This is a genomic window from Klebsiella sp. C360, assembly GCF_048822415.1.
Classification (GTDB): domain Bacteria; phylum Pseudomonadota; class Gammaproteobacteria; order Enterobacterales; family Enterobacteriaceae; genus Klebsiella; species Klebsiella quasipneumoniae.
In genome coordinates, this window is sequence record NZ_JBMEZZ010000015.1 from 57672 (window position 1) to 104526 (window position 46855).

Here is a 46855-nt window from a genome sequence, read left to right on the forward strand (position 1 = left end):
ACGCGCATGTCACTGCTCCTTAGCCAAGATGTACTGCTGTAAATTGTAGGGTTTATTACCGGGTATTGACCGCGACCAGGCTCATAGATTTACGTATCTCGACATTCCGCAGAATGACGAAAAAAACGGTGACTCCTGTCACGAAGTGAAGTGGATTATCTCAGGAAATGGCCGGATGGTGGGGTTAGATGTTTCTCAATGGTTAAAAAGTAATTAAAAAAACTGCTGAAATGTGAATGTAATCGCTTTCCTGGAATAAAATTACGTAACTCTTTCAGCGAGAATCGATTCAACTCGTGAATAAATAAAAGTCAGGCTCCGGGCGACAAACCACATCGCCGCCCGGTGCCTGAAGAAGAAGTGAGGATTAATGGACCTGCGGGTCGGCCGGAGAGGCGTTGTTACGGATCTCGGCGATGTCCATGGCGTTGAAGATATAGTGGTTACCGCAGTAGTCGCAGTGCATATCAATCTCGCCTTCGTCGGCAAGGATGCTATCTATCTCTTCGTCCGGCAGCGTCTTCAGCGCGCCGGCGCAGCGTTCGCGGGAGCAGGTGCACTTGAACTCCACGCTTTGCGGATCGTAGACCGTGACTTCTTCTTCATGGTACAGACGCCACAGCACATCGTTCGCCGGCAGGGTGAACAGCTCTTCCGCCTTGATGGTCTCGGTGAGCGTCGCCAGGTGCTCAAAGTCGGCAGTCTGGGCATCCTGGGCCGGCATCACCTGCAGCAGCATCCCGCCCGCCATCGGCTGGCCTTCATGTTCGCCGGTGCGGATGATAAGGCGCGTCGGCAGCTGCTCTGAACGCTGGAAGTAATCTTCCAGGCAGGCGGCCAGCGTATCGCCTTCCAGACCGACCACGCCCTGATAGCGCTCACCCTCTTCCGGGGAGATGGTAATGACCAGATAACCGTTGCCGACCATCGCTTTCAGATCCGCATCGTCCGCAATCTCGCCCTGCACGCGCGCGACGCCGCGCAGCTGCTGCTGGTTATTGCCGTTGATCACCGCCAGCTGTAAAGGCCCATCGCCCTGCAGCTGCACGGTAATGTCGCCGGCAAACTTCAGGGTCGCAGTCAGCAGACTGGTGGCGACCAGCAGCTCCGCCAGCACCGTTTTCACCGGCTGGGGATAAGTGTGATTCGCCAGAATCTGTTCCAGGGTTTCCGACACCGTCACCAGCTCGCCGCGCACGGCATAGTTTTCAAACAGATAACGATGTAATTGATCGTGTTGAGTCATAATCATCTCTCTTTCTGGCGCGAGTTACTCACTCTCGCCGTGTTTAAATCTCATCAGGTCGCGGCGCTCTTTCTTGTCCGGACGTCTGTCAGGGTGCGGCATGGTCAGGGCGTTCATTTTGCGCGCCAGGGCCATTTTTTCACGCTTCTCGATACTCTCCGCCGTCTCTTCATACAGGGTGACGGCTTCGCTTGCCGGGCGGCGCTGCTCGGTGATACCGACGATGCGCACCGTCCGCTCGTCGTTGCCCTGACGCAGCGTCAGCATGGCGTCCAGTTCGACGATTTTCCCTGGTTTGCTGCGTTGTCCGTTGTAATGCACCTTGCCGCCTTCAATCATCTCCCGCGCCAGCGCGCGGGTCTTGTAAAAGCGGGCGGCCCAAAGCCATTTATCCAGTCTGACGGTGTCGGCAGGCTTCTCTTTCATCGCCTCTCCTTCGGGGTAAGCGAAGGGATCAGTCGTCGGTAATCATTCAGCCCCGGATGGCGCAGATACTGCTTTTCCGCCAGCCCGGAGTCGGGATTGGTAATGCCCAGGCAGTAGCGAATGCCAAACTCCCTCGCGGCATCCAGAATCGCCTCGCTGTCGTCGACAAACAGCGTTTTATGCGCCTCAAGGCCGGTTTCCTCCGCCACGGCGCGCCACAGACGCTGATCCTCTTTCGGATAACCAAATGTGTGGGTGGAAAGTAATAAATCAAGGTGCGCATCCAGGCCGGTGTGTTTGAGTTTCACCGCCAGATTGTGGGGATGGGCATTGGTCAACAGAATACGTCGCTTACCGCTGGCCTTGAGCGCATCAAGGAACGGCACGGTATCCTCACGCAGCGTGGCGCGCGGACCCTGTTCGCTGGTCATCGCACAAATATCCAAACCCAGGCGCTCGCTCCAGTAATCCAGACAGTACCAGTTTAGCGTATGCTGCACGGCATGATACTCCTGGTGCATGGCCTCTTTCGCCTGTTGCAGATTGAGGCCGCGGGCGGCCCCCCAGGTTTCCGGCACCAGCGTTTGCCAGAAATAGTTATCAAAAGCGAGATCCAGGAGCGTGCCGTCCATATCCAGCAGAACGGTATCGACCTCCTGCCAGGCGATATCAAAATGCATGATGACTCTCCAGCGAGCGGGAAATGGGCGACAGGGTATCACACCCTGCCGCCGGGGAAATTAATCTTGCGGGTCAGACGAGGGGAGCAGCACCGGGTTCAGGCAGCTTTCGTAATATTTCTGAATCTCTTCCATACGCTGGCGATGGCGTTGATAACGACGCAGCGCCTGCACGCCGTGGTAAGCCATGCATCCCACCATCGACAGCAGCAGCAGGGTGATGCCCAGATAGCGCCACAGGCCGCTGCGGTCGGGAATGCGGTGCAGGTTGATATGCTGGGTGCCGTTGGCGTCAGTAAACAGATTGGTGACGATCCCTTCGGCATGGAAGGGAGTATGCATCAGCATACCGGCCAGCCGCCGCAGTTCGCCCCACTGCTCATGCGCCGGGTAATCATACAGGCTTACCGCCGGCCACGGCTGATTGACCAGCACGCTGCCCTCGTCGCTGGCGATGAGGAAGCCGCCAGGGGCCGGGCTGTTGAGCGCCTGCGCCGCTCGCGAGGTTTCACGCATTACAAAGGGGGCGGTTGAGGTGGTCACCAGATTCTCCAGCGACTCGGCGCTGACTGGCCGCAGGAGCACGTTCACACCATCCAGTTTCCCGGCGGACGCGCGCTTGGTTAACGTCTCCCAGTTACGTGTATTGCCGAGATTAACCAGCGCGTTCTTCAGGCGCAGGCAATCATCGGCAGCCGAACAGAGATCCTTGGTTTTCTGAACGATATCGCCGAAATCATCCAGCAGCACCATGCCAGATTTTTGAATGGCGGAGCGCAGCGCCGGGCTGACGCGGGAGTCGTCGTCGGTTTCCGGGTGCAGCTGACGCTGGACGGACTCCATCAGGGCGGTCGCTTTGCTGACAATGTCAGACTCCGGCAGCGGCAGAGGAGGGGCATCGTTCCACACAATCTGCGAACAATCGAAAGGCAGGAACGGCGAATCCTCTTTGGCCGTCCAACTGCCCGGCGTGCGGATGTTGCACATCCCGGTACCGGTCAGGCGCAGCGTATCGCCAATGCGCACATGGGCCTTTTCCAGTTGGCTGACGGTCGTGGCTTCAATCGTCTGCGCCCCCTTCAGCCACGACAGGGTGAACTTAAACGGCATATTCAGCGGTACGCTGGCCCATAGCATGATCACCACCACCAGGGCGCCGGCGGCGATAATCGCGCTGCGCAGCCAGTACTGCAGCGGAAAATTTTTCACTTCATCATGAAGCGACAAGTAGCGTCCCTGACGGGCCACATGGCGGTTGAGATAGATATCAATATCGGTCTGCTGTCCGAGGTCCTGGGCGATCCAGGGCTGCCAGTGGCGCGGATAGATGAGATCGATAATGCCCAGCGAGATATTATTGATATGTTCCTGATCGTTTTCGCCGAACAGCCCCCAGCGCTTCGGGACGCCGCGCAGGCAGTGGATTTCGCGCAGCGCGGCGCGGCGCGGCGGGGCATAGATCCCCCACAGGCCGGCGGCGAGCAGCAGCAAACCGGCGGCCACCAGCCACGGGGTAAAGACGGCTGGCCCAATCAGGCTGAAATAAAAGAACAGGAAAGAGGCGACGATCAGGATCGCTTCCCGCAGACCGTCCGGGCGATTCAGGGCGTGCTCTTCCGGGCTTTCCCGCCGGATCTGCCGCAGCTCTACCTGTTCGCTCTCTTCGCCGCGAATCGAGGCCTGGGTGGCCGAGGCGCGTTCCAGAGCGTAGCTTTGCGCATCCTGACGATAGTCGCTCAGGGTATGACCGTTAAGGGTGATAACCAGCGGCAGGCTGTCGGTGGGGATCAGCTCGACGCTGTTTTCATCGTTGATATGCTGTTCCCAGAACGGCGGCAGATGTACCTCCACCGAATCGAGAAAATAGCGCCATTTATTCGGCGCGTCGGTGGTGATCCCGTAGCGGGTGATGGCTCGCGTCAACCCATAGACGGTATCGCTCTGTTCGTTTAGCGCCAGAGCGACGGGCGCGCTGGTGGCGCCGGACGCGGGCACCTGCTGGGCGCGGCTCAGTTCGGCAAGATACTTTTCGATGGCCTGGCGCTCATCGGCAGGGAGCGGCCGCGTGGTGGCATCGCTAAAGGCGTGCAGTAGGGGGAGCCGGCGGCGTCTGGCGTGCGTGCGATACCACCATCCAATGAGCAATACGCAGATTAGCAGAGCTGTAAGGAATATCAGAAAGGTGCCCATGCCCATCCCATCATAGTTATATTTTTCTTACGAAATCGTCGGTGAACGTGAAGACTAACGTCAAGCTGCAGTGTTAGCGGCGCACCTGCTTGCAGGGTAGTGAATATGTCATGCAGCAGTGTATAAGCTTACCAAAAACGTTAAAGCGCAGAAATCGGTAAATTCTCAAACAGAATTCAAGCTATTGACTTTTTTATCTTTATTACTTTCACCTTTGCAGGGGAAAGGTTACAACTCTGTAAATAAGTGGCGATTTGGATTGCCGAAAGCGTGTTGCGTATCGCACAATGACTGCTTAATCACAGCATAGACCGATGACAATGAGCAAATCATTACAAAAACCCACCATTCTCAATGTTGAAACTGTCGCCCGTTCGCGCCTCTTTAATGTCGAAAGCGTCGATCTGGAATTCAGCAACGGTGTGCGTCGCGTTTATGAACGTATGCGGCCTTCCACCCGCGAAGCGGTAATGATTGTGCCGATTGTGGATGATCATATTATTTTGATTCGCGAGTATGCCGTCGGGACGGAATCCTACGAGCTGGGCTTCTCCAAAGGGCTGATTGATCCGGGTGAAACCGTAGATGAAGCGGCCAATCGCGAGCTGAAAGAAGAGGTTGGCTTCGGCGCCAATAAGCTGACGTTCCTGAAGAAGCTCAGTATGGCTCCCTCTTACTTCTCCAGCAAAATGAACATCCTGGTGGCGGAAGATCTCTATCCGGAGTCGCTGCCGGGCGATGAGCCCGAGCCGCTGCCGCAGGTGCGCTGGCCGCTGACGCAGCTGATGTCGCTGCTGGATGAAGAAGATTTTAACGAGGCCCGCAACGTCAGCGCGCTGTTTTTAGTGCGGGAATGGCTGCAGGCCCAGGGGAGACTCTGAACGAGCGTTCACGCTAAGCAGCAATAAAAAAGCGCCCGCAGGCGCTTTTTTTGTCAGAACAGCTCGTGGGTTTCACCGCCGCCGTCCGTCAAGGTGGTGCCCACCTCATGGACCGCCTGCTGCGTGGGCTGGGTACCCTCAATAAAGTATTCCGCCCGGCTGTTGCCCCCGTTCGCCAGCTGACCGGTGCTGCGATCGATATTCACCGTGACGATTCCCGGCGGCGGCGTTAACGGCTCTTCCGCAACGCCTTCCAGCACGCTCTTCATAAAGCTGTCCCAGGCCGGTTGGGCGCTTTTGGCGCCGCCTTCGTAGCCGGAGATCTGATCTTTAATCGCCCCTGACGCGGTGGTCCGGCCAAGATCGCGACGATGATCGTCAAAGCCGATCCAAACCGAGGTCACCACGCCCGGCCCGTAGCCTGAGAACCAGGCGTCCTTCGAGCTGTTGGTGGTTCCGGTTTTGCCGCCGATGTCATGCCGCTGCAGATCCCGTCCGGCGCGCCAGCCGGTTCCCATCCAGCCCGGTTCGCCAAAGATGTTGCTGTTCAGCGCGCTCTTGATCAGGAAGGCCAGCGGGGTATTGATCACATGCGGCGCGTATTCCTGGGCGCCGCTCTGCGCCACCAGTGACTGATTGGCCTGCTCCAGCTGCGGCTGCGGCGGCACGTTGCCATTCTGCGGTTCCGTCGAGGTGGCGACATCTTCCACATCTTTGTTTTCCAGCACATTGGATTTTGGCGTATCGCCGTAAATCACCGGTAAATCACACTGCGGGCAGGCGATTTTCGGGCGCTCCTCGAAGAGGACCCCACCCTGATCATTCTCAATCTTACTGATAAAGAACGGGTTGACCAGGAAGCCGCCGTTGGCCATCACCGAATACCCGCGGGCGACCTGCAGAGGCGTAAATGAGGCGGAGCCCAGCGCCAGCGATTCGGTGTGGACAATGTTTTGCGCCGGGAAACCAAAGCGCTGCAGGTACTCGGCGGCATAGTCAACGCCCATGGCGCGCATGGCGCGCACCATTACCACGTTTTTCGACTGCCCCAGGCCCTGGCGTAAACGAATCGGACCGGCATACTGCGGCGGCGAGTTTTTCGGCCGCCAGTCGGAGCCGGCCCCGGCGTCCCAGCGCGAGATTGGCACATCGTTGAGCATGCTTGCCAGAGTTAAGCCTTTATCCATCGCAGCGGTGTAGAGGAACGGCTTGATGTTGGAGCCGACCTGGCGCAGCGCCTGGGTGGCGCGGTTAAACTTGCTCTGGTTAAAGTCAAACCCACCGACAAGGGCAATAATCGCGCCGTTTTGCGGGTTAATGGAGACCAGCGCCGAGTTGACGTCCGGGACCTGCGACAACCACCAGCTGTCACCCACTTTGCGAACCCAGATCTGCTGCCCGGCCTGCACGACGTCGTTGACTTTACGCGGAGTCGCTCCCTGCTGCGTATCGGAGATAAAGCGACGAGCCCAGCGCACGCCGTCCATCGTCAGTGAAACGGAGTCGCCGTTAGCCAACAGCGCGACGGCCTCCTGGGCATTCGCGGAGGTGACCACCGCAGGAGAAAGCGGGCCTAAGCCAGGCTGGCGCTTCAGGGCGTCGACGATCTTTTTCGCCTCCCACGGCGTTTCGCCGACCTTCCACAGCACGCTGGCCGGGCCGCGGTAGCCGTGACGCATATCGTAATCCAGCACGTTATTGCGGACCGCCTGCTGGGCCGCCTGCTGGTTTTTGCGGGTAATCGTGGTGTACACCCGGTAGCCATCTTCATAGGCCTGCTCGCCATAGCGATTCACCATCTCCTGGCGCACCATTTCGCTCAGATAAGGCGCTGAGAAGGCGATTTTCGGCGCGTGGTAGCTGGCGTCGATGGGTTCGCTGCGCGCTTCATCGTATTGCGCCTGGGTGATGTACCCCTCGCTCAGCATACGCGACAGCACCACGTTGCGACGGGCTGTGGCGCGATCCATCGAATAGAGCGGGTTAAAGGTGGACGGGGCTTTCGGCAGACCGGCAATCACCGCCATTTCGCTGAGGGTCAGCTGGTCGATAGGTTTGCCAAAATAGACCTGCGCCGCGGCGCCGACGCCATAGGCGCGGTAGCCGAGGTAAATCTTGTTCAGATACAGCTCAAGGATTTCATCTTTGTTCAGCAGCTGCTCGATGCGGATGGCCAGAAAGGCCTCTTTAATCTTACGCATCAACGTCTTCTCGGGGCTGAGGAAGAAGTTACGCGCTAGCTGCTGGGTGATGGTGCTGGCGCCCTGCGAGGCGTGGCCTGAAAACATCGCCACGCTGGCGGCGCGGAAAATACCCACCGGATCGACGCCGTGATGCTCATAGAAACGACTGTCTTCGGTGGCGATAAACGCTTTCACCAGCTCGGGGGGAATTTGCTGCAACGTTACAGGGATACGGCGCTTTTCGCCGTACTGCGCAATAAGCTCACCGTCGGCGCTATAGACCTGCATCGGGATCTGCAAACGCACATCCTTCAGGGTTGCGACGTCGGGGAGTTGCGGCTCTATGTATTTGTAGAGGCCAAAAATCGAGCCTGCTCCCAGCAGTACGCAACAGACTGCAAGGATCAATAGATACTTTACGAACTTCACCGGTGTTTTCCCATTTAGTTTTATTTGGGCAGTTTATAAACAAACGCGCGGTAGTATAAAGGCAAGCCAGGTGCATTGATATAGCCGGACAGTTTTGCCGGATAAGGAGATCGTAAGCATGGCTTTCAGAAACTGGCGGATCGGAATGCATATCCAACAGGATAGCATTGCCATTGTCGCGCTACTGCATGAGCGCTCACACTGGGCACTGCGCCGCTGGTGGCGCATTCCGCTGCCGCCAGGTCTGGTGCGGCAGGGGATGGTGGCGGACGTTAGCGCCCTCGGCTCACGGCTGGCCGCCTGGCGGCGGGAGCTACCGGCGCAGCATCAGATCAGTATCGCCTTTCCCGCGGCTCGCACGTTGCAAAAACGCCTGCCTTATCCCCAGTTCGCCCTGCGAGAGCGGGAACAGGCGACGTGGATAGCCAGCGCCATGACCCAACAGCTGGCGATGCCCGCCTCCTCTCTATGTATTGATTATGCGCCCACCTCGCGGGATGACGGCTGGCAGGTGACGGCGGCGCAGCGGCTGGATATCAATGTTCTGCGGGAGCTGGCAGGGCGGCTGCGGCTGCGGGTGGCGGCCATCGTACCGGATGCCAGCGCGCTCGGCGCCTTTTTCCCCTGGGTGACGGCAGCAGAGCAAGGCCTGGCGTGGCGGGATGAAAAGTACTGGCTATGGGCGACCCAGGAGGCCTGGGGCTGTGACGCCTGCGATGCGATAGGGTCCTTAAGCCAGCTGGCGGGGCAACTTCAGGTTCCTCTGCGCCTGTGCGCTGATGCGGGCGACGAGGCCAGTCGTTTTGATGTCTGGCAGGTGGTTCACCGCCGGCAGCCTCCGCTGCCAGCCGACGGCGATCGCTACGCCATTGCCCTTGGGCTGGCGCTGGGAGGCGGGCGCCATGACGCATGTCGTTAATCTTCTCCCCTGGCGTGACCTGCGTCGCCGCCAGCGCCTGCGCTACGCCCTGTTGTTAGCCACCGGTATCGTGCTGCTGGTGGGAACGACCCTGCAGGCGGGGCGAACAGCGGGTCTACAGCGCGACGCCCTGGCGAGGATCCACACGACAGCCGACGCAGCGTTGCTCGCCTCGCTCAAACAGCGCGAACAGGCGATGCGCGAGGCATGGCAGCAGCATCAACGCCAGCGCGAGCAGCGCCAGCGCAGATCGACGATCGCCGCCTGGCAACCCCGACTAATGGCGCTCGCGGCAGGCCTGCCCGCTCAGGCATGGCTGACGCGGCTGGAGTACCAGGGGGCGCGCCTGACGCTGGATGGCCTGGCCCTCAACCTGCAGGCGCTGGCCCGGGTGGAGGCTGCTCTGGCCAGCGTCGCGGGATTCGCGCCGGCTAAAGCCGGCGGAACGCAGCGCGACGCCGAGGGGCGCTGGCAGTTCAGTTTTACCCTGTCGGGAGCGCGCACCGATGCGGATTAACACCCGGCGCACCCGGGCGGGGCTGTTGATTCTGCTCGCGATGGGGCTGATGGGGGGCGGCGTGGCGCTCTGGCGCGATGCCCCCCAGCCGCTGGCGGCGCTGTCCCGCGATGGCGCTCTGCAAACGCAGTGGCGGCGGATCATGGCGCTGCGCATCCCCGCCGGTGAAAGTTCCGGGGAACGCATCGACAAGCAGCCGTTCTCGCCCATCGCCATTCCGCTCGCCGGCGCGAAGCTAATCGCCTGGCATCCGCAGGGGAGCGGCGGTGAGATGGCGCTGTCTCTCCCCTGGCCGACGGTACCCGCCCTGTTCTCATGGCTGGCGCGCTGCGGGATGAACCCGCGTTCGTTCTCGCTGGAGCGCGAGGGGCAGGCGCTGCGCATGCGGCTGCAGCTGGAGGCGGAAGATGGGCGGTAAATGCTGGATTTTGCTGTGGTTGCCGCTGTCGCTGCTGGCGGCCGGGCGCGATCCTTTCCTGCCGGTTGAAGATCCTTGCCGCACGGCGCAGCTGTCGCAATGGCGCTATGGCGGCGCGGCCGGCGATGGCGCAGGCTGGACGGGGTTTTTGCAGGATGGAAGCGGCATGTGGCGACGGGTACGCCTGGATGAGCAATTGCCCACGGGCTGGCGGGTGAGTCGGCTGACGGCCGGCGAGCTGGACATCGTCACGCTTCCGGGATGTGAACCGCCAGCGTGGCGCTGGCAACGTGAAGGAAAACAAGATGATGCGATGGATAAGCCTGCTGCTTCTGCTGCTACCGCTGGCGGTGGTCGCCGCGCGAAATGACAAGCCGGTTTCGCTGGTCGTTGACGACGCGCCAGTGGCCCAGGTGCTGCAAGCCCTGGCCGAAATGAACCATAAGAACCTCGTTGTCGCACCGGACGTCAGCGGCACGCTCTCCCTGCGCCTGCAGAAGGTCCCCTGGACCCAGGCGCTGCGGGCAGTGGCGGATAGCGCAGGCCTCTCTTTGCAACAGCAGGGGACGGTCATCTACGCGCATACGCAGGCTTGGCAAAAAGCCAATCTGGCGCAGCGCGAAGCTGAACAGGCGAAACGTCTGCAGAACCTGCCGCTGCTGGCGGAGAGCGTGACGCTGCACTATGCCGATGCCGAGGAGCTGGCTAAAAGCGGCGGTAAGTTGCTTAGCGCCCGGGGAAACCTGATGGCGGACAAGCGGACCAATCGGCTGCTGATCCGCGATGATGCGCGGCATCTGCCGGCGCTGAAGGCCTGGGCGCAGGAGATGGATCTGCCGGTCGGACAGGTGGAGCTGGCCGCCCATATCGTGTCGATGAGCGAAACCAGCCTGCGTGAACTGGGGGTGAAGTGGCGGCTGGCGGAGGCTGAAAGCACCCCGGGATCCGGGCACATCACCACCCTAAGCAGCGATGTGTCGGTCAACGATGCCAGCACCCGCGCAGGCTTTAACATCGGCAAAATTAACGGGCGCTTGCTTGAGCTGGAGCTTTCCGCGCTGGAGCGCAAGCAGCAGGTCGAGATTATCGCCAGTCCTCGTTTGCTCGCCTCCCATATGCAGCCCGCCAGCATCAAGCAGGGGAGCGAGATCCCCTATCAGGTCTCCAGCGGTGAAAGCGGCGCCACGTCGGTGGAGTTTAAAGAGGCGGTGCTGGGCATGGAGGTGACGCCGACGGTGCTGCAGAAGGGGAGAGTGCGGTTGAAGCTGCGAATAAGCGAGAACACGCCAGGCCAGGTGCTGAAGCAGGATAACGGCGAGGCGCTGGCCATTGATAAACAGGAGATCGAGACCCTGGTGGAAGTCCGCAGCGGCGAGACCCTGGCGTTGGGCGGCATCTTTTCGCAGAAAAACAAAACCGCCCGCGACAGCGTCCCGCTGCTTGGCGATATCCCGGTGCTAGGGCGTCTGTTTCGCCGCGACGGGAAAGATAATGAACGCCGTGAACTGGTTGTCTTTATTACGCCACGGATTCTGGCAGTACGTTAAGCAGGTTTTTCATGCTAAACACGTTTCAGGTGTTTGACGTGAGGACGGATTTAGCATACAAGGGGTACCGATTTGAGAGTCGGGTACGACATCAATCCTCCCTTTATTGTCCGGCGATTTTATTCAGTTGCCAAACCAGCCGGAGTATTGAGATAATTTTTAGTCTGACTCTCGCTCTATTGCATATGAGGTTTCAGTTCATGCCCTGCGGCGCTGGGTGTCTGCGAAGCGGGTTTATCATTAACGAATAGTCTTAGTAGTACCGAAAAAATGGCAGAGAAACGCAATATCTTTCTGGTTGGGCCTATGGGTGCCGGCAAAAGCACTATTGGGCGCCAGTTAGCCCAACAGCTCAACATGGAATTTTACGATTCTGATCAAGAGATTGAGAAACGCACTGGCGCTGATGTGGGCTGGGTCTTCGATGTTGAAGGCGAAGAAGGCTTCCGCGACCGTGAAGAAAAAATTATCAATGAGTTGACGGAAAAACAGGGGATTGTGCTGGCGACTGGCGGCGGCTCTGTAAAATCCCGTGAAACGCGTAACCGTCTCTCCGCCCGCGGCGTGGTGGTCTACCTGGAAACAACGATCGAGAAGCAGTTGGCCCGTACGCAGCGCGATAAAAAGCGTCCTTTGCTACAAGTCGATGCGCCGCCTCGTGAAGTACTGGAAGCGCTGGCTGACGAGCGTAACCCGCTGTATGAAGAGATCGCCGATGTGACTATCCGCACAGACGATCAGAGTGCGAAAGTCGTCGCGAACCAGATTATTCATATGCTGGAAAGCAACTGATTCTGGCTTAATAAAAGTGCGTCAGAGTAAAAGTCATTGAGGTGGATGTCGCGTTATGGAGAGGCTTACTGTTACCCTCGGGGAACGTAGTTACCCGATTACCATCGCGGCTGGTTTGTTTAACGATCCAGCTTCCTTCCTGCCACTCAAGTCGGGCGACCAGGCTATGCTGGTCACCAACGAAACGCTGGCGCCGCTTTATCTGGATACCGTCCGCTCTGCGCTGGAGCAGGCAGGGGTCAACGTTGACAGCGTGATCCTGCCCGACGGCGAGCAGTATAAAAGCCTGGCGGTGATGGATACCGTATTTACCGCGCTGTTACAAAAACCCCATGGCCGCGACACCACGCTGGTGGCGCTCGGCGGCGGTGTTATCGGTGATTTAACCGGTTTCGCCGCGGCAAGCTATCAGCGCGGCGTGCGTTTTATCCAGGTCCCTACCACCTTGCTGTCGCAGGTCGACTCGTCGGTCGGCGGCAAAACCGCAGTGAACCACCCTCTCGGCAAAAACATGATTGGCGCCTTCTGGCAGCCGGTTTCCGTGGTGGTTGATCTTAACTGTCTGAAGACGCTTCCGCAGCGCGAACTCGCTTCCGGACTGGCTGAGGTCATCAAGTATGGGGTGATCCTCGACGGCGCATTCTTCAACTGGCTGGAAAACAACATTGATGCCCTGCTGGCGCTGGATGAAAAGGCCATGGCGTACTGCATTCGCCGTTGCTGTGAGCTGAAAGCGGAAGTTGTGGCTGCTGACGAGCGTGAAACCGGGTTACGTGCTTTACTCAATCTTGGACATACCTTCGGCCATGCTATCGAGGCGGAAATGGGCTACGGTAACTGGCTGCACGGCGAAGCGGTGGCGGCAGGTATGGTGATGGCGGCGCATACGTCCGAGCGGCTGGGGCAGTTCCGCGCGCAGGATACTCAGCGCCTTATCGATCTGCTCAAGCGTGCAGGTTTACCGGTACGCGGCCCGCAGGAAATGAGTGCGCAGGCGTATTTGCCCCATATGATGCGCGATAAGAAAGTACTGGCTGGCGAAATGCGGCTGGTGCTCCCGCTCGCAATAGGAAGCAGCGAGCTGCGCGGCGGAGTGCCGCATGATGTGGTTCTTGGCGCGATTGCTGATACTCAGCAGGCGCAACAATAAGAAGGTCTGGCCGCGTTCGCGCGGCGTTATCATTTCGGGTGATGTGCAATAATCGTGAGCATAAGCCTTTTAGTGGGGTGTTAAATGGATGATTTCAAACCAGAAGACGATATGAAAGCCGATCGCAACGATCGTCGTGCTGGTCGTTCCCGTCAGTCTTCCGAGCGTGATGCCGATCCGCAGATCAATTTTGACGATGTCGATCTTGATGCCGATGAAGGCCGTCCGACGCGCGCCGGCAAGGCCCGTCGTGAGCGTGAAGAGGAAGAGTTCGAAGAAGAACTGGATGCGGAAGATGAGGAGATGCTCGAAGAGCAGCCTGTAGAGCGTCGTCCGCGTAAGCGTAAAAAAGCGCCGGCGAAACCCGCTTCCCGCCAGTACATCATGATGGGTGTGGGGATTCTGGTGCTGTTGCTGTTAATCGTAGGTATCGGTTCCGCGCTGAAATCGCCATCTTCGTCCAGCCAGCAGACCGCTTCCGGCGAGAAGAGCATTAATCTGTCTGACGACCAGTCCGCCAGCACGCCAGCTGCCGGCCAGGATCAGACTGCCGCCAATACCACCACACAGCAGGACGTCACGGTACCGCCAATTGCCGCGAACCCGACCCAGGGCCAGGCAGCGGCAGAGCCGCAGGGCCAGCAGCGTGTTGAAGTTCAGGGCGATCTGAATAACGCGCTGACCCAGCAGCAGGGCCAGCTGGACGGCGCCGTAGCTAACTCGACGCTGCCAACTGAACCGGCAACAGTCGCGCCGATCCGTAATGGCGCCAGTGGCGCCGCGGCGCCGCGCCAGACGATCGAACGTCAGACGGCGGCAACGCCGCGTCCGGCCGAGCGTAAGCACACCGTCATCGAAGCGAAGCCGCAGCCGAAACCACAGGCGGTGGCGAAAGCGCCGGTAGAAACGAAACCGATCCAGCCGAAGCATGTTGAAAGCGCGGCCACTACCGCTCCGGCGAAAACGACCGTCAGCGAAAGTAAACCGGCAGCCACCGCGCAGAGCAAACCAGCCACGACCGCGACGACCGCAGCGCCAGCCGCAACGGCAGCCGCGGCAGCGCCGGCGGCGAAGAGCGGTAAAACGGCAGGTGACGTCAGCTCGATGAAATCTGCGCCGTCGGGTAACTATACCCTGCAGCTCAGCAGCTCCTCTAACTATGAAAACCTGAATAACTGGGCGAAGAAAGAGAAGCTGGACAGATATGTTGTCTATGAAACGTCGCGTAACGGCCAACCGTGGTACGTGCTGGTGAGCGGTATCTATTCATCGAAAGATGAAGCGAAACGCGCGGTCACCTCGCTGCCGCCGGACGTGCAGGCGAAAAATCCATGGGCAAAACCACTGCATCAGGTTCAGGCTGATCTGAAATAATGCCGTGGGGTAGTCTTAAGCGCAGGATGCTGTCGGAGCTTTCTCCACAGCCGGAGAATGTGTAATTAGTTAGGCAGCATGAAAAAGAATCGCGCTTTTCTAAAGTGGGCAGGGGGGAAGTACCCCCTGCTTGACGATATTAAAAAGCATTTGCCGGAAGGTGAGTGCTTAATCGAGCCCTTTGTGGGCGCCGGGTCGGTATTTCTCAATACCGACTTTTCTCGTTATATCCTCGCGGATATCAACAGTGATTTAATCGGCCTGTACAACATCGTCAAATTGCGCACCGACGAGTATGTCGCTGCCGCCCGCGAGATGTTTACCCCCGAAAACAACGTCGCTGAGCGCTACTACCAGTACCGTGATGAATTCAACCAGAGCCAGGATCCGCTGCGTCGCGCGGTGCTGTTCCTGTATCTGAACCGTCACGGCTACAACGGCCTGTGTCGTTACAATTTGCGCGGCGAATTCAATGTGCCGTTTGGCCGCTATAAGAAGCCCTATTTCCCCGAGGCTGAGCTCTATCATTTTGCCGACAAGGCGCAAAACGCTGAGTTTTACTGCGAATCTTATGAAGAGTGCATGCAGCGTGCGGATAGCCGCACGGTGGTGTATTGCGATCCGCCCTATGCGCCGTTGACGGCGACGGCGAACTTTACCGCCTACCACACCAACAGCTTCAACCTGGAGCAACAGGTGCTGCTGGCGCAAAAGGCGGAATCGCTGATGAAGAAACGGATCCCGGTGCTGATTTCCAACCACCGCACGCCGTTGACGCAGGAGTGGTATAAAAACGCGGCAGAAACGCATATTGTGAAGGTTCGGCGCAGCATCAGCAGCAACGGTGGTACGCGTAAAAAGGTGGACGAGCTTTTAGCGCTCTACCGTCCGCCTAAGACCAAATAAATTTCAAGGAGATGCGGATGAAGCAGTATTTGATTGCCCCTTCGATTCTGTCGGCTGATTTTGCCCGTCTGGGTGAGGATACCGCGAAGGCGCTGGCGGCGGGTGCGGATGTCGTGCACTTCGACGTCATGGACAACCACTACGTGCCGAACCTGACGATTGGCCCGATGGTGCTGAAGTCGCTGCGTAACTACGGTATTACCGCGCCGATCGACGTCCACCTGATGGTGAAGCCGGTCGACCGCATCATTCCTGATTTTGCCGAAGCTGGCGCCAGCATCATCACCTTCCACCCGGAAGCCTCCGAACACGTCGACCGCAGCCTGCAGCTTATCAAAGAGCACGGCTGTAAAGCGGGCCTGGTGTTTAACCCCGCGACGCCGCTGAGCTATCTCGATTACGTGATGGATAAGCTGGACGTGATCCTGCTGATGTCGGTTAACCCGGGCTTTGGCGGCCAGTCCTTTATTCCGCAGACGCTGGATAAACTGCGTGAAGTGCGCCAGCGCATCGATGCGTCCGGCTACGACATTCGCCTGGAAGTGGATGGCGGAGTGAAAGCGAGCAATATCGGCGAAATCGCCGCGGCGGGTGCGGATATGTTCGTTGCCGGTTCGGCGATCTTCGGCCAGCCGGACTACAAGAAAGTCATTGATCACATGCGTAATGAATTAGCGAAGGTAAGTCATGGATAAATTACAGGCGATCCGCGGCATCGCGTTTGATCTCGACGGCACGCTGGTGGACAGCGCGCCGGGTCTGACCGCCGCCGTTGATAACGCCCTCTACGCCCTGGAGCTGCCGGTGGCGGGAGAAGAACGCGTCGTGACCTGGATCGGCAACGGCGCCGATGTTCTGATGGAGCGGGCGCTGACCTGGGCTCGTCAGGAGCGTGCAACGTTACGTGCGGCGATGGGCAAGCCTTCCGTCGACGATCATGATATTCCGCAAGACGAACAGCTGCGCATTTTGCGTAAACTGTTTGACCGCTATTACGCCGAAGCGGCGGAAGAGGGCAGTTTCCTGTTTCCGGCAGTGGCCGATACGCTCGGCGCGCTGCAGGCCAAAGGCCTGCCGCTGGCGCTGGTGACCAATAAGCCGACGCCGTTCGTCGCCCCGCTGCTGGACGCGCTCGATATGGCGAAATACTTTACCGTGGTGATCGGCGGCGATGACGTACAGAACAAAAAGCCGCATCCGGAACCGCTGCTGCTGGTGGCGCAAAAGCTCGGCCTGACGCCGGAGGCGCTGCTGTTCGTCGGCGATTCCCGTAATGATATTCAGGCGGCCAAAGCGGCAGGCTGCTGCTCTGTTGGCCTGACCTACGGCTATAACTATGGCGAACCGCTTGCGCTGAGCGAGCCGGACTATCTCTTCGACCAGTTTAATGAACTCTTACCCGCTCTCGGGTTACCGCACAGTGAAACTCAGGAATTGAAACATGACTAAGCCCATCGTTTTTAGTGGCGCACAGCCCTCAGGTGAACTGACCATTGGCAACTACATGGGTGCGCTGCGTCAGTGGGTAAACATGCAGGACGATTACCACTGCATCTATTGCATCGTGGACCAGCACGCCATCACCGTGCGCCAGGATCCGCAGCAGCTGCGTAAGGCGACGCTGGACACCCTGGCGCTGTATCTGGCCTGCGGCATCGACCCGCAGAAAAGCACTATTTTCGTTCAGTCTCACGTGCCGGAACATGCCCAGTTAGGCTGGGCGCTGAACTGCTACACCTATTTCGGCGAACTGAGCCGCATGACCCAGTTTAAAGACAAGTCCGCGCGCTACGCGGAGAACATCAACGCCGGTCTGTTTGATTATCCGGTACTGATGGCCGCTGACATTCTGCTGTACCAGACCAACCAGGTTCCGGTGGGCGAAGATCAGAAACAGCACCTTGAACTGAGCCGCGATATCGCCCAGCGTTTTAACGCCATCTACGGCGATATTTTTAAAGTGCCTGAGCCGTTTATCCCTAAATCCGGCGCGCGCGTGATGTCGCTGCTGGAGCCGACGAAAAAGATGTCCAAGTCCGACGACAACCGCAACAACGTCATCGGCCTGCTGGAAGACCCGAAATCGGTGGTCAAGAAGATCAAACGTGCGGTCACCGACTCCGACGAGCCGCCGGTGGTGCGCTACGACCTGAAAGAGAAAGCGGGCGTCTCCAACCTGCTGGATATCCTCTCCGCGGTCACCGGGAAAACCATTCCTGAGCTGGAGCAGCATTTCGAAGGCAAAATGTATGGCCACCTGAAAGGCGAAGTCGCCGAAGCGGTATCGGGCATGCTGATTGACCTGCAGGAGCGCTATCACCGTTTCCGTAACGACGAAGCGTTTCTCAATCAGGTGATGAAGGACGGCGCAGAAAAGGCCAGCGCGCGCGCTTCTCAAACCCTGAAAGCGGTATACGAAGCGATTGGCTTTGTCGCCAAGCCGTAAGCGACGCAACAGCTAAAAAGGGCGGGGATATCCCGCCCTTTTTTATGCCTGTCGTTCACGCCGTCAGGCGAAGGTTAGTGGTTCGAGAACCAGTTCAGTTTATCCCGCAGACCGACCACGCGGCCGACAATGATCAGCGCCGGGCTGGCCATCTGCTGCGCCAGAATATCCAGCTGTCCTAAGGTGCCGCTGACCACTTTTTGCGTCACGGCGGTGCCGTTCTCGACGATGGCGGCAGGCATATCTTCCGCCATGCCGTGGGCGATAAGCTTCTCGCGGATCGCCGGCGCCTGGTTCAGACCCATGTAGAACACCAGGGTCTGCTTCTCCACCGCCAGGTTCGCCCAGTCCAGCTCGCCGCCGGTTTTCAGATGGCCGGTGACCAGGCGGACGCCCTGGGCGAAATCGCGATGGGTCAACGGGATCCCCGAGTAGGCGGAGCAGCCGGAGGCGGCGGTGATGCCGGGCACAACAGAGAAGGGGATCCCCGCCTCGCAGAGGGTCTCCAGCTCCTCTCCGCCGCGGCCAAAGATAAAGGGATCGCCGCCTTTCAGCCGGACCACGCGTCTTCCTTTTTGCGCTTCGCGCAGCAGGATCTGGTTGATCTCCTCCTGCGGCACGCAGTGATAGCCTGAGCGCTTGCCGACGAACACCCGGTCGGCATCGCGGCGCACCAGATTCATAATGTCGTCGGAGACCAGCCGGTCATAGACCACCACGTCGGCCTGCTGGATTTGCTGCAGGCCTTTAAGCGTGAGCAGCCCGGCGTCACCAGGGCCGGCGCCAACCAGGACGACCTCGCCGCGATGCTCTAACGGCTCGGTCAGCAGCTGCTCGGTGGTATCCGCCACCGCCTGCCGATCGTCATTGGCCAGCGACTGCGCCAGCCGGTCGTTAACGAACAGCTTCTCCCAGAAGCGGCGGCGTTCGCCTACGGTGGCAAACTGCTGCTTCACGCGCGCGCGCAGATGGCCGGCGTAGCGGGCCAGCTGGCCAAGATGCAGGGGTAAGACTGACTCCAGCTTCTCGCGCAACAGGCGCGCCAGCACCGGGGATGTCCCGCCCGAGGAGACGGCGACCATCAGCGGCGAGCGGTCGATAATGGACGGCATGATAAAGCTGGCCTGGCGCGGGGCATCCACCACGTTACAGAAGATACGCCGCGCTTCGGCCGCGTCGCTGACCTGCTGGTTCACCGTCTCATTATCGGTAGCGGCGATGGCCAGCCAGCAGTTGTCCAGCAGCGAGGGGATAAACTCCCCCTGCACCAGGGTTAGCATCTGTGAATCGGCCCACACATGAAACTGCGGGGTAAAGTCGAGCGCATTGACCGTGACGTTTGCGCCAGCATCCAGCAGCAGACGGGCCTTGCGTTCGGCGACATCCCCGCCGCCAACCAGTAAACAATCACGCTGGCGCAACTGGCAGAATATGGGTAAGTGATCCACAGAATAACCTCATAAAAATAAGGGGTAGAAAATGAGTGGTCGTAGAATAGCAGCAAAGGTAATACAAAACATGCGACATATCCCGCACTCATGCGCTGTCGGTCAGAAGTGTTACTTATATCTCCCCCCGTGGCCGGGGGGAGGATGCGGGACTCACGCCTTAAGCTGAACGTGGCCGTCTTTTACCCGGGCGTCGAAACGGGCGATAGAATGGCTGGCATCTTCCATACACAGGCCGTCGCTCAGGCGGAAACGTTGTTTTTTCAGCGGGCTGGCAACCCACAGGGCGCCGTCATGCTCGGCGATAATGCCGCGAGACAGTACGCTGGCGTTAAAGAACGGATCGATGTTGCTGATAGCGAACACCCTGTCGTCATGATAGGGACGGAATATCGCCACCTGCTGCTGACCGAGCAGGGCGCAGACGCCGGTGGCGGGCAGGATGTCGTCAATGTTGCAGATGTTTACCCACTGGCTCATGCTTTTTCCTCCACCAGAGTAACCGGGATGCGCTCATACGGCGTGGCCGGGCGATGCTGGTCACGTTCTGGCACCACCTGAACGTTCGGGTCGCGCTGGTCGCTGTTGATAAAGTGTTTGAAGCGGGTCTGCGCCGCCGGGTTATTGACGGTCTCGGTCCACTCGCAGGCGAAGGCGGCGCGCAGGCGAGCCAGCTCCTCTTCCAGATGGTCGTTCAGACCGAGCTTGTCATCGATGATGACGCTGCGCAGATAGTCGATCCCGCCTTCCATGTTGTCCAGCCACGGCGCGGTGCGGGTCAGCTTATCGGCGGTGCGGATGTAGAACATCATAAAGCGGTCGAGATACTTAATCAGCGTCTCGCGATCGAGGTCCGCGGCCAGCAGATCGGCATGGCGCGGCTTCATCCCGCCGTTACCGCACACGTACAGGTTCCAGCCTTTCTCGGTGGCGATGATCCCGACGTCTTTGCCCTGGGCTTCCGCACATTCGCGGGTACAGCCGGAGACGCCGAACTTCATTTTGTGCGGCGTACGGATGCCTTTGTAGCGATTTTCCAGTTCGACGCCGAAGCCGACGCTGTCGCCGACCCCGTAGCGGCACCAGGTGCTGCCGACGCAGGTTTTCGCCATCCGCAGCGCTTTGGCGTAGGCGTGGCCGGTTTCGAAGCCCGCTTCAATCAGCTGCCGCCAGATCTCCGGCAGGTCGTCTTTCTGCGCGCCAAACAGACCGATGCGCTGGGAACCGGTGATTTTGGTGTACAGATTGAATTCACGAGCGATACGGCCCACGGCGACCAGCCCTTCCGGCGTGATTTCGCCGCCCGCGGAGCGCGGAATGACCGAGTAGGTGCCATCTTTCTGGATGTTGGCGAGGAAGTTGTCGTTGGTGTCCTGCAGCGGCGTGTGCTGAGGCTTGAGGATGTACTCATTCCAGCAGGAGGCCAGCAGGGAGCCGACGGTCGGTTTACACACTTCACAGCCGTAGCCCTGGCCGTGTTTGGCCAGCAGTTCGTCGAAGGTTTTGATGCCTTCCACGCGGATCAGGTGGAACAGCTCCTGGCGGGAGTAAGCGAAATGTTCGCACAGGTTGTTGTTGACCTCGATACCCTGTTTCGCCAGCTCGGCGTTGAGCACCTGGGTGACCAACGGGATACAGCCGCCGCAGCCGGTACCGGCCTTGGTTTCCGCTTTCAGCGCCGCGACGGTATGGCAGCCTTTGTTGATGGCGGCGATCAGGTCGCCTTTGCTGACGTCGAAGCAGGAGCAGATTTGCGCGCTGTCCGGCAGTTTATCGACGCCGATCGACGGCTTGCCGCTGCCGGCGTGGGCCGGGAGGATCAGCGAATCCGGATTCTCTGGCAACTCGATGGCGTTCAGCACCAGCTGCAGCAGGTTGCCGTAGTCGCTGGTGTCGCCGACCAGCACCGCGCCGAGCAGGGTTTTGTTGTCGGCGCTGACGATCAGACGCTTATAAACTTCTTTGCTTTCGTCGAGATAGACGTAGCTGCGGGCGCCCGGCGTGCGGCCGTGGGCATCGCCGATACCGCCCACGTCTACACCCAGCAGCTTCAGCTTGGCGCTGAGGTCGGCGCCGGTGAAGCTGTTTTCACTGCCGAGGAGGTGGTCGACGGCCACCTGGGCCATTTTATAACCCGGCGCGACGAGGCCATACACGCGGTTGTTCCAGCTGGCGCATTCGCCGATGGCATAGATATCCGGGTCGGAGGTCTGGCAGCTATCGTTGACCATGATGCCGCCGCGCTGGGCAACCGCCAGTCCGCACTGGGTGGCCAGTTTATCGCGCGGGCGGATCCCGGTAGAGAAGACGATGAAATCGACCTGCAGCTCGCTACCGTCGGCGAAGCGCATGGTTTTGCGCGCCTCGGTGCCCTGCTGAACGATCTCTTTGGTGTTTTTGCTGGTGTGAACTTTCACGCCCATGCTTTCAATTTTGCGCCGCAGCTGCTCGCCGCCCATCTGGTCGAGCTGCTCGGCCATCAGCATCGGCGCGAATTCGATAACATGGGTTTCGACACCGAGGTTTTTCAGGGCGCCTGCGGCTTCCAGGCCGAGCAGGCCGCCGCCGACCACCGCGCCGCGTTTGCTGCGACGGGCGCAGGATTCAATGGCGTTAAGATCTTCAATGGTGCGATAGACGAAGCAATCCTGAGTTTCCGCGCCTTTAATCGGCGGGATCCAGGGGTATGAGCCGGTCGCCATAATCAGCTTGTCGTAAAACACCGTGCGCCCGGCGCTGGAGTGGATCACCTTCTCCTGGCGGTTGATGGTGATGGCCCGTTCGCCGACCAGCACCTTGACGCCGTGTTTCTCATAGAAACCTTCGCGGACCAGCGACAGCTCTTCTGCGGTATGGTGGGAGAAATAAGACGACAGGTGGACACGGTCGTAGGCGATACGCGGTTCTTCACAGAACACGGTAATGTCGAACTGTCCGGCAGGCGCCTTATCGAGAAGCTCTTCGATAAAGCGATGGCCAACCATGCCGTTACCGATAATAGCGATTCTGACTTTGCTCATTTTTGCCTCGATTTCTTTTCTATTACCGCCTACCTTAACGATTCAGCCATCAGGCTTATTGATGCAAATCAATGACAACTTCACCTACCACTTAATGGGTATATAATTGATTTGTCTGTAATTTTCTAAGTTGTGGAAAACGCTGGCTTTTCCTTTTTGCCGATTTTGTGTACAAGAATTGGGTGGGTCGCGATTGGGTTTGAGTAGAAAACAAGCCGTATTGAATAGAGAGGGTGATATGACAGCAGCGCCGCTTTGGTTGATTCAGAACGTACGCCTGGCAGACCGCGACGGCCTGTGGCAGATAGCGATAGATAAGGGCCGCTTTGGCGAGATCACACCGATGGGGGAGGCGCGGGACGAAAGCTACGAGGTGTTGAACGCTCGCGGCGGCCTGGCGATCCCGCCTTTTATTGAGCCGCATATCCATCTGGATACCACCCAGACGGCCGGTGAGCCGAACTGGAACCAGTCCGGCACCCTGTTCGAGGGGATTGAGCGCTGGGCGGAGCGGAAAGCGCTGCTCAGCCATGAGGACGTTAAAGCCCGGGCGTGGAAAACCCTCAAGTGGCAGATCGCCAACGGCGTGCAGTTTGTCCGTACCCATGTCGATGTCTCCGATCCAACGTTGACGGCGCTGAAGGCGATGCTGGAGGTCAAAAAGGAGGTGGCGCCATGGGTCGAGCTGCAGATTGTCGCTTTTCCGCAGGAGGGGATCCTCTCTTACCCCAACGGCGAGGCGCTGCTGGAAGAGGCCCTGAAGCTGGGGGCGGATGTCGTCGGGGCGATCCCGCACTTTGAGTTCACCCGTGAATATGGGGTGGAATCGCTGCATATCGCCTTTCGACTGGCGCAGAAATATGACCGCCCGCTGGATATTCACTGCGATGAAATTGACGATGAACAGTCGCGCTTTGTTGAAACCGTTGCCGCGCTGGCGCTGAAGGCGGGGATAGGGCCGCGGGTGACGGCCAGCCATACCACCGCCATGCACTCCTATAATGGCGCCTATACCTCGCGCCTGTTCCGCCTGCTAAAGCTCTCCGGCATCAACTTTGTCGCCAATCCGCTGGTCAATATTCATCTGCAGGGCCGGTTTGACGACTACCCGAAGCGACGGGGCATTACCCGGGTGAAGGAGCTGATGGCGGCGGGGATCAACGTTTGTTTTGGTCATGATGATGTCTTTGACCCGTGGTACCCGCTGGGGACCGGTAATATGCTGCAGGTCCTGCATATGGGGCTGCACGTTTGCCAGCTGATGGGCTACCAGCAGATTAACGACGGCCTGCAGCTTATCACTGACAACAGCGCCCGCACGTTTGGCCTGACCGATTACGGCATCGTCAGCGGCAACCCGGCTAACCTGATCATCCTCCCGGCGGAGAATGGCTTTGAGGCGGTACGCTGCCAGGTGCCGGTGCGCTGGTCAATTCGCCAGGGAAGGGTGATCGCGATTACCCAGCTGGCGCAAACCTGGATCCAGACCGACCGCGGTGGCGAGGCGCTCTCTTTTATGAGGAACAGCCCCCTTGCGGACGCAAAGGGGCCGAAGGCTTAGTGAGACGCCGCCTGCGCGTTGTTCTGGCGGTGACGGGAGACGAAGCCGAGGATAAAGCACATCACGAACACCACGGCGTAGAGGCCGTTAGCGGTGTGCAGCGCTGCCAGCGGACCGCTGGCAGCCACAATCGGGCCGGTAACCACGAAAGTCAGCATGGTGCCGATGGTGCCGCAGGTGAGGATAAAGTTCACCAGCTTTGGTGAAGCGACTTTAGTTTGCTGCGAACCGAGCGTAATGATCGAGGTGTAGATGGCGCTGGAGAAGAAGCCCAGGGTCAGAATAAACCACGGCATATGCTCCGGCGAACCATTGATAAACAGGTACATCAGCACCGTCGCGAGGCCGGCGAGGACGGTTAAGATGCGCTGCAGGTCGAAGAAGCGCAGGATAAAGCTGAATGACCACATGCCGATCATGTAGGACATCCAGAAATCGCTCACCAGTTTACCGGCATCGCCGAGGCTCATGCCCAGGCTCTTGGCATATTCCGGTACCCAGGAGATAAAGCCCAGCTGACCGAGGATGTAGCACAGCGCCGCGACGGAGAGGAACAGCACGCCGATGCCCCACTTCTCTTTCACCACCGGCTGGCTGTTTTCGCTCTGCGCTTTTTTGCCGAGCACCGGGAAGTCACAGCCGAATGTCAGGACGAAAATAGCGACATACACCAGACCGATACAGGCGTAGACCCAGTACCACTCGATGCTGCGCGCCAGCAGGACCGCGGCGACCATCGGAAAAATCATTCCCGCCATGCTAAAGAAGGAGTCGGTAAACAGCAGACGCGCCCCGCGCTGACGGCCTTCATACATATGGGTGATCAGGAAGGTCCCGATCGACATGGTGATCCCGCTGACCAGGCCGAGAACGAACATCGACGCGGAGAACAGCGCCAGGCTGTGGCTGAGCATCAGGCCGGCCACCGCCAGCACCATTAAAATAAAGCCAAAACGCAGCTGAGTTTTCAGCGGCACGATCTCCATCAGCCAGGCATTGAGGAAGATGGAGATCAGAATACCGGCGTTCAGAAAGGTAAAGGTGTTGCTCATACTGGAAACGGGCAGATGGAAATAATCCGCAATGTTACCCATCACCATCCCGGTGACGATCACCAACGCGCCGGTCAGGGCGTAGGAGAAGAAGCTGATCCATGTGAGCTTAATACGGTTGCTGTTAGTCATGACTGGCCTGTGAATAGAAAGGTAAAGCGCGTTGACGCTGCGCCGGGCGGACAGATTTTAGTCGTTCAGGTGATGTAATTAAATGTTTATTGTGAAATACGTTATCTTTTGCATGTTTTAATGTGACTTGCATCACGCTTTTTTCGACACCAGGGAGAACGTTTGCGCGGTTACAATTATTACAGCTAAGTAAAATTTGGTAAAAGGCTGGCCCAGGATGCAAAGGCTCTTTAGAATCAAGGCACTCGCTTTTATTCTGCTCCGTTAAGGAATTTCCATGCTCAAATCAACACTGGCGGCGATGGCTGCCGTTTTCGCCATTTCAGCTTTCTCCCCGGCCATGGCGGCAAAGGGCGATCCGCATGTGCTGCTGACCACCTCGGCAGGTAACATTGAGCTTGAGTTAAACAGCCAGAAAGCCCCGATTTCCGTGGATAACTTCCTGAAGTACGTTAACAGCGGCTTCTACAACAACACCACCTTCCACCGCGTGATCCCGGGGTTCATGGTGCAGGGCGGCGGCTTTAACGAGCAGATGCAGCAGAAACAGCCTAACCCGCCGATCAAGAATGAAGCAGACAACGGCCTGCGCAACACCCGCGGCACCATCGCGATGGCGCGTACCGCCGATCAGGATAGCGCCACCAGCCAGTTCTTCATCAACGTGGCGGATAACGCCTTCCTCGACCATGGCCAGCGCGATTTTGGCTATGCGGTGTTTGGCAAGGTAGTCAAAGGCATGGACGTTGCGGATAAGATCTCCCAGGTCCAGACCCATAACGTCGGCCCATACCAGAATGTGCCGACTAAACCGGTTGTTATCCTCTCTGCGAAAGTGCTGCCCTAATCCTCCCGCGGCGCGGTGGTTTATCGCCGCGCCCGGTTGCCTCCCGGCATAACCTGTAATTGCTGCTTATACTTGTGGCACACAGGGGACGATAAGGGGGGCGACGATGCGTCCACTCACCGATAAGCAAAAATCCCGGCTCTGGGAACAGACACGTAATAGCAATTTTCAGGCCAGCCGTCGCCTCGAAGGCGTATCGGTGCCGCTGGTTACGCTGACTGCCGAGGAGGCGCAGGCTCGCCTCGCGACGCTGCGGAGGGAGTATGAGCGATAAATTTGGCGATGAACGCGATCCTTACCTCTATCCGGCGCTGAACGTCCTGCGCAACCGCCTCGGCATCCGCCAGGCTAAAACGCTGCAGCAGGCTGCCCTGGAGATGACGTCCCTGCGGGCGGCCACCCTGCCGCTGGGCCCGCGGGTGCGCGGCTTACCCTATCTGTGCGCTATTCATCATCAGCTGTATCAGGATCTGTTTGACTGGGCGGGTAGGCTGCGTGAAGTGAACCTCTACCTGGGCGATACGCCGTTCTGCCACTTTGCCCGCATCGAAGAGGAGGGGAATGCCCTGATGCAGGCTCTGGAGCAGGAGGATTATCTCTGCGGTCTGCCGCGGGATACCTTTATCGAACGCCTGAGCTGGTTCTATGGTGAAATTAATGTGCTGCACCCTTTTCGTCTCGGCAATGGCCTGACCCAGCGCATTTTCTTTGAACAGCTGGCGATACATGCCGGCTACCTTCTTGACTGGCGTGACGTCGATCCTGCCGCCTGGAGCACCGCCTGTCAGCAGGGCGCGATGGGCGATCCGGACCCGCTGGCGGCGATCTTTCGCAAAGTGGTAAGCGAAGCGCGGGAATCTGAGTAGAATAGCCCGGTTTGATTGTTCCGGAGCCGCTATGATCCTGCTTATCGATAACTATGACTCTTTCACCTGGAATCTGTATCAGTACTTTTGCGAACTGGGGGCGGAAGTGCTGGTCAGGCGCAACGATGCGTTGACGCTGGAGGAGATAGCGTCGCTGGCGCCGGAGAAGATAGTGATTTCGCCTGGTCCCTGTACGCCGGATGAAGCGGGGATTTCCCTCGCGGTAATCCGTCACTATGCAGGGAAAACGCCGCTGCTGGGCGTCTGCCTCGGGCATCAGGCGATAGCCCAGGCGTTTGGCGCGACCATTGTGCGGGCGGCGCAGGTGATGCATGGAAAAACCTCGCTTATCGAGCATAACGGCGAAGGGGTGTTTCTGGGGCTGAATAATCCTTTGACGGTGACCCGCTATCATTCGCTGGTGATTGACCCGCCGACGCTGCCGCCTGAGTTTATCGTCACCGCCCGCAGCGCCAGCGGTGAGATTATGGGGATCCGTCATCGCGACTGGGATCTCGAGGGTGTGCAGTTCCATCCGGAAAGCATCCTCAGCGAACAGGGCCATCAATTGCTGGCGAACTTTATTAAGCGGTGATTTCGGTTGCCATTGACTGATTTTTTATGCATATTTTGTGATTAGATTATCATAATCGCATCTGCATAACGAAGAGGGATGGGCAAGACATGGCAACTGAACAACCGGCAATCACCCGCGCCACATTCGATGAAGTTATTTTGCCAATTTATGCACCGGCAGAATTCATCCCGGTAAAGGGAAAAGGCAGCCGCGTCTGGGATCAGCAGGGCAAAGAGTATGTTGATTTCGCCGGCGGTATCGCGGTGACGGCGCTCGGCCATTGCCACCCGGCGCTGGTGGCGGCGCTCCACGAGCAGGGCGAAACGCTGTGGCATACCAGCAACGTCTTTACCAATGAGCCAGCGCTGCGCCTGGGACGTAAACTTGTCGATGCCACCTTCGCCGAGCGAGTGGTGTTTATGAACTCCGGTACCGAAGCCAATGAAACGGCCTTTAAGCTGGCGCGTCACTATGCGGTGACCCGCCATAGCCCGTACAAAACCAAAATCATCGCTTTCCATAATGCCTTTCATGGTCGCTCCCTGTTTACCGTCTCCGTCGGCGGGCAGCCGAAGTACTCCGATGGTTTCGGCCCGAAACCGGCGGATATTGTCCATGTTCCCTTCAACGACCTGCAGGCGGTAAAAGCGGTGATGGATGACCACACCTGCGCGGTGGTGGTGGAGCCGATTCAGGGCGAAGGCGGCGTGACGGCAGCGACGCCGGCGTTCCTGCAGGGGCTGCGCGAACTGTGCGATCAACACCAGGCGCTGTTAGTCTTTGATGAAGTGCAGTGCGGAATGGGGCGTACCGGCTCGCTGTTTGCCTATATGCACTATGGCGTAACCCCGGATATTCTCACCAGCGCCAAAGCGCTGGGCGGCGGTTTCCCGGTCAGCGCCATGTTGACCACCCACGAGATCGCCAGCGCCTTCCATGCGGGTTCCCATGGCTCAACCTACGGCGGCAACCCGCTGGCCTGCGCGGTCGCCAACGCCGCTTTCGATCTGATCAATACCCCGGCGGTGCTGGATGGCGTGAACGCCAAACGCGAACTGTTCGTCAAACACCTGCAGCAGCTGGATGCCGAGTTTGATCTGTTCAGTGATATTCGCGGGATGGGCCTGCTGATTGGCGCCGAACTCAAGCCGCAGCACAAGGGCCGCGCGCGTGATTTTCTCTATGCCGCTGCGGAAGCCGGCGTCATGGTGCTTAACGCCGGGCCGGACGTGATGCGTTTTGTTCCCTCGCTGATCATCGAAGAGCAGGATATTGCCGAGGGGATGGCGCGCTTTGCCCAGGCAGTGGCAAAGGTGATTAACGGCTGATCTTCCGCAGCCAGATGCCGTGATGCGGCCGCTGACGCCATGCCACTGACGAAATGGTGTGCATGGTGTTCAGATGGCCCAGAATGCGTTGCAGATGCTGCTCCAGGGTGCTTAACGGACCGATCGGCACCTCGCTTTCCGGTGACTCCATAATATTGACATCCCCTGCGCTGCCGGGGCCATCGCTGTCCAGCCGCTGCTGACAGCGCTGCAGGGCAATCTCACAGGATTCGAGATAGCGCTGGGCAAGATCCGGGGTGAGCATCGTATGCTCCCGGGCCAAAGTGGTCATGGCGTTGATGTGTTCGACGATAAACTGGCTGTGCGTCACCCATAGCTTCATATCTTCCAGGTAGTGGGTATTAAACCCGGGCTCCTGCATCGCCTGATTCAGGGAGTTGTAGAGCGCGTTGTGCGCCTGATTGACGCGCATGCGCTGGTAGGCCAGCGCGGGCGCTTTGGGGTCGGGGCTGAGGATCAGGCGAATCGCCTGCTGGTCGGCCTCCAGCGCATCGTGGGCGTTTTTTTTCAGCAGGCCGCTCTGCCACTGCGGCCACAGCCAGACCATCCCGCCGAAGGCGATCAGGCAGCCGATCAGCGTATCGATCAGCCGGGCGATAATAAACTGTTCGCCGTTGAGCGTCAGCAGCTGCAGGGTATATACCGCCGTCACCGTAAACCCCACCATCGCCCAGCCATAGTGTTTGCGGATAATCAGATAGCTGAGCAGGGTGATCAGCAGCATCCCGCTCAGGGTATAGCTCTCCGGAACGTGAAAGTGCAAGGTCAGCCCGGCGATGATCAGGCCGGCGAGCGTCCCCGCCGCCCGGTGGACAATACGTACCCGCGTGGCGCCATAGCCGTTCTGTGTCACGAAGAGGACGGTCATCAGGATCCAGTAGGGCTTCGGCAAATGCAGGGCGTTGCCCATCAGGCTGGCGATGCTCAGCATCACGCTGATGCGGGCGGCGTTGCGCAGCGCGGGCGACTTCAGCGACAGATAGTTCTTTAGCGCGGGAAACAGCGGTAAACGACGCTCTTTGTCAGCCATCAGATCCCGGGCATACAGTGGGCGCTGGGTATGCAGCACCCGGGCGATGCGGCTGAAGTGCCAGGCGCAGAAGTGGCCGACCGGGTTATCCGGATGCTGGCGGGCGATCTTTTCCAGGGCGCCGATCTGTTTATCCATCTGGAAACGCTGCGGAAAACGATGATAGAGCATGTCATCCGCCAGCACCCGCAGGCGGGCGGCGACGGTCTGCGCGTTCCAGCGGATCACCGCTTCGGCATGGCTGCGCTCAACCAGCTTTTGCACCTCTTCCGGCTGATGCAGGCTGACCGAAATATGCTCCTGTAGATCCAGCCCCATCTGGAACGCTCGCAGAAGACGTTTGTGGTCGTTACGTTGGTTGGCGGCCAGCATATGCATCTGCTGATAGCATTGGGTGATTAAATCGACCACCTTCTGCTGGCGGATGAGCAGCGGCGGCAGGGCGGTCGAGGGATCGGTATGCTGGGTCAACAGGCTATATTTGGCTTCGCAATAATTGGCCAGTTCCCGGTAGAGCAGACTGAGCGACTCCCGCAGCGGCTGTTCGCGCCACAGCCAGAACCAGAACCAGTTAAACACGCCGTACCATAGCGTGCCGAAGGCGTAGATCAGCAGCGGCTCCCAGACGGGCATATTGCCCGCCAGGCTCAGGGTAAAGATGGCGGCGATCAGCGACGCGGGCAGCAGGCGCGCGTGCAGCGAACTGATTTCCGCGGTGACGCCGAGCAATAGCGCCAGGCCGCTGAGAATAAGCGGCAAAGGTATCGTCTGGGCGAGCAGCAGCTGCACCACCAGGCTGCATCCGGCAAACAGACAGCCGCCGATAATCAGACGCTTAAAAAAGCGCTTATGCGGAGTGTCGAGACCGGCGATGTTGCAGCAGGCGGGAACTAAGGAAAACAGGAGTCCCTGCTGGAGATGGCCGAGCAGAAGACCGATGGCCACAGGCAGACACAGCACCAGCGTTTGCCGCAGTGCATAGTTGACTTCCGGGTGGTAAATCAGCCTGCGCCACATGAGGGAAAAACAAAAACGGCGTACTGCAGGAGCAATACGCCGCTTAGCAACTTAACGGGTGCCGTAGACGACGATAGTTTTACCGTGGGCGGAAATCAGGTTCTGATCTTCCAGCATTTTCAAAATACGGCCAACGGTTTCACGAGAGCAGCCGACGATCTGACCAATTTCCTGACGGGTAATTTTAATTTGCATACCGTCCGGGTGGGTCATGGCATCGGGTTGCTTCGCCAGGTTCAGCAGCGTCTGGGCGATACGGCCCGTCACGTCGAGGAAGGCGAGGTTGCCCACTTTCTCAGACGTCACCTGCAGACGGCGAGCCATTTGCGAAGAGAGACGCATCAGAATGTCCGGGTTCACCTGGATCAGCTGACGGAATTTCTTATAAGAGATCTCGGCCACTTCACATGCGGTTTTCGCCCGTACCCAGGCGCTACGCTCCTGACCCTCTTCAAACAGGCCTAATTCACCGATGAAATCGCCCTGGTTGAGGTAGGAGAGGATCATCTCTTTACCTTCTTCATCCTTGATGAGTACAGCCACGGAGCCTTTAACGATGTAGTACAGCGTTTCTGCTTTCTCACCCTGGTGGATCAGCGTGCTCTTTGATGGGTACTTATGAATGTGGCAATGAGACAAGAACCATTCAAGGGTAGGGTCTGTTTGCGGTTTGCCAAGCACCATGCGCGGTTATCCTCTGTTATAAGCTATCTCCGGGCGCCGACACTACACGGCGTCCGGGCATGCAATCGTATTGTTTCCCTATACCTGGGAAGCTGGCTGATGATTTTTCGACAGCCTGTAATGTGAACTCCTCTGCATACATGCAGTACATCAATGTATTACTGTAGCATCCAGACTGTTTTAGCATAGCTTTCGCCGCATGTCTCCTGGTGTCTCGCTTCAGCATGACGCAGGTCGCCTTCCGTTGCGAGAATTGTTATGTGCGCGTAATCTGACAGGAATATTGCGATACTGGAGTTAAATTTTATGCAAGCGCGTGTGAAATGGGTTGAAGGGTTAACCTTTATCGGGGAGTCCGCGTCAGGACACCAGATTCTGATGGATGGCAACTCCGGAGATAAGGCGCCCAGCCCGATGGAGATGGTGCTGATGGCGGCGGGCGGTTGCAGTGCGATCGATGTGGTCTCTATTTTGCAAAAAGGGCGTCACGACGTGACCAACTGCGAAGTGAAGCTGACCTCTGAGCGTCGGGAAGAGGCGCCGCGCCTGTTCACGCATATTAATCTGCACTTTATCGTCACCGGTAAGGCGCTGAAAGATGCCGCAGTCTCCCGCGCGGTGGATCTGTCGGCAGAGAAATACTGCTCGGTGGCGCTGATGCTGGAAAAAGCGGTGAAGATCACCCACTCCTATGAAGTGATCGAGGCGTAGTCTTCGCCTGCTGATGTGAATGATCTCAACCCCGGCCTGGCCGGGGTTTTTTCTGTTAGCCGATCTTTCGGCCTTCCATCAGACGCTCGACCAGCGGCGCCATAATAAGCTCCATCGCCAGCCCCATTTTACCGCCCGGCACCACCAGGGTGTTCATGTGCGAAATAAACGAGCCCTGTAGCATCGCCAGCAGCCAGGGGAAGTCGATGTTCTGCAGATTGCGGAAATGGATCACCACAAAGCTCTCGTCCAGAGAGGGGATCGCTTTCGCGGCAAACGGGTTGGAGGTGTCCACCGTCGGCACGCGCTGGAAGTTGATGTGGGTGCGGGAAAACTGCGGGGTGATGAAGTTAATGTAATCTTCCATCGATCGGACGACGGAGTCCATCACCGCCTCCCGGGAGTGGCCGCGTTCGCTGGTGTCGCGAATGAGTTTCTGGATCCACTCCAGGTTAACGATAGGCACGACCCCGACCAGCAGGTCGACATGGCTGGCGACATCATGCTGCGGCGTGACAACCCCGCCGTGCAGCCCCTCATAGAACAGCACGTCCGTCGGCTCCGGCAGCGGCTGCCATGGGGTGAAGGTTCCCGGCACCTGATTCCACGGCACGGCTTCGTCATAGGTGTGCAGGTATTTACGCGACTGGCCTTTGCCATGGCGGCCATAGTCGACAAAGGTCTGCTCCAGCAGGCCGAAGTCGTTCGCCTCCGGCCCAAAGTAGCTGATATGTTTGCCCTGATCCCGCGCTTTGCGGATCGCCATGTCCATTTCCGGGCGGGTGTAGCGATGAAAGCTGTCGCCTTCCACCTCCGCGGCGTGCAGATTTAGCTGCGCGAAGATTTTGCGAAAGGCGAGGCTGGTGGTGGTAGTGCCCGCGCCGCTGGAGCCCGTGACGGCGATCACCGGATGTTTGGCAGACATAACAACTCCCTGGTTAAACGATGTAGTGGCGTCGCCTTAGCCGTTAAACAGGGCGCGCGGCATAATATTGACCGTCTCATGCAGTTCCGACCACACGAGGACCGCCTCTCCGCGTTTCAGCTGCTGTTTTACATCGGCGACTTTATCGGCAAGTGAACGTTCATGTTCACCATAATCGGTGCCTTCGCGTAACACAAAGCTTTCAATCAGGTTATCCAGCGTTTCGGGATCCAGATCCTGCCAGGGAATAATCATACGGGAACCTCCAGCCAGCGGTTTAACCAGTCGGGAATACGTCTTTCCAGCCACATCTCCGGTTTACGCAGGGTGCCGCCGACGAAGCCGACGTGGCCGCCTTGTTCAGTCAATTGATACTCAACGTTCGCCGGCAGTTGCTCCTGCGGGGGAATGGAGTGGTGGTCCATAAACGGGTCGTCTTTCGCATGGATGATGAGCGTCGGCTTAGTGATATCGCTGAGCCGCGGCATGGCGCTGCATTGCCGGTAATAATCCAGCGCATCGGCGAAGCCATGGATTTTGGCGGTGATCATATCGTCAAATTCCCGGATGCGGCGCATCCCTTTGAGCTGGCGTAAATCGACGGGCAGCGAGCCAGGATACGCTTTCAGCTTACGTGAGGCGTTGGCTTTTAACAGATTGAGCAGATAGCGCTGATAAACTCGCGAGAAGCCCTTATCCATATGATAGCTGCAGGCTTCCAGCATGAAAGGCGCGGAAACGATCACCGCCGCATCCAGCGGGCAGCGGTCGCCTTCTTCTGCCAGCAGGCAGCCCAGCATGTTGCCGCCCAGCGAATAGCCGACGGCGGCGGTCGGCGCGGGGCCAAACTCGCGCTGCAGCCAGTGGAGAAACCAGGTGCCATCTTCCGTTTCGCCGGAGTGATAGATGCGGTGATTGCGGTTAGGTTCGCCGCTGCAGCCGCGAAAGTGCATGACCACGCCCAGCCAGCCGCGCTGCATCGCCGCGTGGATCAGGCCATGGGCATACGGGCTGTGCAGACTCCCTTCCAGACCATGAAAGACGACCAGGCGCGGCTTGTGGCGCGCCTGGTGCGGGTCTTCGCTCCAGGCGAGATCGACAAAATCGCCGTCCGGCAGCTCAAGGCGCTGCCAGTGCGGGGTAAAGCGCAATTTACGGCGGATCAGCCGCGGCAGCATGGTTTGCAGATGACGATTGCCCACGCCGCGCATGGGATGGAACTCACGCGAATCGTTTTCGGGGGGCGTCATGTCTGTGGGGATGATTTCAACCATAGCACCAGAATAATTAATAAACGTGATGATGACTATACCGCGCAGGGCGCGCGGGAGTTAGCCAATATGTGGTCTTGTGGCCAATGACGCCCGGTGACACCGAAAACAAACCATTGATGTCATTGATGGCCTGAGCATGGGAATGGCAGAAACCCATTCTGCCCGCGCCGTCGCAGGCAGAATGATGAGGCGGCGTTAGCCTTCCTGAAGCATGCGCTCCAGCTGCTCTTGAGCCTCCAGCCAGGCCATTTCGCACTCTTCCAGCCCGGATTTCGCGCTGGCCTGCTGCTGCAGGCATTCAGTCAGTTCCGCTTTCCGCGAGGCGTCGTAGAGTTCGCTGTCGCCAAGTTTCTCTTCCGCACTGGCCAGCTGCGCGTTGAGCTTGTCCATCTCTTTCTCCAGACGGGCGATCTCTTTGCGCAGCGGTTGGGTCTGGCTGCGCAGCTCCGCTTCCCGACGCTTCTGGTCTTTGCGCGCTTGCGCGCTGTTGCCGCTCTCTTTTGGCGCGTCGCCGCTCTGGGACTCCTGTTTTTGCGAGTCGCTGAGCCACTGCTGATAATCGTCCAGATCGCCGTCGAACGGTTCGACTTTGCCATCGTGGACAAGGTACAGATCGTCGGTGGTGGAGCGGATCAGGTGGCGATCGTGCGATACGACCACCAGCGCCCCTTCAAAGTCGATCAGCGCTTCGGTTAAGGCCTGACGCATATCGAGGTCGAGATGGTTGGTCGGTTCGTCGAGCAGCAGCAGGTTAGGGCGCTGCCAGACGATCAGGGCCAGCACCAGACGCGCCTTTTCTCCACCGGAGAAGCGGCGGGTCTCTTCGCTGACCTTATCCCCCTGGAAACCAAAGCCGCCAAGATAATCACGCAGCTTCTGCTCCAGCTCCTGCGGCGCCAGGCGCGCCAGGTGCTGCAGCGGCGACTCATCGGCGCGCAGGAACTCCAGCTGATGCTGGGCGAAGTAGCCGAGCTTGATGCCTTTGGCGAGGCCGATCTCGCCGCTCACGGGCTGGAGTTCGCCAGCCAGCAGCTTAATCAGCGTCGATTTCCCTGCGCCGTTGCGGCCCAGCAGGCCGATACGCGACCCCGGCACCAGATTGAGCTTAATGGAGTCGAGGATAATACGCTCGCCATAGCCGGCGCTGACTTTCTCCATCTTCAGCAGCGGGTTTGGCAGGCTCTCCGGCTGGCGGAAGCTGAAGTGGAACGGGTTATCCACGTGCGCCGGGGCGATGAGTTCCATCCGCTCCAGCATTTTAATACGGCTCTGCGCCTGCTTGGCTTTGGTGGCTTTAGCGCGGAAGCGATCGATATAGCTTTGCAGATGCGCGACACGCTGCTGCTGGCTTTCGTACATCGCCTGCTGCTGAGCGAGCCGGGTGGCGCGCTGCACTTCAAACGAGCTGTAGTTGCCGGTGTACTCAAACATCGTCTGCTGTTCGATATGGATAATTTTGTCGACGATAGGATCGAGGAAATCGCGATCGTGGGAGATCAGGATCAGCGTCCCCGTGTAGCCCTTCAGCCACTTCTCCAGCCAGATCACCGCATCAAGGTCGAGGTGGTTAGTCGGTTCATCGAGCAGCAGCAGATCGGAGCGGCAGATCAGCGCTTGCGCGAGGTTAAGACGCATACGCCAGCCGCCGGAAAAATCGCTGACCGGCCGCTCGAGCTGTTCATTGCTGAAACCCAGGCCGTGCAGCAGGCTGGCGGCGCGGGAGCGGATGGTCCAGGCGTCGATGGCGTCCAGCTTGCCGTGGACGGTGGCGATGGCATGGCCGTCGTTGCGCTCGTTAGCCTGCTGGAGCGCGGCTTCCAGCTGGCGATATTCGCGATCGCCGTCAATGACATAATCGATTGCCGGCTGCGGCAGGGCCGGGGTTTCCTGATTCACCCAGGCCAGCTGCCAGTTGCCGGGAAAGGTCATACTGCCGCCGTCAGCGCTTATCTCGTTTTTCAAAAGCGATAGCAGCGTCGATTTCCCGCAGCCGTTTTTCCCCACCAGACCGACCTTCTGGCCAGGGTTGATGGTAGCGGTGGCGTTGTCCAGCAGGACGCGTACGCCGCGACGAATTTGTAACGAGGAGAAAACAATCATAAGGCGCCGTATGTTCAGACTATGTTAATTTGTCATTATGATAATGTAGTGTGGAAGCGAATCGCTTCACCGGGCCGCCATGGTAGCCCAAAACGAAGACGATACACAAAGTCATTCTGGCTGTGTCAAAACGCCAGGGCTGTGCAGGCCGCCAGAAGACCTACGGGAGGGGAATGATGTCTCAGACAGCGAAAGTGTTGCTGCTGTATGCCCACCCAGAATCTCAGGATTCCGTGGCCAACCGGGTTTTATTACAACCGGCCTTACAGTTGCCAAACGTCACCGTGCACGATCTCTACGCGCACTATCCGGATTTTTTTATCGATATTGCTCACGAACAGGACCTGCTGCGCCAGCATGAGGTGATCGTTTTCCAGCATCCTTTATATACCTGGAGCTGTCCGGCGCTGCTCAAGGAGTGGCTGGATCGTGTCTTAAGCCGCGGCTTCGCCAGCGGCGCCGGAGGGAACGAACTGGCGGGAAAGTACTGGCGCAGCGTGATCACCACCGGCGAACCTGAGAGCGCCTACCGTCGCGATGCGAATCGCTATCCGATGAACGATATTTTACGTCCTTTTGAACTGACCGCCGGCATGTGCCGTATGCACTGGATGAGCCCCATTATCGTCTACTGGGCCCGGCGGCAACAGCCAGAGGAGCTGCGCAGCCGCGCCCTGGCCTATCGGGACTGGCTGGCCAACCCCCTTGCCGCCGGAGGTGTCCATGGCGGGATTTGATTTGCTGCTGGCGGGGGTGCTGTTTTTGTTCGCGGCCGTTATCGCCGTCCCTCTGGCTTCAAGACTGGGAATTGGCGCGGTGCTGGGCTATCTGCTGGCCGGGATCGCCATAGGTCCGTGGGGGCTCGGGTTTATCAGCGATGTGGATGAAATTCTCCATTTCTCTGAACTCGGCGTGGTGTTTCTGATGTTTATCATCGGCCTGGAACTCAATCCCGCCAAGCTATGGCGGCTGCGAAGCTCCATCTTCGGCGTTGGCGCGGCGCAGGTGATGCTCAGCGCGGCGATCCTCGGCGGTCTGTTGATGACGACAGGATTTTCATGGCAGGCGGCGGTGGTTGGCGGGATCGGCCTGGCGATGTCCTCTACCGCGATGGCACTGCAGCTGATGCGCGAGAAGGGAATGAGCCGCAGCGAATCAGGGCAGTTAGGCTTTTCGGTCCTGCTGTTTCAGGATCTGGCGGTGATCCCGGCGCTGGCGCTGGTGCCTCTGCTGGCGGGTTCCGCGGATGAGCATGTGAACTGGCTAACGGTCGGCATGAAGGTCCTGGCGTTTGCCGGGATGCTGATTGGCGGACGCTATTTACTGCGGCCGGTGTTCCGCTTTATCGCCAGCTCCGGGGTCAGGGAAGTGTTCACTGCCGCCACGCTGCTGCTGGTCCTTGGATCAGCCCTGTTTATGGAGGCGCTGGGGCTGTCGATGGCGCTGGGTACTTTTATCGCCGGCGTGCTGCTGGCGGAAAGTGAGTATCGCCATGAACTGGAGATCGCCATCGATCCGTTCAAGGGGCTGCTGCTTGGGTTGTTCTTTATCTCGGTCGGTATGGCGCTGAACCTTGGCGTGCTGTACACCCATCTGCTGTGGGTGGCAGTGAGCGTGGCGGTGCTGGTGGCGGTAAAAATGCTGGTGCTCTATCTGCTGGCCCGTCTCTATGGCCTGCGGAGTTCCGAGCGTATGCAGTTTGCGGGCGTATTAAGCCAGGGCGGCGAGTTCGCGTTTGTCCTCTTTTCGCTGCCCGCTTCTCAGCGGTTGTTCCAGCACGACCAGATGGCGCTGCTGCTGGTGGCCGTCACCTTGTCGATGATGACCACGCCGCTGCTGATGAAAGGGATCGATAAGATACTGTCGCGACGCCTGAATCCAGCGGAGGATACCGATGAGGCGCCGTGGGTAGAGGACGATAAACCGCAGGTGATTATTGTTGGCTTTGGCCGTTTCGGCCAGGTCATCGGTCGCCTGCTGATGGCCAATAAGATGCGTATTACGGTGCTGGAGCGAGACATCAGCGCGGTGAATCTGATGCGCAACTATGGCTATAAAGTCTATTTTGGCGACGCCACCCAGCTGGAGCTGCTGCGCTCGGCGGGGGCGGAGGAGGCGCAGTCGATCGTCATTACCTGTAATGAGCCGGAAGATACCATGCGGCTGGTGGAGATGTGTCAACAACACTTTCCACATCTGCACATCCTGGCGCGCGCTCGCGGGCGCGTCGAGGCGCATGAGCTTCTGCAGGCCGGCGTGACGCAGTTTTCCCGTGAGACTTTCTCCAGCGCGCTGGAGCTGGGGCGTAAAGCGCTCATCACCCTCGGGATGCATCCTCACCAGGCCCAGCGCGCGCAGCTGCACTTCCGACGCCTCGATATGCGAATGCTGCGTGAGTTAATGCCGGTGCATACTGATACGGTACAGATATCACGCGTGCGGGAAGCCCGGCGCGAACTGGAAGAGATTTTTCAGCGCGAAATGCAGAAAGAGAGCCGGCAGCTGGACGGCTGGGACGAGTTTGAATAAAGGTAAATCATATGGCAGTACGTAAACGTTTTATTGCCGGGGCGAAATGTCCGGCGTGCCAGGCGCAGGATTCACTGGCGATGTGGCGTGAGAATAATGTCGATGTTGTTGAATGCGTTAAGTGCGGTCATCAGATGCGTGAGGCGGATAAAGAGGCCCGTGAGCATGTACGCAAAGAGGAGCAGGTAATTGGCATTTTTCATCCCGACTAGCGTTATCCGTCGGCTTTTTTTAAGCTAAAGGGTACACGGCAGCAGAATTCCGCTACAATCTGCGCCACTATTCTTCCCATCTCAGGAGATATCATGAAAGTAGCAAAAGACCTGGTGGTCAGCCTGGCCTATCAGGTACGTACAGAAGACGGTGTGTTGGTTGATGAGTCTCCGGTAAGCGCGCCGCTGGATTACCTGCACGGTCACGGCTCCCTGATTTCCGGCCTGGAAAACGCGCTGGATGGCCACGAAGTGGGCGACAAATTTGACGTAGCCGTTGGCGCTAACGACGCTTACGGTCAGTATGACGAAAACCTGGTGCAGCGTGTACCGAAAGACGTCTTCATGGGCGTTGATGAACTGCAGGTTGGCATGCGCTTCCTGGCGGAAACCGATCAGGGTCCGGTACCAGTAGAGATTACTGAAGTTGAAGACGACCACGTTGTGGTTGATGGCAACCACATGCTGGCAGGCCAGAACCTGAAGTTCAATGTGGAAGTTGTCGCCATCCGCGAAGCGACCGCTGAAGAGCTGGAGCACGGTCACGTGCACGGCGCGCATGGTCATGATCACGACCACGATCATGGTCACGATGGCTGCTGCGGCGGTCACGGTCACGACCACGATCATGGCCACGACCATGGTAAAGGCGGCTGCGGCGGCCACGGTGGCTGCGGTTGCCACTAATCTTCGCGCTTTGGCACGAAGACGACAAAAAAGCGGGGAGACCCGCTTTTTTTACGCCTCAATAATGCGGCGGCGGCGTCTCTTCGGCCTGGGAGGCGATATGGGAGGGTTGGGTCGCCTTCAGCTTCTCGATCATCAGACGCATATGCTCGCGCATCTTCGCCATCTCAATCTCGTGGGCGGTCACGGTTTTATTGAGGTCTTCGATGGTGATTTCCTGAAACGCCAGCCGGCTTTCCAGCTCCGCAAGGCGCGTTTCTAATGTGCTATCGTGCATGGGTAACCTCTTTAGTCTGATCCTGCGGGCGGATTCTACTTAAGTTTCCCCCGGCGCGCAGCATCGCTGCGTCCTACAGGAAACTTATTCATACAAAAATAGTCCTAAAAGAGGCGATATTCAGGAACGTCCGTATGTAGATTTTAACGGCGACGTTCTATAGTACGTTTTTTGCTTTTTACGATAACCCTGGGGTGAGAGGCCCCGGCCCTGGAGAAATGGATGAAATCACTGTTTAAAGTAACGCTGCTGGCGACCACAATGGCCGTCGCCCTGAATGCACCGCTGACCTTTGCTGCAGATACCGCGGCGAAAGCAGCCCCGGCGGCTGAGAGTAAATCGGCATTTAAAAATGACGATCAGAAATCGGCCTATGCGCTGGGCGCGTCCCTGGGGCGTTACATGGAAAACTCCCTGAAAGAACAAGAAAAACTCGGCATTAAGCTGGATAAAGCCCAGCTGATCGCCGGCGTACAGGACGCGTTTGCCGATAAGAGCAAACTGTCCGACCAGGAGATCGAACAGACTCTGCAGGCCTTTGAAACGCGCGTGAAGACCGCGGCTCAGCAGAAAATGGAAAAAGACGCCACTGAGAACGAAACCAAAGGTAAAGCTTTCCGTGACAGCTTTGCCAAAGAGAAGGGCGTGAAAACGTCGAAAACTGGCCTGCTGTATAAAGTCGAGAAAGAAGGCACTGGCGATGCGCCGAAAGACAGCGACACCGTGGTGGTTAACTACAAAGGTACGCTGATCGACGGCAAAGAGTTTGATAACTCTTATACCCGCGGCGAGCCGCTCTCTTTCCGTCTCGACGGGGTGATCCCGGGCTGGACTGAAGGCCTGAAGAACATCAAGAAAGGCGGCAAAATCAAGCTGGTCATTCCGCCAGATCTGGCCTACGGCAAAACCGGCGTCCCGGGCATCCCGGCCAACTCTACGCTGGTCTTTGATGTAGAGCTGCTGGATATCAAACCGGCGCCGAAGGCAGATGCTCAGCCGGAAGCCGCTGGCGATGCGAAAGCCGCGGACGCGAAAGCTGACGCTAAGAAGTAATCGGGTTCAGGCCGCCGTCTCGTCAGAGACGGCGGCTTTTTTATTGAGCGCAGATATAATTAAAACTGGAAAGATCCTCAGGCGCTGTATTACTTTAGATAGCTTAATAATGATGATGAGCCTGCCCTGACAATAACGACAGGCTCCTGAAAAGGAGTGCTTTTTTTCATGTCCAGGTCGCTTTTAACCAACGAAACCAGCGAGCTTGACCTGCTGGATCAACGTCCCTTTGACCAGACCGATTTCGATATTCTTAAATCTTATGAAGCGGTGGTGGACGGGTTGGCGATGCTCATCGGTTCGCACTGTGAAATCGTGCTGCATTCTTTGCAGGATCTGAAATGCTCTGCCATCCGTATCGCCAATGGTGAACATACCGGCCGCCAAATCGGTTCACCGATTACCGATCTTGCGCTGCGCATGCTGCACGATATGACGGGCGCCGATAGCAGCGTTTCCAAATGCTACTTTACCCGCGCCAAAAGCGGCGTCCTGATGAAGTCGGTGACGATTGCCATCCGCAACCGCGATCACCGGGTGATTGGTCTGCTGTGCATCAATATGAATCTGGATGTGCCGTTTTCCCAGATCATGAGCACCTTTATTCCGCCAGAAACGCCCGAGGTTAACTCGCCGGTGAACTTTGCTTCCTCGGTTGACGATCTGGTCGCCCAGACTCTGGAATTCACCATCGAAGAGGTGAATGCCGATCGCAGCGTGTCCAACAATGCTAAAAACCGTCAAATCGTGCTGAATCTCTACGAGAAAGGGATCTTCGATATTAAAGACGCCATTAACCAGGTGGCCGATCGTCTGAACATCTCCAAGCACACCGTCTACCTCTATATTCGCCAGTTCAAAAGCGGCGATTTCCAGGGGCTGGATAAGTAATGCGTTTTGCCCTCACGGTGACCGGCCCTGCCTATGGCACGCAGCAGGCGAGCAGCGCCTGGCAATTTGCTCAGGCCGTGCTGCAGGAAGGCCATGAGCTGGCGTGCGTTTTTTTCTATCGCGAAGGCGTGCTTAACGCTAACCAGCTGACGGCGCCCGCCAGCGATGAGTTCGATCTGGTGCGCGGGTGGCAATCCCTCCACGATGAGCACGGCGTCGCGCTGCATATCTGCGTGGCGGCCGCCCTGCGTCGTGGCGTAACGGACGAGCGCGAAGCGCAACAGCTCGCTCTGCCTGGCCATAATCTGCAGCCGGGTTTTACGTTGAGCGGACTTGGCGCGCTGGCGGAAGCGGCGCTTACTTGCGATCGGATGGTACAGTTTTGATGAAACGTGTGGCTTTCGTTTTTTCCTCCGCGCCGCACGGCAGCGCCGCCGGCAGGGAAGGCCTCGACGCCTTATTAGCCACCTCTGCCCTCACCGACGAGATTGGCGTATTTTTCGTGGGCGACGGCGTGTTTCAGCTGTTGCCCGCCCAGCGGCCTGGCGCTGTGCTGGCCCGCGATTACATCGCCACTTTTAAACTGCTGTCGCTATATGATATCGACCAGTGCTGGCTGTGCGCCGAGTCGGCGCGAGAGCGCGGCCTGGACCCCGCGACCCCGTGGGTGGTGGATGTCGAATGCCTGGCGCCGGATGCCCTGCGCGCCCGTCTGCATGAATTTGATGTGATTTTGCGTTTCTGAGGCCCCCATGCTCCATACGCTCAGTGTTTCTCCCTGGCATGCCGATATCGCAGCAATGCTTCGCTTGATGGAGCAGGGTGACGATCTGTTACTGCTGTCTGATGGCGTCGCGGCGGCTATCGCCGGCGGTCGCTTCCTTGAGATCCTGCAATCCGCCCCCATAACCCTTTACGTGCTGCAAGACGACGTTGACGCCCGCGGGCTAACTGGTCAAATTGCGGACAGTGTCGGCAGGGTTAGCTATACTGATTTCGTCAGACTCACAGTCAAACATGCCGGTCAGTTGGCCTGGTGATGGCGGGATCGTTGTATATTTCTTGACACCTTTTCGGCACCGCCCTAAAATTCTGCGTCCTCATAATATATGAGGCGATTTATTACGTGTTTACGAAGCAAAAGCTAAAACCAGGAGCTATTTAATGGCAACAATTAACCAGCTGGTACGCAAACCACGCGCGCGCAAAGTTGCAAAGAGCAACGTGCCAGCGCTGGAAGCCTGCCCGCAGAAACGTGGCGTATGTACTCGCGTATATACCACCACTCCTAAGAAACCGAACTCCGCACTGCGTAAAGTTTGCCGTGTGCGTCTGACTAACGGTTTCGAAGTCACCTCCTACATCGGTGGTGAAGGTCACAACCTGCAGGAGCACTCCGTGATCCTGATCCGTGGCGGTCGTGTTAAAGACCTTCCGGGTGTTCGTTACCACACCGTTCGTGGTGCGCTTGACTGCTCCGGCGTTAAAGACCGTAAGCAGGCTCGCTCCAAGTACGGCGTGAAGCGTCCTAAGGCTTAATGGTTCTCCGTTAAGTAAGGCCAAACTGATTTATCTTAATGTCATACTAAACTCTTAGAGTTTTGGACAATCCTGAATTAACAACGGAGTATTTCCATGCCACGTCGTCGCGTCATTGGTCAGCGTAAAATTCTGCCGGATCCGAAGTTCGGATCAGAACTGCTGGCTAAATTTGTCAATATCCTGATGGTAGATGGTAAAAAATCTACTGCAGAAACTATCGTATACAGCGCGCTGGAGACCCTGGCTCAGCGTTCTGGTAAATCTGAACTGGAAGCCTTCGAAGTTGCGCTCGAAAACGTGCGCCCGACTGTCGAAGTTAAGTCCCGCCGCGTAGGTGGTTCTACTTATCAGGTTCCAGTTGAAGTTCGTCCGGTCCGTCGTAATGCCCTGGCAATGCGTTGGATCGTTGAAGCTGCTCGTAAACGCGGTGATAAATCCATGGCTCTGCGCCTGGCGAACGAACTCACTGATGCTGCAGACAACAAAGGTACTGCAGTTAAGAAACGTGAAGACGTTCACCGTATGGCCGAAGCCAACAAGGCGTTCGCTCACTACCGTTGGTAATCCCTTCGGAGTCATAGTCACCAGGCGGGCGCTTCAGATGAGTCGCCCGCTCTGGATAACTTAACTGAACGCCTAAAGAAATAAACGAGGAATCAAATGGCTCGTACAACACCCATCGCACGCTACCGTAACATCGGTATCAGTGCGCACATCGACGCCGGTAAAACCACTACTACCGAACGTATTCTGTTCTACACCGGTGTAAACCACAAAATCGGTGAAGTTCATGACGGCGCCGCTACCATGGACTGGATGGAGCAGGAGCAGGAACGTGGTATCACCATCACTTCCGCTGCGACTACTGCATTCTGGTCTGGTATGGCTAAGCAGTATGAACCGCACCGTGTAAACATCATCGACACCCCGGGGCACGTTGACTTCACTATCGAAGTAGAACGTTCCATGCGTGTTCTTGATGGTGCGGTAATGGTTTACTGCGCAGTTGGTGGTGTTCAGCCGCAGTCTGAAACCGTATGGCGTCAGGCAAACAAATATAAAGTTCCGCGCATCGCGTTCGTTAACAAAATGGACCGCATGGGCGCTAACTTCCTGAAAGTTGTTGGTCAGATCAAAACCCGTCTGGGCGCGAACCCGGTTCCGCTGCAGCTGGCAATTGGTGCTGAAGAAGGTTTCACCGGCGTTGTTGACCTGGTGAAAATGAAAGCCATCAACTGGAACGATGCAGACCAGGGCGTAACCTTCGAATACGAAGATATCCCGGCTGACATGCAGGACCTGGCTGACGAATGGCACCAGAACCTGATCGAGTCCGCAGCTGAAGCTTCTGAAGAGCTGATGGAAAAATACCTGGGTGGTGAAGAACTGACTGAAGAAGAGATCAAAAAAGCTCTGCGTCAGCGCGTTCTGAACAACGAAATCATCCTGGTAACCTGTGGTTCTGCGTTCAAGAACAAAGGTGTTCAGGCGATGCTGGATGCGGTAGTTGACTACCTGCCATCCCCGGTTGACGTTCCGGCGATCAACGGCATCCTGGACGACGGTAAAGATACTCCGGCTGAGCGTCACGCAAGCGACGACGAGCCGTTCTCTGCACTGGCGTTCAAAATCGCTACCGACCCGTTCGTGGGCAACCTGACCTTCTTCCGCGTGTACTCCGGTGTGGTTAACTCTGGTGATACCGTACTGAACTCCGTGAAAGCTGCACGTGAGCGTTTCGGTCGTATCGTACAGATGCACGCTAACAAACGTGAAGAGATCAAAGAAGTTCGCGCGGGCGACATCGCTGCTGCAATCGGTCTGAAAGACGTAACTACTGGTGACACCCTGTGTGACCCGGATGCGCCGATCATTCTGGAGCGTATGGAATTCCCTGAGCCGGTAATCTCCATCGCCGTTGAGCCGAAAACCAAAGCTGACCAGGAAAAAATGGGTCTGGCTCTGGGTCGTCTGGCTAAAGAAGACCCGTCTTTCCGCGTATGGACTGACGAAGAGTCTAACCAGACCATTATCGCCGGTATGGGTGAGCTGCACCTCGACATCATCGTTGACCGTATGAAGCGTGAATTCAACGTTGAAGCGAACGTCGGTAAACCTCAGGTTGCTTACCGTGAAGCAATTCGCGCGAAAGTTACCGATATCGAAGGTAAACACGCCAAGCAGTCTGGTGGTCGTGGTCAGTACGGTCACGTTGTGATCGACATGTACCCGCTGGAGCCGGGCTCTAACCCGAAAGGTTACGAGTTCATCAACGACATCAAAGGTGGTGTAATTCCTGGCGAATACATCCCGGCCGTTGATAAAGGCATCCAGGAACAGCTGAAAGCTGGTCCGCTGGCAGGTTACCCGGTAGTTGATATGGGTATCCGTCTGCACTTCGGTTCTTACCACGACGTTGACTCCTCTGAGCTGGCGTTTAAACTGGCTGCGTCTATTGCCTTTAAAGAAGGCTTTAAGAAAGCAAAACCAGTTCTGCTTGAGCCGATCATGAAGGTTGAAGTAGAAACTCCGGAAGAGAACACTGGTGACGTTATCGGTGACTTGAGCCGTCGTCGCGGTATGCTGCGCGGTCAGGAATCCGAAGTAACCGGCGTTAAGATCCACGCTGAAGTACCGCTGTCCGAAATGTTCGGTTATGCAACTCAGCTGCGTTCTCTGACCAAAGGTCGTGCATCATACACCATGGAATTCCTGAAGTATGATGATGCGCCGAACAACGTTGCTCAGGCCGTTATTGAAGCCCGTGGTAAATAATCCACAGGATTAAAACCTAAGTCCCGTGCTCTCTCCGAAGGGGAGAGCACTATAGTAAGGAATATAGCCGTGTCTAAAGAAAAATTTGAACGTACAAAACCGCACGTCAACGTTGGTACTATCGGCCACGTTGACCATGGTAAAACTACCCTGACTGCTGCCATCACTACCGTTCTGGCTAAAACCTACGGT

General features: G+C 57.8%; 50 protein-coding genes (1 of these 50 running past the window's edge). 33 read left to right on the forward strand and 17 right to left on the reverse strand.

What is annotated here, in order from left to right; all coding sequences use genetic code 11:
• From pckA to ACOI7D_RS24700, 5 genes are all read right to left on the reverse strand, one after another.
• Positions 1 to 8: the 5' end (the start) of a phosphoenolpyruvate carboxykinase (ATP) gene (pckA, locus tag ACOI7D_RS24680; protein WP_023291202.1), read on the reverse strand. Its footprint begins 1615 nt before the window's first position; 8 of the gene's 1623 nt are visible here — the first part of the coding sequence; it begins with the start codon at positions 6 to 8; its stop codon lies beyond the left edge, outside the window.
• Positions 9 to 367: 359 nt separating this feature from the next.
• The gene (hslO, locus tag ACOI7D_RS24685) at positions 368 to 1252 is read right to left on the reverse strand and encodes an Hsp33 family molecular chaperone HslO (protein WP_017899960.1); all 885 of its coding nucleotides are present in this window, start codon (positions 1250 to 1252) and stop codon (positions 368 to 370) included.
• A gap of 18 nt (positions 1253 to 1270) precedes the next feature.
• Positions 1271 to 1672: a ribosome-associated heat shock protein Hsp15 gene (gene hslR / locus ACOI7D_RS24690; RefSeq protein ID WP_044524965.1), complete on the reverse strand. Its 402-nt coding sequence runs from the start codon at positions 1670 to 1672 to the stop codon at positions 1271 to 1273.
• The gene (gene yrfG, locus ACOI7D_RS24695) at positions 1669 to 2352 is read right to left on the reverse strand and encodes a GMP/IMP nucleotidase (RefSeq protein WP_004202162.1); all 684 of its coding nucleotides are present in this window, start codon (positions 2350 to 2352) and stop codon (positions 1669 to 1671) included. Before yrfG ends, hslR begins: the two co-directional genes overlap by 4 nt.
• A gap of 60 nt (positions 2353 to 2412) precedes the next feature.
• The gene (locus ACOI7D_RS24700; RefSeq protein ID WP_109546856.1) at positions 2413 to 4542 is read right to left on the reverse strand and encodes an intracellular growth attenuator family protein; all 2130 of its coding nucleotides are present in this window, start codon (positions 4540 to 4542) and stop codon (positions 2413 to 2415) included.
• A 320-nt stretch (positions 4543 to 4862) separates the two neighbouring features.
• Here ACOI7D_RS24700 and nudE point away from each other — a divergent pair, with 320 nt between their 5' ends.
• Complete coding sequence (gene nudE, locus ACOI7D_RS24705) at positions 4863 to 5423, forward strand: ADP compounds hydrolase NudE (RefSeq protein WP_032429005.1); 561 nt, start codon at positions 4863 to 4865, stop codon at positions 5421 to 5423.
• 53 nt (positions 5424 to 5476) lie between these two features.
• Here nudE and mrcA read toward each other — a convergent pair whose 3' ends face one another.
• Positions 5477 to 8035, reverse strand: a complete 2559-nt coding sequence (mrcA, locus tag ACOI7D_RS24710) for a peptidoglycan glycosyltransferase/peptidoglycan DD-transpeptidase MrcA (protein ID WP_032454231.1) — start codon at positions 8033 to 8035, stop codon at positions 5477 to 5479.
• A 118-nt stretch (positions 8036 to 8153) separates the two neighbouring features.
• Here mrcA and ACOI7D_RS24715 point away from each other — a divergent pair, with 118 nt between their 5' ends.
• The 12 genes from ACOI7D_RS24715 (at position 8154) to trpS (ending at position 18104) form a co-directional block, all read left to right on the forward strand.
• A complete protein-coding gene (locus ACOI7D_RS24715) occupies positions 8154 to 8954 on the forward strand; it encodes a hypothetical protein (protein ID WP_048298489.1) in 801 nt (266 codons plus the stop codon).
• Positions 8938 to 9471 (forward strand): PilN domain-containing protein, encoded by a 534-nt coding sequence (locus ACOI7D_RS24720; RefSeq protein WP_087826923.1) that lies wholly within the window; start codon positions 8938 to 8940, stop codon positions 9469 to 9471. The genes ACOI7D_RS24715 and ACOI7D_RS24720 overlap by 17 nt, the downstream gene beginning before the upstream one ends.
• On the forward strand, positions 9461 to 9889 hold the full coding sequence (locus tag ACOI7D_RS24725; protein WP_072413867.1) for a pilus assembly protein PilO: 429 nt from the start codon (positions 9461 to 9463) through the stop codon (positions 9887 to 9889). The genes ACOI7D_RS24720 and ACOI7D_RS24725 overlap by 11 nt, the downstream gene beginning before the upstream one ends.
• Entirely contained in the window at positions 9879 to 10259 is a 381-nt protein-coding gene (locus ACOI7D_RS24730; protein WP_072422222.1) for a HofP DNA utilization family protein, read from the forward strand. The genes ACOI7D_RS24725 and ACOI7D_RS24730 overlap by 11 nt, the downstream gene beginning before the upstream one ends.
• A complete protein-coding gene (gene hofQ / locus ACOI7D_RS24735) occupies positions 10195 to 11436 on the forward strand; it encodes a DNA uptake porin HofQ (RefSeq protein ID WP_064154975.1) in 1242 nt (413 codons plus the stop codon). Before ACOI7D_RS24730 ends, hofQ begins: the two co-directional genes overlap by 65 nt.
• A gap of 270 nt (positions 11437 to 11706) precedes the next feature.
• Positions 11707 to 12228: a shikimate kinase AroK gene (gene aroK / locus ACOI7D_RS24740; protein ID WP_002920267.1), complete on the forward strand. Its 522-nt coding sequence runs from the start codon at positions 11707 to 11709 to the stop codon at positions 12226 to 12228.
• 55 nt (positions 12229 to 12283) lie between these two features.
• Positions 12284 to 13378 carry a 3-dehydroquinate synthase gene (aroB, locus tag ACOI7D_RS24745; RefSeq protein WP_109546857.1) on the forward strand — a complete coding sequence of 365 codons (1095 nt, stop codon included), beginning with the start codon at positions 12284 to 12286 and terminating at the stop codon, positions 13376 to 13378.
• A gap of 84 nt (positions 13379 to 13462) precedes the next feature.
• Entirely contained in the window at positions 13463 to 14752 is a 1290-nt protein-coding gene (damX, locus tag ACOI7D_RS24750; protein WP_109546858.1) for a cell division protein DamX, read from the forward strand.
• A gap of 78 nt (positions 14753 to 14830) precedes the next feature.
• Positions 14831 to 15658, forward strand: a complete 828-nt coding sequence (gene dam / locus ACOI7D_RS24755) for an adenine-specific DNA-methyltransferase (RefSeq protein ID WP_004202178.1) — start codon at positions 14831 to 14833, stop codon at positions 15656 to 15658.
• A 17-nt stretch (positions 15659 to 15675) separates the two neighbouring features.
• Positions 15676 to 16353, forward strand: coding sequence for a ribulose-phosphate 3-epimerase (gene rpe / locus ACOI7D_RS24760; RefSeq protein WP_023291190.1), 678 nt, complete (start codon positions 15676 to 15678; stop codon positions 16351 to 16353).
• A complete protein-coding gene (gene gph, locus ACOI7D_RS24765; protein ID WP_064154977.1) occupies positions 16346 to 17107 on the forward strand; it encodes a phosphoglycolate phosphatase in 762 nt (253 codons plus the stop codon). Before rpe ends, gph begins: the two co-directional genes overlap by 8 nt.
• Entirely contained in the window at positions 17100 to 18104 is a 1005-nt protein-coding gene (trpS, locus tag ACOI7D_RS24770) for a tryptophan--tRNA ligase (protein ID WP_002920253.1), read from the forward strand. The genes gph and trpS overlap by 8 nt, the downstream gene beginning before the upstream one ends.
• A gap of 74 nt (positions 18105 to 18178) precedes the next feature.
• On the opposite strand, the gene cysG is transcribed toward trpS, so the two are convergent.
• The 3 genes from cysG to nirB form a co-directional block, all read right to left on the reverse strand.
• A complete protein-coding gene (gene cysG / locus ACOI7D_RS24775) occupies positions 18179 to 19552 on the reverse strand; it encodes a siroheme synthase CysG (protein WP_023291188.1) in 1374 nt (457 codons plus the stop codon).
• Positions 19553 to 19705: 153 nt separating this feature from the next.
• Complete coding sequence (nirD, locus tag ACOI7D_RS24780) at positions 19706 to 20032, reverse strand: nitrite reductase small subunit NirD (RefSeq protein WP_023291187.1); 327 nt, start codon at positions 20030 to 20032, stop codon at positions 19706 to 19708.
• A complete protein-coding gene (nirB, locus tag ACOI7D_RS24785; RefSeq protein ID WP_050533985.1) occupies positions 20029 to 22572 on the reverse strand; it encodes a nitrite reductase large subunit NirB in 2544 nt (847 codons plus the stop codon). Before nirB ends, nirD begins: the two co-directional genes overlap by 4 nt.
• Positions 22573 to 22810: 238 nt before the next feature.
• Between nirB and ACOI7D_RS24790 the strand changes: the two genes are divergently transcribed.
• Positions 22811 to 24133 carry a cytosine deaminase gene (locus ACOI7D_RS24790; RefSeq protein ID WP_032454219.1) on the forward strand — a complete coding sequence of 441 codons (1323 nt, stop codon included), beginning with the start codon at positions 22811 to 22813 and terminating at the stop codon, positions 24131 to 24133.
• Here ACOI7D_RS24790 and tsgA read toward each other — a convergent pair.
• Positions 24130 to 25317, reverse strand: a complete 1188-nt coding sequence (tsgA, locus tag ACOI7D_RS24795; protein WP_004202192.1) for an MFS transporter TsgA — start codon at positions 25315 to 25317, stop codon at positions 24130 to 24132. The two genes, ACOI7D_RS24790 and tsgA, sit on opposite strands and share 4 nt — an antisense overlap.
• 277 nt (positions 25318 to 25594) lie before the next feature.
• Here tsgA and ppiA point away from each other — a divergent pair, with 277 nt between their 5' ends.
• The 5 genes from ppiA to argD all read left to right on the forward strand — a co-directional run bounded on the left by ppiA (position 25595) and on the right by argD (position 28935).
• Positions 25595 to 26164 carry a peptidylprolyl isomerase A gene (gene ppiA, locus ACOI7D_RS24800; protein WP_002920238.1) on the forward strand — a complete coding sequence of 190 codons (570 nt, stop codon included), beginning with the start codon at positions 25595 to 25597 and terminating at the stop codon, positions 26162 to 26164.
• Between the two features lie 106 nt (positions 26165 to 26270).
• Positions 26271 to 26438, forward strand: a complete 168-nt coding sequence (locus tag ACOI7D_RS24805; RefSeq protein WP_004202194.1) for a YhfG family protein — start codon at positions 26271 to 26273, stop codon at positions 26436 to 26438.
• Positions 26428 to 27030: a putative adenosine monophosphate-protein transferase Fic gene (locus ACOI7D_RS24810; RefSeq protein WP_032454217.1), complete on the forward strand. Its 603-nt coding sequence runs from the start codon at positions 26428 to 26430 to the stop codon at positions 27028 to 27030. Before ACOI7D_RS24805 ends, ACOI7D_RS24810 begins: the two co-directional genes overlap by 11 nt.
• A gap of 31 nt (positions 27031 to 27061) precedes the next feature.
• Positions 27062 to 27625 (forward strand): aminodeoxychorismate synthase component 2, encoded by a 564-nt coding sequence (gene pabA / locus ACOI7D_RS24815; protein ID WP_023291183.1) that lies wholly within the window; start codon positions 27062 to 27064, stop codon positions 27623 to 27625.
• A gap of 89 nt (positions 27626 to 27714) precedes the next feature.
• Positions 27715 to 28935, forward strand: a complete 1221-nt coding sequence (argD, locus tag ACOI7D_RS24820; RefSeq protein WP_032454216.1) for a bifunctional acetylornithine/succinyldiaminopimelate transaminase — start codon at positions 27715 to 27717, stop codon at positions 28933 to 28935.
• Here argD and ACOI7D_RS24825 read toward each other — a convergent pair.
• Entirely contained in the window at positions 28925 to 31003 is a 2079-nt protein-coding gene (locus tag ACOI7D_RS24825; protein ID WP_023291181.1) for a YccS/YhfK family putative transporter, read from the reverse strand. The genes argD and ACOI7D_RS24825 overlap by 11 nt on opposite strands.
• 51 nt (positions 31004 to 31054) lie before the next feature.
• Positions 31055 to 31687: a cAMP-activated global transcriptional regulator CRP gene (gene crp / locus ACOI7D_RS24830; RefSeq protein ID WP_000242758.1), complete on the reverse strand. Its 633-nt coding sequence runs from the start codon at positions 31685 to 31687 to the stop codon at positions 31055 to 31057.
• Between the two features lie 306 nt (positions 31688 to 31993).
• Here crp and ACOI7D_RS24835 point away from each other — a divergent pair, with 306 nt between their 5' ends.
• Positions 31994 to 32398, forward strand: a complete 405-nt coding sequence (locus tag ACOI7D_RS24835; protein ID WP_023291180.1) for an OsmC family protein — start codon at positions 31994 to 31996, stop codon at positions 32396 to 32398.
• Positions 32399 to 32453: 55 nt separating this feature from the next.
• Here the strand turns inward: ACOI7D_RS24835 and ACOI7D_RS24840 are convergent, their stop codons facing one another.
• The 4 genes from ACOI7D_RS24840 to ACOI7D_RS24855 form a co-directional block, all read right to left on the reverse strand.
• On the reverse strand, positions 32454 to 33323 hold the full coding sequence (locus tag ACOI7D_RS24840) for a phosphoribulokinase (RefSeq protein WP_004202201.1): 870 nt from the start codon (positions 33321 to 33323) through the stop codon (positions 32454 to 32456).
• Between the two features lie 36 nt (positions 33324 to 33359).
• Positions 33360 to 33578 carry a YheU family protein gene (locus tag ACOI7D_RS24845; protein ID WP_002920151.1) on the reverse strand — a complete coding sequence of 73 codons (219 nt, stop codon included), beginning with the start codon at positions 33576 to 33578 and terminating at the stop codon, positions 33360 to 33362.
• A complete protein-coding gene (locus tag ACOI7D_RS24850) occupies positions 33575 to 34573 on the reverse strand; it encodes a hydrolase (protein WP_072096663.1) in 999 nt (332 codons plus the stop codon). The genes ACOI7D_RS24845 and ACOI7D_RS24850 overlap by 4 nt, the downstream gene beginning before the upstream one ends.
• A gap of 219 nt (positions 34574 to 34792) precedes the next feature.
• On the reverse strand, positions 34793 to 36697 hold the full coding sequence (locus ACOI7D_RS24855) for an ABC transporter ATP-binding protein (protein ID WP_023291178.1): 1905 nt from the start codon (positions 36695 to 36697) through the stop codon (positions 34793 to 34795).
• A 173-nt stretch (positions 36698 to 36870) separates the two neighbouring features.
• Here ACOI7D_RS24855 and kefG point away from each other — a divergent pair, with 173 nt between their 5' ends.
• The 4 genes from kefG (at position 36871) to slyD (ending at position 40125) form a co-directional block, all read left to right on the forward strand.
• Complete coding sequence (gene kefG, locus ACOI7D_RS24860) at positions 36871 to 37434, forward strand: glutathione-regulated potassium-efflux system ancillary protein KefG (protein ID WP_004202208.1); 564 nt, start codon at positions 36871 to 36873, stop codon at positions 37432 to 37434.
• Positions 37421 to 39226, forward strand: a complete 1806-nt coding sequence (gene kefB, locus ACOI7D_RS24865) for a glutathione-regulated potassium-efflux system protein KefB (RefSeq protein ID WP_004202210.1) — start codon at positions 37421 to 37423, stop codon at positions 39224 to 39226. Before kefG ends, kefB begins: the two co-directional genes overlap by 14 nt.
• Before the next feature lie 11 nt (positions 39227 to 39237).
• A complete protein-coding gene (locus ACOI7D_RS24870; protein WP_002920143.1) occupies positions 39238 to 39438 on the forward strand; it encodes a YheV family putative zinc ribbon protein in 201 nt (66 codons plus the stop codon).
• Positions 39439 to 39531: 93 nt separating this feature from the next.
• The gene (gene slyD, locus ACOI7D_RS24875; RefSeq protein WP_004202213.1) at positions 39532 to 40125 is read left to right on the forward strand and encodes a peptidylprolyl isomerase; all 594 of its coding nucleotides are present in this window, start codon (positions 39532 to 39534) and stop codon (positions 40123 to 40125) included.
• Between the two features lie 58 nt (positions 40126 to 40183).
• On the opposite strand, the gene ACOI7D_RS24880 is transcribed toward slyD, so the two are convergent.
• Entirely contained in the window at positions 40184 to 40402 is a 219-nt protein-coding gene (locus tag ACOI7D_RS24880) for a protein SlyX (protein WP_002920136.1), read from the reverse strand.
• Positions 40403 to 40624: 222 nt separating this feature from the next.
• Between ACOI7D_RS24880 and fkpA the strand changes: the two genes are divergently transcribed.
• From fkpA to ACOI7D_RS24925, 9 genes are all read left to right on the forward strand, one after another.
• The gene (gene fkpA / locus ACOI7D_RS24885; protein WP_004202215.1) at positions 40625 to 41455 is read left to right on the forward strand and encodes an FKBP-type peptidyl-prolyl cis-trans isomerase; all 831 of its coding nucleotides are present in this window, start codon (positions 40625 to 40627) and stop codon (positions 41453 to 41455) included.
• A 168-nt stretch (positions 41456 to 41623) separates the two neighbouring features.
• Positions 41624 to 42346 (forward strand): helix-turn-helix transcriptional regulator, encoded by a 723-nt coding sequence (locus ACOI7D_RS24890; RefSeq protein WP_002920130.1) that lies wholly within the window; start codon positions 41624 to 41626, stop codon positions 42344 to 42346.
• Complete coding sequence (tusD, locus tag ACOI7D_RS24895) at positions 42346 to 42732, forward strand: sulfurtransferase complex subunit TusD (protein WP_002920128.1); 387 nt, start codon at positions 42346 to 42348, stop codon at positions 42730 to 42732. Before ACOI7D_RS24890 ends, tusD begins: the two co-directional genes overlap by 1 nt.
• Positions 42732 to 43091, forward strand: a complete 360-nt coding sequence (gene tusC, locus ACOI7D_RS24900) for a sulfurtransferase complex subunit TusC (RefSeq protein ID WP_032454214.1) — start codon at positions 42732 to 42734, stop codon at positions 43089 to 43091. The genes tusD and tusC overlap by 1 nt, the downstream gene beginning before the upstream one ends.
• A gap of 7 nt (positions 43092 to 43098) precedes the next feature.
• Positions 43099 to 43386 (forward strand): sulfurtransferase complex subunit TusB, encoded by a 288-nt coding sequence (gene tusB, locus ACOI7D_RS24905; RefSeq protein WP_004202221.1) that lies wholly within the window; start codon positions 43099 to 43101, stop codon positions 43384 to 43386.
• A gap of 124 nt (positions 43387 to 43510) precedes the next feature.
• Entirely contained in the window at positions 43511 to 43885 is a 375-nt protein-coding gene (gene rpsL / locus ACOI7D_RS24910; RefSeq protein ID WP_002920115.1) for a 30S ribosomal protein S12, read from the forward strand.
• Between the two features lie 96 nt (positions 43886 to 43981).
• Complete coding sequence (rpsG, locus tag ACOI7D_RS24915; protein ID WP_002920113.1) at positions 43982 to 44452, forward strand: 30S ribosomal protein S7; 471 nt, start codon at positions 43982 to 43984, stop codon at positions 44450 to 44452.
• 96 nt (positions 44453 to 44548) lie between these two features.
• Positions 44549 to 46663, forward strand: a complete 2115-nt coding sequence (fusA, locus tag ACOI7D_RS24920; RefSeq protein ID WP_004202222.1) for an elongation factor G — start codon at positions 44549 to 44551, stop codon at positions 46661 to 46663.
• 69 nt (positions 46664 to 46732) lie between these two features.
• Positions 46733 to 46855, forward strand: a 123-nt coding sequence (locus tag ACOI7D_RS24925; RefSeq protein WP_004202223.1) for a GTP-binding protein, incomplete at its 3' end; no start/stop codon positions are given.

What these genes read in the sequence shown, in the direction of transcription:
- rpsL (WP_002920115.1), top strand. Translation starts at nt 43,511, where the DNA reads ATGGCAACAATTAACCAGCTGGTACGCAAACCACGCGCGCGCAAAGTT.
- hofQ (WP_064154975.1), top strand. Translation starts at nt 10,195, where the DNA reads ATGATGCGATGGATAAGCCTGCTGCTTCTGCTGCTACCGCTGGCGGTG.
- aroB (WP_109546857.1), top strand. Translation starts at nt 12,284, where the DNA reads ATGGAGAGGCTTACTGTTACCCTCGGGGAACGTAGTTACCCGATTACC.
- ACOI7D_RS24720 (WP_087826923.1), top strand. Translation starts at nt 8,938, where the DNA reads ATGACGCATGTCGTTAATCTTCTCCCCTGGCGTGACCTGCGTCGCCGC.
- nirB (WP_050533985.1), bottom strand. Translation starts at nt 22,572, where the DNA reads ATGAGCAAAGTCAGAATCGCTATTATCGGTAACGGCATGGTTGGCCAT.
- ACOI7D_RS24790 (WP_032454219.1), top strand. Translation starts at nt 22,811, where the DNA reads ATGACAGCAGCGCCGCTTTGGTTGATTCAGAACGTACGCCTGGCAGAC.
- fusA (WP_004202222.1), top strand. Translation starts at nt 44,549, where the DNA reads ATGGCTCGTACAACACCCATCGCACGCTACCGTAACATCGGTATCAGT.
- ACOI7D_RS24845 (WP_002920151.1), bottom strand. Translation starts at nt 33,578, where the DNA reads ATGATTATTCCCTGGCAGGATCTGGATCCCGAAACGCTGGATAACCTG.
- gph (WP_064154977.1), top strand. Translation starts at nt 16,346, where the DNA reads ATGGATAAATTACAGGCGATCCGCGGCATCGCGTTTGATCTCGACGGC.
- rpe (WP_023291190.1), top strand. Translation starts at nt 15,676, where the DNA reads ATGAAGCAGTATTTGATTGCCCCTTCGATTCTGTCGGCTGATTTTGCC.
- rpsG (WP_002920113.1), top strand. Translation starts at nt 43,982, where the DNA reads ATGCCACGTCGTCGCGTCATTGGTCAGCGTAAAATTCTGCCGGATCCG.
- ACOI7D_RS24850 (WP_072096663.1), bottom strand. Translation starts at nt 34,573, where the DNA reads ATGACGCCCCCCGAAAACGATTCGCGTGAGTTCCATCCCATGCGCGGC.
- yrfG (WP_004202162.1), bottom strand. Translation starts at nt 2,352, where the DNA reads ATGCATTTTGATATCGCCTGGCAGGAGGTCGATACCGTTCTGCTGGAT.
- ACOI7D_RS24870 (WP_002920143.1), top strand. Translation starts at nt 39,238, where the DNA reads ATGGCAGTACGTAAACGTTTTATTGCCGGGGCGAAATGTCCGGCGTGC.
- ACOI7D_RS24805 (WP_004202194.1), top strand. Translation starts at nt 26,271, where the DNA reads ATGCGTCCACTCACCGATAAGCAAAAATCCCGGCTCTGGGAACAGACA.
- ACOI7D_RS24715 (WP_048298489.1), top strand. Translation starts at nt 8,154, where the DNA reads ATGGCTTTCAGAAACTGGCGGATCGGAATGCATATCCAACAGGATAGC.
- crp (WP_000242758.1), bottom strand. Translation starts at nt 31,687, where the DNA reads ATGGTGCTTGGCAAACCGCAAACAGACCCTACCCTTGAATGGTTCTTG.
- ACOI7D_RS24840 (WP_004202201.1), bottom strand. Translation starts at nt 33,323, where the DNA reads ATGTCTGCCAAACATCCGGTGATCGCCGTCACGGGCTCCAGCGGCGCG.
- ACOI7D_RS24730 (WP_072422222.1), top strand. Translation starts at nt 9,879, where the DNA reads ATGGGCGGTAAATGCTGGATTTTGCTGTGGTTGCCGCTGTCGCTGCTG.
- nudE (WP_032429005.1), top strand. Translation starts at nt 4,863, where the DNA reads ATGAGCAAATCATTACAAAAACCCACCATTCTCAATGTTGAAACTGTC.
- ACOI7D_RS24835 (WP_023291180.1), top strand. Translation starts at nt 31,994, where the DNA reads ATGCAAGCGCGTGTGAAATGGGTTGAAGGGTTAACCTTTATCGGGGAG.
- dam (WP_004202178.1), top strand. Translation starts at nt 14,831, where the DNA reads ATGAAAAAGAATCGCGCTTTTCTAAAGTGGGCAGGGGGGAAGTACCCC.
- pabA (WP_023291183.1), top strand. Translation starts at nt 27,062, where the DNA reads ATGATCCTGCTTATCGATAACTATGACTCTTTCACCTGGAATCTGTAT.
- trpS (WP_002920253.1), top strand. Translation starts at nt 17,100, where the DNA reads ATGACTAAGCCCATCGTTTTTAGTGGCGCACAGCCCTCAGGTGAACTG.
- ACOI7D_RS24825 (WP_023291181.1), bottom strand. Translation starts at nt 31,003, where the DNA reads ATGTGGCGCAGGCTGATTTACCACCCGGAAGTCAACTATGCACTGCGG.
- ACOI7D_RS24880 (WP_002920136.1), bottom strand. Translation starts at nt 40,402, where the DNA reads ATGCACGATAGCACATTAGAAACGCGCCTTGCGGAGCTGGAAAGCCGG.
- damX (WP_109546858.1), top strand. Translation starts at nt 13,463, where the DNA reads ATGGATGATTTCAAACCAGAAGACGATATGAAAGCCGATCGCAACGAT.
- ppiA (WP_002920238.1), top strand. Translation starts at nt 25,595, where the DNA reads ATGCTCAAATCAACACTGGCGGCGATGGCTGCCGTTTTCGCCATTTCA.
- aroK (WP_002920267.1), top strand. Translation starts at nt 11,707, where the DNA reads ATGGCAGAGAAACGCAATATCTTTCTGGTTGGGCCTATGGGTGCCGGC.
- slyD (WP_004202213.1), top strand. Translation starts at nt 39,532, where the DNA reads ATGAAAGTAGCAAAAGACCTGGTGGTCAGCCTGGCCTATCAGGTACGT.
- ACOI7D_RS24810 (WP_032454217.1), top strand. Translation starts at nt 26,428, where the DNA reads ATGAGCGATAAATTTGGCGATGAACGCGATCCTTACCTCTATCCGGCG.
- kefB (WP_004202210.1), top strand. Translation starts at nt 37,421, where the DNA reads ATGGCGGGATTTGATTTGCTGCTGGCGGGGGTGCTGTTTTTGTTCGCG.
- nirD (WP_023291187.1), bottom strand. Translation starts at nt 20,032, where the DNA reads ATGAGCCAGTGGGTAAACATCTGCAACATTGACGACATCCTGCCCGCC.
- tusD (WP_002920128.1), top strand. Translation starts at nt 42,346, where the DNA reads ATGCGTTTTGCCCTCACGGTGACCGGCCCTGCCTATGGCACGCAGCAG.
- ACOI7D_RS24890 (WP_002920130.1), top strand. Translation starts at nt 41,624, where the DNA reads ATGTCCAGGTCGCTTTTAACCAACGAAACCAGCGAGCTTGACCTGCTG.
- ACOI7D_RS24855 (WP_023291178.1), bottom strand. Translation starts at nt 36,697, where the DNA reads ATGATTGTTTTCTCCTCGTTACAAATTCGTCGCGGCGTACGCGTCCTG.
- hslR (WP_044524965.1), bottom strand. Translation starts at nt 1,672, where the DNA reads ATGAAAGAGAAGCCTGCCGACACCGTCAGACTGGATAAATGGCTTTGG.
- fkpA (WP_004202215.1), top strand. Translation starts at nt 40,625, where the DNA reads ATGAAATCACTGTTTAAAGTAACGCTGCTGGCGACCACAATGGCCGTC.
- tusB (WP_004202221.1), top strand. Translation starts at nt 43,099, where the DNA reads ATGCTCCATACGCTCAGTGTTTCTCCCTGGCATGCCGATATCGCAGCA.
- kefG (WP_004202208.1), top strand. Translation starts at nt 36,871, where the DNA reads ATGATGTCTCAGACAGCGAAAGTGTTGCTGCTGTATGCCCACCCAGAA.
- hslO (WP_017899960.1), bottom strand. Translation starts at nt 1,252, where the DNA reads ATGATTATGACTCAACACGATCAATTACATCGTTATCTGTTTGAAAAC.
- ACOI7D_RS24700 (WP_109546856.1), bottom strand. Translation starts at nt 4,542, where the DNA reads ATGGGCACCTTTCTGATATTCCTTACAGCTCTGCTAATCTGCGTATTG.
- tusC (WP_032454214.1), top strand. Translation starts at nt 42,732, where the DNA reads ATGAAACGTGTGGCTTTCGTTTTTTCCTCCGCGCCGCACGGCAGCGCC.
- ACOI7D_RS24725 (WP_072413867.1), top strand. Translation starts at nt 9,461, where the DNA reads ATGCGGATTAACACCCGGCGCACCCGGGCGGGGCTGTTGATTCTGCTC.
- tsgA (WP_004202192.1), bottom strand. Translation starts at nt 25,317, where the DNA reads ATGACTAACAGCAACCGTATTAAGCTCACATGGATCAGCTTCTTCTCC.
- argD (WP_032454216.1), top strand. Translation starts at nt 27,715, where the DNA reads ATGGCAACTGAACAACCGGCAATCACCCGCGCCACATTCGATGAAGTT.